Origin of the sequence: Bradyrhizobium sp. ORS 111, assembly GCF_045571485.1 — a bacterium.
Taxonomy (GTDB): domain Bacteria; phylum Pseudomonadota; class Alphaproteobacteria; order Rhizobiales; family Xanthobacteraceae; genus Bradyrhizobium.
The window spans coordinates 283,148-339,016 of record NZ_CP120701.1; the positions used below are offsets into that span (position 1 = coordinate 283,148).

53 protein-coding genes and 2 tRNA genes (2 of these 55 only partly in view) are annotated in these 55,869 nt (G+C 64.5%); 33 read left to right on the top strand and 22 right to left on the bottom strand.

Annotation, left to right across the window (positions count from 1 at the left end; translation table 11 throughout):
* A protein-coding gene (locus P6U30_RS01330) for a heparinase II/III family protein (protein ID WP_407170654.1) crosses the window boundary here: on the bottom strand, positions 1–1,427 show its 5' portion. Its footprint begins 265 nt before the window's first position; 1,427 of the gene's 1,692 nt are visible here — the first part of the coding sequence; its start codon is at positions 1,425–1,427; its stop codon lies off the left edge, out of view.
* A gap of 177 nt (positions 1,428–1,604) precedes the next feature.
* Complete coding sequence (locus tag P6U30_RS01335; protein ID WP_407167771.1) at positions 1,605–2,951, bottom strand: RsmB/NOP family class I SAM-dependent RNA methyltransferase; 1,347 nt, start codon at positions 2,949–2,951, stop codon at positions 1,605–1,607.
* Positions 2,952–3,127: 176 nt separating this feature from the next.
* On the opposite strand from P6U30_RS01335, the gene P6U30_RS01340 reads away from it, so the two are divergent.
* Positions 3,128–3,337, top strand: a complete 210-nt coding sequence (locus P6U30_RS01340) for a DUF1674 domain-containing protein (RefSeq protein WP_407167772.1) — start codon at positions 3,128–3,130, stop codon at positions 3,335–3,337.
* Positions 3,338–3,379: 42 nt separating this feature from the next.
* Complete coding sequence (locus tag P6U30_RS01345) at positions 3,380–3,979, top strand: thermonuclease family protein (RefSeq protein ID WP_407167773.1); 600 nt, start codon at positions 3,380–3,382, stop codon at positions 3,977–3,979.
* A 94-nt stretch (positions 3,980–4,073) separates the two neighbouring features.
* Here the strand turns inward: P6U30_RS01345 and P6U30_RS01350 are convergent, their stop codons facing one another.
* Positions 4,074–4,589 carry a L,D-transpeptidase gene (locus tag P6U30_RS01350; RefSeq protein WP_407167774.1) on the bottom strand — a complete coding sequence of 172 codons (516 nt, stop codon included), beginning with the start codon at positions 4,587–4,589 and terminating at the stop codon, positions 4,074–4,076.
* Between the two features lie 398 nt (positions 4,590–4,987).
* Entirely contained in the window at positions 4,988–6,940 is a 1,953-nt protein-coding gene (gene acs, locus P6U30_RS01355) for an acetate--CoA ligase (protein ID WP_407167775.1), read from the bottom strand.
* Positions 6,941–7,140: 200 nt separating this feature from the next.
* Here acs and P6U30_RS01360 point away from each other — a divergent pair, with 200 nt between their 5' ends.
* Positions 7,141–7,653 (top strand): DUF2059 domain-containing protein, encoded by a 513-nt coding sequence (locus P6U30_RS01360; protein ID WP_407167776.1) that lies wholly within the window; start codon positions 7,141–7,143, stop codon positions 7,651–7,653.
* A 268-nt stretch (positions 7,654–7,921) separates the two neighbouring features.
* Positions 7,922–9,112, top strand: coding sequence for a DNA topoisomerase IB (locus P6U30_RS01365; protein ID WP_407167777.1), 1,191 nt, complete (start codon positions 7,922–7,924; stop codon positions 9,110–9,112).
* 155 nt (positions 9,113–9,267) lie between these two features.
* Here P6U30_RS01365 and P6U30_RS01370 read toward each other — a convergent pair whose 3' ends face one another.
* Genes P6U30_RS01370 through tsaD form a run of 3 tightly spaced genes read right to left on the bottom strand, consistent with a single transcriptional unit; the run spans position 9,268 to position 11,751 of the window.
* Positions 9,268–9,681, bottom strand: coding sequence for an EVE domain-containing protein (locus tag P6U30_RS01370; protein WP_407167778.1), 414 nt, complete (start codon positions 9,679–9,681; stop codon positions 9,268–9,270).
* 2 nt (positions 9,682–9,683) lie between these two features.
* A complete protein-coding gene (locus P6U30_RS01375; protein ID WP_407167779.1) occupies positions 9,684–10,664 on the bottom strand; it encodes an NAD(P)H-dependent glycerol-3-phosphate dehydrogenase in 981 nt (326 codons plus the stop codon).
* A 13-nt stretch (positions 10,665–10,677) separates the two neighbouring features.
* Complete coding sequence (gene tsaD / locus P6U30_RS01380; RefSeq protein WP_407170655.1) at positions 10,678–11,751, bottom strand: tRNA (adenosine(37)-N6)-threonylcarbamoyltransferase complex transferase subunit TsaD; 1,074 nt, start codon at positions 11,749–11,751, stop codon at positions 10,678–10,680.
* Positions 11,752–11,932: 181 nt separating this feature from the next.
* On the opposite strand from tsaD, the gene P6U30_RS01385 reads away from it, so the two are divergent.
* The 6 genes from P6U30_RS01385 to P6U30_RS01410 all read left to right on the top strand — a co-directional run bounded on the left by P6U30_RS01385 (position 11,933) and on the right by P6U30_RS01410 (position 18,111).
* On the top strand, positions 11,933–12,664 hold the full coding sequence (locus P6U30_RS01385; protein WP_407167780.1) for a uroporphyrinogen-III synthase: 732 nt from the start codon (positions 11,933–11,935) through the stop codon (positions 12,662–12,664).
* Positions 12,665–12,784: 120 nt separating this feature from the next.
* Positions 12,785–13,951, top strand: coding sequence for a COG4223 family protein (locus tag P6U30_RS01390; RefSeq protein ID WP_407167781.1), 1,167 nt, complete (start codon positions 12,785–12,787; stop codon positions 13,949–13,951).
* Between the two features lie 7 nt (positions 13,952–13,958).
* On the top strand, positions 13,959–15,689 hold the full coding sequence (locus tag P6U30_RS01395) for a heme biosynthesis protein HemY (protein ID WP_407167782.1): 1,731 nt from the start codon (positions 13,959–13,961) through the stop codon (positions 15,687–15,689).
* 91 nt (positions 15,690–15,780) lie between these two features.
* Positions 15,781–15,856 (top strand) — tRNA-Thr (locus P6U30_RS01400).
* 125 nt (positions 15,857–15,981) lie between these two features.
* On the top strand, positions 15,982–16,629 hold the full coding sequence (locus P6U30_RS01405) for a hypothetical protein (RefSeq protein WP_407167783.1): 648 nt from the start codon (positions 15,982–15,984) through the stop codon (positions 16,627–16,629).
* Between the two features lie 549 nt (positions 16,630–17,178).
* On the top strand, positions 17,179–18,111 hold the full coding sequence (locus tag P6U30_RS01410) for a lysozyme inhibitor LprI family protein (RefSeq protein WP_407167784.1): 933 nt from the start codon (positions 17,179–17,181) through the stop codon (positions 18,109–18,111).
* A gap of 246 nt (positions 18,112–18,357) precedes the next feature.
* On the opposite strand, the gene P6U30_RS01415 is transcribed toward P6U30_RS01410, so the two are convergent.
* The 4 genes from P6U30_RS01415 to P6U30_RS01430 form a co-directional block, all read right to left on the bottom strand.
* A complete protein-coding gene (locus P6U30_RS01415) occupies positions 18,358–18,780 on the bottom strand; it encodes a hypothetical protein (protein WP_407167785.1) in 423 nt (140 codons plus the stop codon).
* Positions 18,777–18,998: a hypothetical protein gene (locus P6U30_RS01420; protein ID WP_407167786.1), complete on the bottom strand. Its 222-nt coding sequence runs from the start codon at positions 18,996–18,998 to the stop codon at positions 18,777–18,779. Before P6U30_RS01420 ends, P6U30_RS01415 begins: the two co-directional genes overlap by 4 nt.
* A 377-nt stretch (positions 18,999–19,375) precedes the next feature.
* Entirely contained in the window at positions 19,376–19,780 is a 405-nt protein-coding gene (locus P6U30_RS01425) for a VOC family protein (protein WP_407167787.1), read from the bottom strand.
* A 448-nt stretch (positions 19,781–20,228) separates the two neighbouring features.
* Positions 20,229–21,296 (bottom strand): polysaccharide deacetylase family protein, encoded by a 1,068-nt coding sequence (locus P6U30_RS01430; protein WP_407167788.1) that lies wholly within the window; start codon positions 21,294–21,296, stop codon positions 20,229–20,231.
* Positions 21,297–21,529: 233 nt separating this feature from the next.
* On the opposite strand from P6U30_RS01430, the gene P6U30_RS01435 reads away from it, so the two are divergent.
* The gene (locus P6U30_RS01435) at positions 21,530–21,742 is read left to right on the top strand and encodes a hypothetical protein (protein WP_407167789.1); all 213 of its coding nucleotides are present in this window, start codon (positions 21,530–21,532) and stop codon (positions 21,740–21,742) included.
* A gap of 40 nt (positions 21,743–21,782) precedes the next feature.
* Here P6U30_RS01435 and P6U30_RS01440 read toward each other — a convergent pair whose 3' ends face one another.
* Positions 21,783–23,462, bottom strand: coding sequence for an MFS transporter (locus P6U30_RS01440; RefSeq protein ID WP_407167790.1), 1,680 nt, complete (start codon positions 23,460–23,462; stop codon positions 21,783–21,785).
* A gap of 150 nt (positions 23,463–23,612) precedes the next feature.
* Between P6U30_RS01440 and P6U30_RS01445 the strand changes: the two genes are divergently transcribed.
* The 7 genes from P6U30_RS01445 (at position 23,613) to P6U30_RS01475 (ending at position 31,550) form a co-directional block, all read left to right on the top strand.
* On the top strand, positions 23,613–24,983 hold the full coding sequence (locus P6U30_RS01445; RefSeq protein WP_407167791.1) for a hydrolase: 1,371 nt from the start codon (positions 23,613–23,615) through the stop codon (positions 24,981–24,983).
* A 79-nt stretch (positions 24,984–25,062) separates the two neighbouring features.
* Positions 25,063–26,448 (top strand): cytochrome P450, encoded by a 1,386-nt coding sequence (locus P6U30_RS01450; protein WP_407167792.1) that lies wholly within the window; start codon positions 25,063–25,065, stop codon positions 26,446–26,448.
* 192 nt (positions 26,449–26,640) lie between these two features.
* Positions 26,641–28,050 (top strand): adenylate/guanylate cyclase domain-containing protein, encoded by a 1,410-nt coding sequence (locus P6U30_RS01455; RefSeq protein ID WP_407167793.1) that lies wholly within the window; start codon positions 26,641–26,643, stop codon positions 28,048–28,050.
* Positions 28,051–28,155: 105 nt separating this feature from the next.
* Entirely contained in the window at positions 28,156–28,659 is a 504-nt protein-coding gene (locus P6U30_RS01460) for a TerB family tellurite resistance protein (protein ID WP_407167794.1), read from the top strand.
* Between the two features lie 253 nt (positions 28,660–28,912).
* The gene (locus P6U30_RS01465; RefSeq protein ID WP_407167795.1) at positions 28,913–29,692 is read left to right on the top strand and encodes an SDR family NAD(P)-dependent oxidoreductase; all 780 of its coding nucleotides are present in this window, start codon (positions 28,913–28,915) and stop codon (positions 29,690–29,692) included.
* A 130-nt stretch (positions 29,693–29,822) separates the two neighbouring features.
* A complete protein-coding gene (locus P6U30_RS01470) occupies positions 29,823–30,623 on the top strand; it encodes a glutamine amidotransferase (protein ID WP_407167796.1) in 801 nt (266 codons plus the stop codon).
* Between the two features lie 117 nt (positions 30,624–30,740).
* A complete protein-coding gene (locus P6U30_RS01475) occupies positions 30,741–31,550 on the top strand; it encodes an enoyl-CoA hydratase (protein WP_407167797.1) in 810 nt (269 codons plus the stop codon).
* Between the two features lie 197 nt (positions 31,551–31,747).
* Here the strand turns inward: P6U30_RS01475 and P6U30_RS01480 are convergent.
* Positions 31,748–31,823: transfer RNA gene (locus P6U30_RS01480), tRNA-Ala, on the bottom strand.
* Positions 31,824–32,095: 272 nt separating this feature from the next.
* On the opposite strand from P6U30_RS01480, the gene P6U30_RS01485 reads away from it, so the two are divergent.
* Genes P6U30_RS01485 through P6U30_RS01495 form a run of 3 tightly spaced genes read left to right on the top strand, consistent with a single transcriptional unit; the run spans position 32,096 to position 33,646 of the window.
* Entirely contained in the window at positions 32,096–32,386 is a 291-nt protein-coding gene (locus tag P6U30_RS01485) for a YggT family protein (protein WP_066515135.1), read from the top strand.
* Between the two features lie 22 nt (positions 32,387–32,408).
* Positions 32,409–32,726, top strand: coding sequence for a DUF167 domain-containing protein (locus P6U30_RS01490; RefSeq protein ID WP_407167798.1), 318 nt, complete (start codon positions 32,409–32,411; stop codon positions 32,724–32,726).
* A 35-nt stretch (positions 32,727–32,761) separates the two neighbouring features.
* A complete protein-coding gene (locus P6U30_RS01495; RefSeq protein WP_407167799.1) occupies positions 32,762–33,646 on the top strand; it encodes a bifunctional methylenetetrahydrofolate dehydrogenase/methenyltetrahydrofolate cyclohydrolase in 885 nt (294 codons plus the stop codon).
* A gap of 174 nt (positions 33,647–33,820) precedes the next feature.
* Here the strand turns inward: P6U30_RS01495 and ppa are convergent, their stop codons facing one another.
* Together ppa and P6U30_RS01505 are read right to left on the bottom strand one after the other, a co-directional pair.
* Complete coding sequence (gene ppa, locus P6U30_RS01500; protein WP_407149667.1) at positions 33,821–34,351, bottom strand: inorganic diphosphatase; 531 nt, start codon at positions 34,349–34,351, stop codon at positions 33,821–33,823.
* A gap of 165 nt (positions 34,352–34,516) precedes the next feature.
* Positions 34,517–35,026 (bottom strand): GNAT family N-acetyltransferase, encoded by a 510-nt coding sequence (locus tag P6U30_RS01505; RefSeq protein ID WP_407149668.1) that lies wholly within the window; start codon positions 35,024–35,026, stop codon positions 34,517–34,519.
* A 262-nt stretch (positions 35,027–35,288) separates the two neighbouring features.
* On the opposite strand from P6U30_RS01505, the gene P6U30_RS01510 reads away from it, so the two are divergent.
* Both P6U30_RS01510 and P6U30_RS01515 read left to right on the top strand, forming a co-directional pair.
* Complete coding sequence (locus P6U30_RS01510) at positions 35,289–35,696, top strand: thiol-disulfide oxidoreductase DCC family protein (protein WP_407167800.1); 408 nt, start codon at positions 35,289–35,291, stop codon at positions 35,694–35,696.
* Between the two features lie 69 nt (positions 35,697–35,765).
* On the top strand, positions 35,766–36,665 hold the full coding sequence (locus tag P6U30_RS01515; RefSeq protein WP_407167801.1) for an HNH endonuclease: 900 nt from the start codon (positions 35,766–35,768) through the stop codon (positions 36,663–36,665).
* Positions 36,666–36,676: 11 nt separating this feature from the next.
* On the opposite strand, the gene P6U30_RS01520 is transcribed toward P6U30_RS01515, so the two are convergent.
* Positions 36,677–37,921: a flavin monoamine oxidase family protein gene (locus P6U30_RS01520; protein ID WP_407167802.1), complete on the bottom strand. Its 1,245-nt coding sequence runs from the start codon at positions 37,919–37,921 to the stop codon at positions 36,677–36,679.
* Between the two features lie 163 nt (positions 37,922–38,084).
* Positions 38,085–39,911 carry a translational GTPase TypA gene (gene typA, locus P6U30_RS01525; protein WP_407167803.1) on the bottom strand — a complete coding sequence of 609 codons (1,827 nt, stop codon included), beginning with the start codon at positions 39,909–39,911 and terminating at the stop codon, positions 38,085–38,087.
* Between the two features lie 413 nt (positions 39,912–40,324).
* Between typA and P6U30_RS01530 the strand changes: the two genes are divergently transcribed.
* Positions 40,325–41,485: a hypothetical protein gene (locus tag P6U30_RS01530; protein ID WP_407167804.1), complete on the top strand. Its 1,161-nt coding sequence runs from the start codon at positions 40,325–40,327 to the stop codon at positions 41,483–41,485.
* 11 nt (positions 41,486–41,496) lie between these two features.
* Here P6U30_RS01530 and P6U30_RS01535 read toward each other — a convergent pair whose 3' ends face one another.
* From P6U30_RS01535 to P6U30_RS01545, 3 genes are all read right to left on the bottom strand, one after another.
* Positions 41,497–42,495, bottom strand: coding sequence for an N-acetylmuramoyl-L-alanine amidase (locus P6U30_RS01535; protein WP_407167805.1), 999 nt, complete (start codon positions 42,493–42,495; stop codon positions 41,497–41,499).
* A gap of 146 nt (positions 42,496–42,641) precedes the next feature.
* On the bottom strand, positions 42,642–44,204 hold the full coding sequence (locus tag P6U30_RS01540; protein ID WP_407167806.1) for an alkaline phosphatase D family protein: 1,563 nt from the start codon (positions 44,202–44,204) through the stop codon (positions 42,642–42,644).
* 311 nt (positions 44,205–44,515) lie between these two features.
* Positions 44,516–45,862 carry a TAXI family TRAP transporter solute-binding subunit gene (locus P6U30_RS01545; protein ID WP_407170656.1) on the bottom strand — a complete coding sequence of 449 codons (1,347 nt, stop codon included), beginning with the start codon at positions 45,860–45,862 and terminating at the stop codon, positions 44,516–44,518.
* A 275-nt stretch (positions 45,863–46,137) separates the two neighbouring features.
* Here P6U30_RS01545 and P6U30_RS01550 point away from each other — a divergent pair, with 275 nt between their 5' ends.
* Both P6U30_RS01550 and P6U30_RS01555 read left to right on the top strand, forming a co-directional pair.
* Complete coding sequence (locus P6U30_RS01550) at positions 46,138–46,443, top strand: 4a-hydroxytetrahydrobiopterin dehydratase (RefSeq protein ID WP_407149675.1); 306 nt, start codon at positions 46,138–46,140, stop codon at positions 46,441–46,443.
* Between the two features lie 144 nt (positions 46,444–46,587).
* On the top strand, positions 46,588–46,965 hold the full coding sequence (locus P6U30_RS01555; protein ID WP_407167807.1) for a YkvA family protein: 378 nt from the start codon (positions 46,588–46,590) through the stop codon (positions 46,963–46,965).
* A 460-nt stretch (positions 46,966–47,425) separates the two neighbouring features.
* Here P6U30_RS01555 and P6U30_RS01560 read toward each other — a convergent pair whose 3' ends face one another.
* Positions 47,426–48,406 carry an NADPH:quinone oxidoreductase family protein gene (locus tag P6U30_RS01560; protein ID WP_407149677.1) on the bottom strand — a complete coding sequence of 327 codons (981 nt, stop codon included), beginning with the start codon at positions 48,404–48,406 and terminating at the stop codon, positions 47,426–47,428.
* Positions 48,407–48,637: 231 nt separating this feature from the next.
* Between P6U30_RS01560 and P6U30_RS01565 the strand changes: the two genes are divergently transcribed.
* The 6 genes from P6U30_RS01565 (at position 48,638) to argG (ending at position 54,616) form a co-directional block, all read left to right on the top strand.
* Positions 48,638–49,477 carry an SDR family oxidoreductase gene (locus P6U30_RS01565; protein ID WP_407167808.1) on the top strand — a complete coding sequence of 280 codons (840 nt, stop codon included), beginning with the start codon at positions 48,638–48,640 and terminating at the stop codon, positions 49,475–49,477.
* Between the two features lie 132 nt (positions 49,478–49,609).
* On the top strand, positions 49,610–50,212 hold the full coding sequence (locus P6U30_RS01570) for an invasion associated locus B family protein (RefSeq protein ID WP_407167809.1): 603 nt from the start codon (positions 49,610–49,612) through the stop codon (positions 50,210–50,212).
* Between the two features lie 251 nt (positions 50,213–50,463).
* Positions 50,464–51,675 carry a 23S rRNA (adenine(2503)-C(2))-methyltransferase RlmN gene (gene rlmN / locus P6U30_RS01575; RefSeq protein ID WP_407167810.1) on the top strand — a complete coding sequence of 404 codons (1,212 nt, stop codon included), beginning with the start codon at positions 50,464–50,466 and terminating at the stop codon, positions 51,673–51,675.
* A 144-nt stretch (positions 51,676–51,819) separates the two neighbouring features.
* On the top strand, positions 51,820–52,302 hold the full coding sequence (locus tag P6U30_RS01580; protein ID WP_407167811.1) for a hypothetical protein: 483 nt from the start codon (positions 51,820–51,822) through the stop codon (positions 52,300–52,302).
* A gap of 137 nt (positions 52,303–52,439) precedes the next feature.
* Positions 52,440–53,204, top strand: coding sequence for a phosphatase PAP2 family protein (locus P6U30_RS01585; RefSeq protein ID WP_407167812.1), 765 nt, complete (start codon positions 52,440–52,442; stop codon positions 53,202–53,204).
* Between the two features lie 74 nt (positions 53,205–53,278).
* Positions 53,279–54,616 carry an argininosuccinate synthase gene (gene argG, locus P6U30_RS01590; RefSeq protein ID WP_407167813.1) on the top strand — a complete coding sequence of 446 codons (1,338 nt, stop codon included), beginning with the start codon at positions 53,279–53,281 and terminating at the stop codon, positions 54,614–54,616.
* 170 nt (positions 54,617–54,786) lie between these two features.
* Here argG and P6U30_RS01595 read toward each other — a convergent pair whose 3' ends face one another.
* Positions 54,787–55,374 carry a TetR/AcrR family transcriptional regulator gene (locus P6U30_RS01595; protein WP_407167814.1) on the bottom strand — a complete coding sequence of 196 codons (588 nt, stop codon included), beginning with the start codon at positions 55,372–55,374 and terminating at the stop codon, positions 54,787–54,789.
* A 149-nt stretch (positions 55,375–55,523) separates the two neighbouring features.
* On the opposite strand from P6U30_RS01595, the gene P6U30_RS01600 reads away from it, so the two are divergent.
* Positions 55,524–55,869, top strand: the 5' portion of a protein-coding gene (locus tag P6U30_RS01600; protein WP_407167815.1) for a nuclear transport factor 2 family protein. Its footprint extends 20 nt past the window's final position; 346 of the gene's 366 nt are visible here — the first part of the coding sequence; the start codon lies at positions 55,524–55,526; its stop codon lies off the right edge, out of view.

Sequence of the window (55,869 nt, forward strand, 5' to 3'; positions counted from 1 at the left end):
CTGGCCTTCACCGACGGATGCAGATGGAAGCGCAGCGCAAAGTCGGCCTCGCTGCCCTTGATGCGGCCGCCCTGTGCCGGCGCCACGGAATCCTCGCCTTCGAGGCGTGTGCCATCATGAGCCAGGATCAGCAGGCGGCGATGGATCACGCCGAAGCGGGACCGATAACCGTCATGCGACGTGGTCAGCATGTCGCCTTCGGTGATGGTCTCGCGGAAGTTCTCGATATGGCTCGGGCCGCTGGTGATCGGCGCGCCGCGCAGCAAGCGCTTCATCGCCGACAACTCGACGAATTGGCATGACGAGGTCTCGCGATAGGTCAGTGTCGAATGTGCTGCGGTGGAGCGCGCGAACGGTCGCCAATTCTCGCGCCCGGTGGACGGCATGCCGCAATTGACGACGATGCGGCTCGGACCGGACGAGAATTCGAAGGACAGGCAGCCGGCATGTGCGTCCTGGCTGACGCTGGGTGGCGGCGGCGGGCCGGTGTCGACGATCACGGTCGCCGTGCCGGCATCGATCCGCTGGAAGCCGGAATGCGGCATGCTCGACATCGGCACGCCGCGCGTGTCGTCATAGGCGAGCAGTGTCGCGACGAGATCGGACGGCGCGGTGCTCATGCCGTTGAACAGCGCGAAGCTGCCGTCGCCGTGCCGGAAGAAGCGCAGCATCGGCATCATGCGGTCGATCGCATTGAGTAGCGCCGGCGGCGGCGCGATGTTCCGCGCGGCAAAGGTCTGCCGCAGCGGCAGCAGATCGCTGAGCAACTCGACCAGTGCGCCGGGATTGCGCGAGATGTGGCCGCCATCGGGGAGGATCTGGCGCTGCAACTCCTCCGACAGCTTGCGCGAGGTCGCCTTGATGTTGCGCGCCTGGTTGGCGAGGCAGAGCGAGGCATAGCACAGCGCGATCAGCACCTGCAGCCGCGGCACGCCGTCATTGTCGAGCGCGGAGTAGCGCAGATAGCGAATCTCGCGCGCCAGCCCGCGCAGATATTTGCGGTAAAACTTGCCGTCGCTGTCGCCAAGCACCAATGGGGCCTGCGACAGCAGCGAGATCACGCGGCGCGCGCGCACATCGGCGCGGCTCTCCAGCGGCCGCTTGCGCGCCTGGTTGGAGATCCAGTCGTCGACCAGCGAGCGGGCATTGGCGCGGGTCAGCGCGGTGTCGGCCGCGCGCAGATGGCGCAGCCAGCCGAAGCCGAGCAACGCGGCTTCCCAATCTTCCGATGGCGGCTCGAGATCGAAGATCGACCGTCCGTGGCAGGTGACGATCTTGCCGGCGAAGACGAAGCGGCCGGCGTAGATTTCCGCAGCGCGGGTGGCGTCCGCCGTGCGGAGATCGTGCGGGGCAATCATCAGCCGGTCGGTGCGGCCGGGCCACAGCCGCGACAGCGCGACGGTTCCACCGCTGACGCGTGCGACCATGCTGCGGGCGAAGCGGCCAGCAATCAGCGTCGAGATGCGTCTGCTTTGAGCGACCGACACGCCTAACCTTGTGGAAGGGGGATCTTGAACGAATCCTTTATTAATCCGGAAACGCGCTCAAGACACCCTCTTGAAACCGCGCGAATCACCCGGAGCCTAGACGACACAGGTTTAAAATCAGGACTTAACCAGCCTGGCCGCGTAAAATCCATCCAGCCCGCCCAGTCGTGCGTCGGCATGGGGCAAATGACAGGGCAGTGTGCGCAAATCGCCGTCGGCGGTGATGATTTCGTCGAGGTCCGCGACCTCGCCCCTCTCGACCGGTGCACGCCGTAAGCCCGATTCGCCCGCCAGCAGCGCGGCAATCGCCTGTTCGCCCTCCTCGGGCTCCAGGGAGCAGGTGCAGTACACCAGCGTACCGCCAGGCTTCAGCAGTCCGACGGCTTTTTGCAGCAGCCGTTTCTGCAGTCCCGACAGCGTGGCGATGTCGGCCTCTTGCCGCAGCCAGGCGACGTCGGGATGGCGGCGAATCGTTCCGGTCGAGGTGCAGGGCGCATCGACCAGGATGCCGTCGAAGCTTTCGGCCTGCGCCGGCCATTCGACCGTGTCGCTGACGACGTTCTCCGCCTGCAGCGCGAGACGCGTGAGGTTGTCGCGCAGCCGTGCCATCCGCGCCGGCGACCGGTCGACTGCGGTGACGCGCGCGCCGGCAAAGGCGAGCTGGGCGGTCTTGCCGCCCGGCGCGGCGCAGAGGTCGGCGATCGCCTTGTCCTTGATGTCGCCGAACAGGCGCGCCGGCAACGCGGCCGCTGCATCCTGCACCCACCATTGGCCTTCCGCGAAACCCGGCAGCATGGTCACGGAACCCTGCAGCAGGGTGCGCACGGTTCCCGTCGGCAGCGTCTCGCCATGCAGGCGGCTTGCCCATTGTGGCGCGTCCGACTTCACCGTGAGATCGAGCGACGGTTCATGGCTTAGTGCGAGCGCCATGTCGCGCGCGGTCGATTCGCCATAATGCGCGATCCAGCGCGTCAGCATCCATTGCGGCAGATCGAGCGTCTGCATCTTGATCTCGTCGATCAGGCCCTGGCCCTCGCGCGCGCAACGGCGCAGCACGGCGTTGACAAGCCCGGCATATTTCGCCGCGCGCCGGTCCGACTGAACAAGGCGCACCGAGAGATCGACCGCGGCATGATCGGGCACGTCCATCCAGAGGATCTGCGCGGCGCCGATCAGGAGCGCGCTTTGCGCGCGCGGCGCATCGGTCGGGATGCCGCGGTCGAGCAGGCGTGACAGCAGATGGCCGAGCGTGCCGAGACGGCGCAGGATGGTCGACACCAGCCGCCGCATCAGCGCGCGGTCGCGGTCGGCGAGCGATTTCAGGCCGGGATGCGCGCCCGTGCCGTCGAGCTGGTCGTCGAGCGTGCGATGCTTGTGCAGCACGCCGTCGAGAATGTCGGCCGCGATTCGTCGTGCCGCGAGACCGGGTACTTCGGAAGGAACTGCAAATCTTGAAGGAGGCATGAAGCGGAGATATCTCGAAAGGTGCTGAGTTACATTCGGCTCATGCCTATGAACTGGAAAACCTCTCTGGCACGCGAATATGCCAAATGTAAGAATCGCTCCGAGATATCTTGTGATCGTCATGCCGTCGCTGCGCCGACGGGAGGATGCGCAATGCGCAGCCGGAAAGTCTTGCCATGTCTGATAATTCTTCACCGCCGCGCGAAGCGGTGCCGCGCAAGCCGCTGACGCCGGCCGCGCAGCGCGCGCTCGCCGAGGCCGAGGCGCGGCGCAAGGCCGCCGAGCAGACCGCAGCCACGCGGCCGAAGGAGTTCCAGGGGCCGAAGGGTCCGGAACCAACACGTTACGGCGACTGGGAAACCAAGGGCATCGCCTCCGATTTCTGACATCCTTGCCGGACAGGCCGACTCAGGCCTAGTCAGGGGAATATGTCCCCATATGAGAGAATAAATGCTCATCGTGCGCCGGGACGCCCGCCCTTTGGCCGGTCGCGCTGGGGCCGGCGCTTCTCGGCGGCGCTGCCATGGGTGTTCGTTCTCGGCATGGCGGCCGGCTCCATGTTGCCGATCCGCCGATGGGTGCACGTGCCGCTGCCGCATTGGTCCGACAGCCGGCCTCGAGATAGCGATGCGATCTGGCGACGCGCCGGCGCACCGGATGCCCGGCATCCCGCCGACGTCATCAGGACGATCGACGGCGACACCTTCGCGGCACGGGTGCATGTATCGCCCGGTCTCGACCTGACCACGCATGTCCGCCTGCGCGGCATCGATGCGCCGGAGCTGAAGGCGTCCTGTCCGCAAGAGCTGCAGATGGCGGAGGCGGCGACTTCAGCGCTGCGCGAACTGCTCCGTCAGGGCGATGTCGTGATCTACAATGTCGGTCCCGACAAGTATCAGGGACGTGTCGTCGCCGACGTCGCGACAAGAAAGACCGACGACGTTTCGGCTGCATTGCTCGCGGGCGGCTACGCGCGAGCCTACAATGGCGGGCATCGCGGCGGCTGGTGCGCCAACGCCATCCGTTGACGCGAGATGGTCTTCCGCAGCGCTCTCTCCTGATATCGCAATAAACAACAGCCGCGCGGATGCGCGGCCTTTGTCTCGCCGGCTCCGATCGATATCAGCGCGTGACGACGACGGTCGTGCCGACCGAGACGCGCTGATAGAGGTCGGTGATGTCGGAATTGAGCATGCGGATGCAGCCATAGGACACGAAGCCGCCGACCGAGCCCGGCACGTTGGTGCCGTGAATCGCATATTCGCCGCCGGCAAGCGTCATCGCAGCAACGCCCATCGGATTCTGCGGCGAGCCGCCCGGGATCACGTTCGGGATGCTCGGCTTGTCGCGCTTCAGTTCGGCGGGCGGCGACCAGGCCGGGTTGCGATACTTGCCGTCGATCTGGGTGGTGCCGGCCCACTGCTTGCCGGACTTGCCGACGCCGACCGGGTAACGCATCGCGTGGCCGGAATCGAGGATGAGATAGAGCCGCCGCTCGGCCGTCTTCACCACGATGGTGCCCGGCGAATAGTTCTCGGCGCGCATGCCGACCATTTCAGGTCGCGCTTCGGCGGCTGACGACATCAAGGCGCCCGCCCCGATGGTGGTGGCCAACGCCACCGCAATCTTCAACGACATCACCTTCTCCACTGCCCAACAAGCCCCTCGCGGGGCCTCAAAACCAGCAGCAGGGCCCAACAGCGGGGCCTGCCGGTCTCACATACGCAATGTTAGCCGCGTGGCTTAACCGGATGGTTGCCGCGCGAGTCGCAAGACACGTCATAGTGGCAAAAGGAAAGGAAATGTTCGGATCAAAGTAAATGACCTGGAAACAACACTCCGCCGCAAATCCGCGTCGGGGGCGCCGGGTCTCTGACAATTGCGTGAAACCGCCGACCGCCACGAAGCGGAAGGGCCGCGGCGATGATCGCGCGCGGCCCTGCACTCTTTGTTTTCGATGTTGGCGGCGTCAGCCTAGATTGTTGTTTGACGCGTTTTCTTCACGCGAACCGGTGTCCACTTCGCTCGAAAACGCTCTATGCCGGCGCGCCCTTCTTGTTCTGGCGGTTCTTGACGAGATCGTCGACCACGGCCGGGTCGGCGAGCGTCGAGGTGTCGCCGAGGCTCGACGACTCGTCCTCCGCGATCTTGCGGAGGATGCGGCGCATGATCTTGCCCGAGCGCGTCTTCGGTAGTCCGGGCGCGAATTGGATCAGGTCGGGGGAGGCAATCGGGCCGATGTCCTTGCGGACCCAGGCCACCAGCTCCTTGCGCAGCGCCTCGGTCGGCTCGGTGCCTTTCATCAAGGTGACGTAGGCGTAGATGCCTTGGCCCTTGATGTCGTGAGGATAGCCGACGACCGCGGCTTCGGACACAGCCTCATGCGCGACCAGCGAGCTTTCGACCTCGGCGGTGCCCATGCGGTGGCCGGAAACGTTGATCACATCATCGACGCGGCCGGTGATCCAGTAGTAGCCGTCGGCGTCGCGGCGGCAGCCGTCGCCGGTGAAGTACTTGCCCTTGTAGGTCGAGAAGTAAGTCTGCTCGAAGCGGGCGTGATCGCCATACACCGTGCGCATTTGGCCGGGCCAGGAGCGCGTCAGGCAGAGGTTGCCCGACGTCTCGCCCTCCAGCGTCTTGCCGTCGGCATCGACGATCTCGGGCACCACGCCGAAGAACGGCCGCGTCGCCGATCCCGGCTTCAATTTGGTCGCGCCGGGCAGCGGCGTGATCAGGATGCCGCCGGTCTCGGTCTGCCACCAGGTGTCGACGATCGGGCAGCGGTCGTCGCCAACCACGCGATGATACCATTCCCAAGCTTCCGGATTGATCGGCTCGCCGACCGAGCCGAGCAACCGCAGCGACTTGCGTGACGTCTTCTTCACCGGCTCGTCGCCGCCCTGCATCAGCGCGCGGATCGCGGTCGGCGCGGTGTAGAAGATGTTGACCTTGTGCTTGTCGACGACGTTCCAGAAGCGGGAGTTGTCGGGGTAGTTCGGTACGCCCTCGAACATCAGCGTGGTCGCGCCGTTGGCGAGCGGCCCGTAGAGGATGTAGCTGTGGCCGGTGACCCAGCCGACGTCGGCGGTGCACCAGTAGATGTCGCCATCGTGATAGTCGAAGACGTATTGATGCGTCATCGCCGCGAACACGAGATAGCCGGCGGAGGTGTGCAGCACGCCCTTCGGCGTTCCGGTCGAGCCCGACGTGTACAGGATGAACAACGGGTCCTCCGCATTCATCGGCTCGCACGGGCATTCCGCGGTGACCATCTTGGCGGCGTCGTGGTACCAGAGGTCGCGCGTCGGGTTCATGTCGACGGCGCCGCCGGTGCGCTTCACCACCACGACCCAGTCGACGCCGCCGGTCTTGGCGATGGCCGCATCGACATTGGCCTTCAGCGGCACCTTCCTGCCGCCGCGCAAACCTTCATCGGCGGTGATGATCACCTTCGAATCGCAGTCCTTGATGCGCTGGGCGAGGCTGTCGGGCGAGAAGCCGCCGAACACCACCGAATGGATCGCGCCGATCCGCGCGCAGGCCAGCATGGCATAGGCCGCTTCCGGAATCATCGGCAGGTAGATCGTGACACGGTCGCCCTTCTTGACGTTCCGCGTGCGCAGGATGTTGGCCATCTTGCAGACTTCGTCGTGAAGCTGGCGGTAGGTGATGTGCTTCGACTCGGAGGGATCGTCGCCCTCCCAGATGATCGCGGTCTGGTCGCCGCGCTTCTCCAGATGACGGTCGATGCAGTTCCAGGCGACGTTCAGCTCGCCGTCCTCGAACCATTTGATCGAGATGTTGCCGGGCGCAAAGGAGACGTTCTCGACCTTGGTGAACGGCTTGATCCAGTCGATCCGCTTGCCGTGCTCGGCCCAGAAGCCGCTGGGGTCCGATACCGATCGCGCGTACATCTCGCGATATTTGGCATCATCGATATAAGCGCGCTTGGCCCAGTCAGCCGGCACGTCATAAATCTTCTCGGACATCATTTCCTCCACTCATTGCCGATCGCAAACGACGCGGTGGCAAGCCGTCTTGATCACTGCCGGGATTATGCGTGGCCGCGTTCCGGCCGGGCAAGGAAAAAGGACTGTCACCTTTGTCGCGCAGCAGCCACTAGGCGCGTCCTTCCGGCATTTGCATGTGCTAAGACGGCTTTACCGCAATCTATCGACGAGAGAAACCTATGCTCCATCGCGTGGCCCGGGTCACTGCTCTCTTGGTCGTAGTGATGTCGCTGGCCGCACCGCTTGCGCGCGCCCAGACGGCAGCACCGGCGCCGACACCGGAGGCGCTCGCCGTCGCAAGGGAATTGGTGACAACGATCCACCTGATGGATCAGTTCAAGGCGCTGATGCCGGCCATCATGAAGAGCATGAAGCCCGCGATCGTCCAGGGCCGCAGCGACGTCGACCATGACTACGATACCCTGACGCCGATCTTGCTCGCCGGCTTCCAGGCGCGGTTCAACGAATTGTCGGAAGCCGTCGCCATCGTCTATGCCAGCAACTTCACGCCGGACGATCTGCGCGGCCTGATTGCCTTCTACAAAACCCCGGTGGGCCAGACATTCCTGCGGAAGTCACCCATCGTGACGCAGCAATCGCTGCTGGCCGGCCAGAAGTTCGGCCAGTCCGTGGCTGCGGACATGCGGCAACGGATCATCGAGGAACTGCGCAAGAAGGGGCACGACCTCTGACCTGATTTCCGCGCGCTATCGTCCCCGGCGCGCCGTTGTGGTCGGTGGAACCCGCCGTCAATTTCGCGTGTCGCGGCAGGCTGACATCAACGTTATCGGGCGAATGGCACCTATGAAAGGTAATTAGAGACCGTTTTGGGTGATTCGCGACTCGCAATATGGGCCAGGACCCCCTAAATCGCATCCCCGTGGCCACACGGCCCGACCGGAACGAAGCTAGAAAAACGGCATTACCGGGAGCGCAGGCAGAAGAAGGTGTCTTGAACAGATGGCGGATCAGCAGAACATCGCGGCTGTGCGGCCCGTTTCCGCCGATCCTGCTGTCGCCCTGGCGAAGGCACTGGGCCAATGGCCGCCCAAACCACAGGCAAAGCTGTCGCCGCGGGCAAAGCTGCCATCGCCGAAGATCAAGTTCGACGCGCCCGCCGCCATCCGCACCACGGTCGAAGAGCTCGCGCGCGATCTGGGCCTCAGGCTCGGTGACCAGAACGAGCTGACCATCCGCCGCATCAAGCGCGGAAACGGCTATTCATTCATTCGCGCCAACGGCACCCGCATCCGCGATGCCCGCACCATCCGCCGGCTGCATGCGATGGCGGTGCCGCCGGCCTATCGCCACGTGCGCTATTCCAGCGATCCAAGCTCGCATCTACAGGCGGTCGGCCGCGATGCCGCCGGCCGGCTGCAATATCGCTATCATGCCGATTGGGAAAAGGTCCGCGAGCAGCGCAAGGCGCATCGGCTCGCCAAGCTGGTTGCGGCGCTGCCGAAGATCCGGCGCAAGGTCTCGGCGTTTCTGTCCGGCGACGAACCGACGCGCGAATTCGCGCTGTCGGCGGTGATCGAGCTGATCGCGCGCACCGCGATCCGGCCCGGCAATGAATCCTATGCCCGTCTCAACGGCACCCGGGGCGCCACCACCCTGCTGAAGTCCAACGTCACGCTGGAGGACGATTCCCTGGTGCTGACCTTCAAGGCCAAGGGCGGCAAGGCGGTGCGCAAGGAATGCGATGCGGCCAAGCTGGTGCGCGCGGTCGGCATTTTGCGCACGGTGCCGGGCAAGCGCATGTTCCAGTATTACGACCGCTCCGGCGTCGTGCGCGCGGCGTCGACCACGGCGGTGAACGCATTCCTGCGCGAAATCGCCGGCATCAAGATTTCGCTGAAGGACTTCCGCACGCTGATGGCGTCTGCGGTCGTCGTGGAATCGCTGTCGCGGATCACGCCGGCCACCAGCCAGCGCGGCCGCAAGCGCCAGGTGCTGGAAGCGATCCGCGCCGCGGCCGATCAGCTCTCCAACACGCCGGCGATCTGCCGCCGCAGCTACGTCCACGACACCATCGTCACCGCATTCGAAGATGGCATTCTCGAGCGCTTCGCCGCGACGATGGGCGGCTACCGCACCCAGTCCAAGCGCGAGCAGTTGCTGGCCCAGGTCGTGATGGCGGCGGGGGCGTAGGCTCAGCATAATCCATCGTCGTCCCGGCGAAGGCCGGGACCCATTACCCCGAATCTTGATTGCTGAGACAATCTGGAGCTACAGCGTGCTGCAATAACGCAGCCCTGTGGTTATGGGTCCCGGCCTTCGCCGGGACGACGAAAGAGGCTGGAACGCTACAGCCCACCCATCTTGCAGACGTACTTCCATTCCTCTGACGTCACCGGCTGCACCGAAAGCCGCGAATATTTCACCAGCGCCATATCGGCGAGCTTCTTGTCGGCCTTGATCGCAGCCATCGTCACCGGCGTCTTCAACGGCTTGTCGGCCTTGATGTCGACGCAGACGAACTTGCCGGTCTTGTCGGTCGGGTCGGGATAGGCCTCCTTGATGACCTCGGCGATGCCGACGATCTCCTTGCCCTCGTTGGAGTGATAGAAGAACGCCTTGTCGCCCTTCTTCATGTTGACGAGATTTTGCCGCGCCGTGAAGTTGCGCACGCCGGTCCAGGCTTCGCCCTTCGCACCCTTGGCCACCTGCTGGTCCCACGACCAGGCCGAAGGTTCGGATTTCACCAGCCAGTACGCCATTGTCATTCCTCCGCCTTGAACGGCCGCGTCAGCAAGCCCTCGATCGCCGCATCGATCGTCAGCGTGTTGCTCAGGATCGCCGCGACGGCTTTTGATACCGGCATATCGACATTTTGCGAAGCGGCGAGTTCGATCAGCACCGGCGCGGTGAATGCGCCTTCGGCGAGTTTGCCTACGGGAGGAGCTTCGCCGCGGCCGAGCGCGCGGCCGAGCGCGAAATTGCGCGATTGCGCGGTCGAGCAGCTCAGCAGCAGGTCGCCCAATCCCGACAGGCCGGCAAGCGTCTCGGTACGCGCGCCGCAGGCGCGGCCGAGACGAGCGAGCTCGCTGAAGCCGCGCGTGGTCAGCGCGGCGAGCGCGGAGGCGCCGAGCTCGCGCCCGACCACGATGCCGGCCGCGATCGCCAGCACGTTCTTCGCCGCGCCGCCGATCTCGACGCCGCGCACGTCGGTCGTGTGGTAGGGCCGGAATGTCGCCGAGCCGAGCGCCTGCACCAGGCGACTTGCCAGCGTCTCATCCCTCGCCGCTAGCGTCACCGCGGTCGGCAGTCCGCGCGCGACGTCGTCGGCAAAGCTCGGTCCCGACAGGATGGCGGGCACCGCCTGAGGTGCGGCTTCCGCGATCACTTCGGTCATGAATTTGTGAGTGCCGTGCTCGATGCCCTTGGCGCAGGCGATCACCGGTGTGCCGGGTTTCAGATGTGGCGCAAGATGACTGACGGCCGCACGCAGATGCTGCGCCGGGGTCACGGCCAGGATGACGTCGGCGCGCGCTGCAGCCGCGATATCGGACGTCACGGCGATCGCTGGACCGAGCCGGAGGCCGGCGAGCCGCGGATTGATCCGCGTCGTCTCAATCTGCGCTGCGTGCCCGGCATTGCGTGCGTAGAGCGTGACGCTGCGTCCGGCGCGCGCCGCGACATCGGCCAACGCCGTGCCCCAGGCGCCGGCCCCGATCACGCTGACTGAGCTGTGTGCCGGCATTGGAAGCCTCGGCTCAATAGGCGGCGCGGCTGTTGGCGTAGCCGGCGGGCGCCTTCGCATTGGCGTCGAGCAGCCAGCGGGCGCGGGGCGGCGCCTCCATCGTATCGGTCAGTCCGATCGCCATCCGCTCGGCGCCGGCCCAGGCGATCATGGCGCCGTTGTCGGTGCAGAGCGCCGGCGGCGGAATGATCAATGTGGTCTGCGCGCGGGCCGCGACATCCTGCAATGCGTCGCGGATGGCATGATTGGCGGCGACGCCGCCGGCCGCGACCAATGCCCGCGGCGTGCCGAACCGCTCTTGAAAGATTTTCAAGCCGACGCTCAGCCGGTCTGCGGTGGATTCCAGCACCGCGGCCTGGAAGCTGGCGCAGAGATCGCTGATGTCCTGCGGCTCCAGCGGCGTCAGCCGGCTGGCTTCGTTGCGCACCGCCGTCTTCAGCCCCGACAGCGAGAAGTTCGCGTCGGGCCGTCCGAGCATCGGGCGCGGGAACGCGAAGCGCCTGGGATCGCCGCCTTCGGCCGCGCGCTCGACCTGCGGCCCGCCGGGATAGGGCAGCGACAGCATTTTCGCCACTTTGTCGAAAGCCTCGCCCATGGCGTCGTCGACGGTGGTGCCGAGCCGCACATATTCGCCGACGCCGACCACGGCGACGATCTGGGTGTGCCCGCCCGAGGCAAGGAACAAGCAATAGGGAAACGCCAGCGCGCAGGTCAGCCGCGGCGTCAGCGCATGCGCCTCGAGATGATTCACCGCGATCAGCGGTGTATCGTGCACCATCGCGATCGCCTTCGCGGTGGTCAGCCCGACGATCACGCCGCCGATCAGGCCGGGCCCGGCCGCGGCCGCGACCGCCGACAGTTGCGGGTAGCCGACGCCGGCCTGCTTCATCGCGCTGTCGACGATGCCGTCGAGCAAATCGACATGGGCGCGCGCGGCGATTTCCGGAACCACGCCGCCGAAGCGGGCGTGCTCCTCGGTCTGCGAGCGCACGACGTTGGACAGGATCCGCCCCGAGCCGTCGGCCTGGCGCGCGACCACGGCGGCTGCGGTCTCATCGCAGGTGGTCTCTATACCCAACACCAGCATCGGTCGATCGTTACTCAATTGCGGCCCTTGTGCTACGAGCATGATCCGGAAAAGCCGGAACCGGTGCTCCGACCAAATCCTGCTCAATCAAAAGAGAAATGTCCCTTCCGGGGTAGCATTGCGAGGTCTTGAAGTGCAATCGCTGGTGAATGCCCATTTCGCGCGGCTGGAGCGCTGAGCCGTGGCCGTTCTCGTCACGCGCCCGCATCCCGACAACGAGGCGACGCTCGCCAGCCTGCGGGCGCGTGGCTTCGACGCGCTGGCGGCGCCGATGCTGCGCTTCGAACCGTTGCCGTTTCATGACGACGACGAGATGCATTATGACGCAGTCATCCTGACCAGCGCCAATGCACTGCGCGCCATCGATCTCACAGGTAGCCGGCTGTTGCGGCTGCCGCTGTTCGCGGTCGGAGCCCACACCGCCGATGCCGCGCGCGCCGCCGGCTTCGGTGAGGTGCTGGTGGCAAAGGGCGATGCCATTGCGCTGCGCGATCTCGTGCTGGCGCGCGTCGATGCCGGAGACTTGGCGAAGGCCGCGAGGCTGCTCTATCTCGCCGGCGCCGACCTTTCGCGCGATCTCGCCGGCGAGCTCGGCAAGAAGGGATTGACCGTCGTCACCCGCACCACCTACCGGATGGTGCCGGTCGCAAGCTTTCCGGACGAAGTCAGTGAGGCGTTCCTGGCCGGCCGGATCAAGGCAGTGCTGCACTATTCGCGCCGCAGTGCGCTGGCCTTCCTGGACGCGGTTCGCGCGCGCGGGCTCGAAATCTCGGCCTTGGCGCTGCCGCAATGCTGCATCTCGGCCGCCGTCGCTTCTGTGCTCCGCGACGCCGGCGCCACCCAGGTGGCGGTGGCGGCGCGGCCGGATGAGAGCGCGCTGCTGGACGCGCTGGACCGCCTCTTGCGGCCCTGACCCCGTCTAATTCTTTCGTCTGGTCATGACGTTAGCCATTTCCCAGTTTTTCGGATCGTGCTCTGAGAACGCCGGCCGATTCTGCTAGAATGGGCCGTCATTCGTTTTGAGGACCCTGCGATGGCTGAAGAGAGGCCCGAGGATACCGCACCGTCGCCGGATTCCGCCCGGCCCAAGCGCGCGCCGCCGACCATTGAACTCGAGGCGACCGAGGTCTCCAGTGCGGCGCCGAAGGCGGAGCAGCCCGAGCCATCTGCTGATGCGGCCGCGCCCGAAGCCGCTGCGGAGCGCGAGCAGCCGCGTCCCGAGACCGCTTCGGAAGCGCCGCCATCCGAGCCGTCGCGGCCGGTTTCGCCCTGGGTGATCGCGCCGGTCTCCGGCGCGGTGGCCGCCGCGCTGGTGATCGCGGTCGGCTGGCTGCTCGGCTGGCCACAGGTGCAGCCCGCGCCGCAGCTCAACGCCGCGGCGATCGACGATCTCGGTGCGCGCCTCGCCGGGCTGGAGGCCAAAGTCGGCCGGCCGCCGGCCGATCCGCGCCTGGACGCGCTGGATAAATCGATCGCCTCCTTGCGTAGCGATCTCGCCGCCACGCGCGCGCAGTCCGACAAGCTGGCGGCCGCCGGCACCAAGGCCCAGCCCGACCTGTCGGCGATCAGCGCGCGCATCGACCGGATCGAGGGCGCGGTGAAGGCGCAGACCGCCGAGATCGCCAAACAGGACAGCAAGATCGCCGACACCCGGGCCGAGGCGAAGCCGGCCGACGACACGCCGTTGCGCCGGCTCGTCGCCGCATCTCTGCTCGACGTCGCGGTCCGCCATGGCGATCCTTTCGTCACTTCGCTTGCGGCCGCGAAGGCGCTCGCCGACGATCCGGATGCCCTGAAGCCGCTCGACGCCTTTGCGGCATCCGGAGTCCCCAACGCGAACAAGCTCTGCCGAGAACTGATCGAAATCGTCCCGAAGCTCGCGCCGCCGCCGCAGGATGCGACGACGGGTGCGGGGCTGGTGGATCGCCTGCAGGCCGGAGCCTCCAAGCTGATCCACATCGAGCGGACCGACGGCACCGGCACCGGCACGGATCGCGGCAGCATCGTCGCGCGGATGACCTCGGCCGCCGTGCACAACGATCTGGCACGGGCCGAACATGAATTGAGGTCGCTGCCGCCGGCCGATCGCACTGCGGCGCAAGCCTGGATCGAGCGGGTGGACGCGCGGCGCGCCGCGCTCGACGCATCGCGAAAGTTCGCCGACAACGCGATGGCGGCGCTCGCCTCGGTCAATCAATAGGCCCCCCATGATCCGGATCATCCTGTTTCTGCTGTTGATCGCGCTTGCTGCGGCGGGCGCGGCCTGGGTGGCCGACCAAACCGGCGAGGTCGTGTTGTCATGGGACGGCTGGCGCGTCGTGACGTCGCTGCCGGTGCTCGTGCTCGGCCTCGGCATTGTCGTGGTGGCCGCGATGGCGGCGTGGACCATCCTGCGCGCGCTCTGGAACATGCCGGAAGGCATCCGTCGCGCCGGCCGCGAGCGCCGCCGGGCCCGCGGCCGCCACGCCATCACGCAAGGTCTGCTCGCGATCGGCCACGGCGATTCTGCGGCAGCCCGCATGCATGCCGACGTGGCGCGCCGTCATGCCGAACACGATCCGCTGACGCTGCTGTTGCATGCGCAGTCGGCGCAGCTCGACGGTGACCGCGCCGGCGCTGAGCGCGCCTTCCGCGCGATGGCCGAGCGCGAGGACACGCGGCTGCTCGGCCTGCGCGGCCTGTTCATCGAGGCCCAGCGCGCCGACGATCCGGTCGCGGCCGTGATGATCGCGGAGGAGGCGCTGAAGACGTCGCCTTCGTCGTCATGGGCGTCGCATGCCGTGCTCGGCTTCTGCTGCGCCAAGGGCGATTGGGCCGGCGCCCTGAAGATCCTCGACAACAACCAGTCATCGGGGCTGATCGACAAGGCGACCTACCGGCGGCAGCGCGGCGTCTTGCTGACGGCGCGCGCGCTGGAGCTGGAGACGGTCGATCGCGATCTGTCGCGCGACAGCGTGATGGAGGCGGTCAAGCTCGCGCCGACGCTGATCCCGGCGGCGGTGCTCGCGGCCAAGTTCGACAGCGAGGCGCATCAGGTGCGCCGCGCCATGCGCCTCGTCGAGGCGGCGTGGCTGGCGCAGCCGCATCCCGATCTCGCCGACGCCTATGCGCATGTGCGGCTCGGCGATTCCGCGCGCCAGCGCCTGGTTCGGGTCGAGACGCTGGCGGCCAAGACGCCAGGCCATATCGAAGGCGCGCTGGCGGTCGCCCGCGCGGCGATCGACGCCTCCGAATTCGCCAAGGCGCGCGCGGCGCTGGAGCCGTTCACAGCGGCGCCGACCCAGCGCGTCGCGCTGCTGATGGCCGAGATCGAGCGCACCGAGCACGGCGACAGCGGCCGGGCGCGGGCCTGGACCTTGCGCGCGGTGCGCGCGCTGCATGATCCGGTCTGGACCGCCGACGGCTACGTCTCGGACCGCTGGCGTCCGGTCTCGCCGGTCACCGGTCGGCTCGACGCCTTCCAGTGGCAGACGCCGGTGGCGGCACTGCCGTCGGACAAGCGCGATCCGGTCGACACGTCGGCCTTCGAGGAGGCGATGCTGGCCCCGCGCCGGGTCGAGCCGCCGAAGCAGGCAGGCAACGAGCCCGCGGCGCCAGAACCGGCCGAGCCGATCGAGATGAAACCCGCCGCGCCGGCCACGCCTGCCGCACAGGACAACACCCCGCCGCCGGAGGTCATCGAGGCCGAACCAGCCCCGGCCGAGCCCGCGCCGGCCCCCGAATCAGCCGCCCCCGCGCCCGCCCCCTTGTTCCGCTCGCGGACCGACCTGCCCAAGGCCGCCCCGGCGCCGATTCCGGCCGTGATCCCCATCGTCCGCGCCCCCGACGACCCCGGGGTCGACGAGGACGGCGCCAGAGACGAATTTGCCGAGCAAATCGGCCCGCCCAAGGCCCAGATGGGCGGCTGGCGCGGATTTCTGTCACGTTTGGGGAGTTAAATCCGCGAGCCTGGGGCCCCGCTTGTCCTTGCCAATCGAGGCCATGCCCGATATCAGGTGGCTGCCCTTCAAGGCCGTTGCCGAACGGTCCGCCGCAATAGCTCAGTTGGTAGAGCACGTCATTCGTAATGACGGGGTCGGGGGTTCGAATCCCTCTTGCGGCACCAGTTCTCACCTCGCTTTGTGGGATGAGGCGAAGGCACTGCAATGGCCCCTACCAGGTGACGCGCTCAACATCGTCATGCGCGGTCCTGATGAAGAGGACATCGGGCCACCGCACATCGGAGGAATGATGGCGAAGGGTAAGGAAATGATCCCCTTTGGTGCGGCCATCGCCGGTGACGTTTTATCCGTACTACAAATGCCGGGCGGGGGCTTTCTTGGGAAGCTTGGTGACAAATATCTGGAGAGGAAGCAAAGAGAAGCCGCCGAAATTTTGATCGCAGAAGTCTCAAATGGCTCTGCTGGGCCTATAGAGTTCAGCGGCCGCGAGACCGACCCGCTGATCGAGATAATCTATCGGTTCTCAAAGGCCGTTTCCGATGGAGCGGCGCGCGAGAACTTGAGACTCCTTGCCAAAATCATCGCGGGCCTCAAGAAGAACAAGGCGCTCGACCCAGACAAGTTCAGAAGATGGGCCAATATCCTAGAACAGTTGACACGCGACGAACTCATGGTCATCGGGAAGGCCATCGCAATCAGACGGAAGATCGTCGCCGGTGGACCGGAGGCCGCAAACGATTTTTGGCAGCGCCTAGAAGTTGAGTTGAAGGCCTCCGGCTACAATCCGGATGAAATCGGTCCCCTGTGTACATCAGTCAGCCGTACCGGATTGCTCATACCAATGAGCGCGTGGGGCGGCACCGTCTACATTGCATCTCCGTGGATCGAGGAGCTAGGCGATCTAGCCGACGTTGAAGCGATTATCGCCGCGAAATGACGCGCGTCTTCTCTTCAATCGTTGCGTTGTCATCGCGTAAAGCGGCGCAGGATTGTCCGCCGACCTAATAGCCTAACCCAGAGTCATCGACGGAGACACGCTCGAAATCCACGGTATCCGCATCTGCCTTTGGGGCATCGATGCGCCCGAAAGCTCGCAGCTCTGCCGGGGGGCGACGACAGCTTGCCGTATCGTTGCGAAGCGAAATCAGCGAATGAACTGGACGGCTTCATCGCGGGGCGCCCCGATAGCTGCGAGCCGGTCGACCGTGATGTCTATGGGCGTACAGTCGCAACGTGCTCAGTAGGCGGCGTTGACCTGGGAGAGTGGCTTGTGCCGGGTGGGCTCGCGCTCGACTGGCCGAAATACTCGAAAGATTGATACGATCCGATGCAGCATGAAGCGCAGAAAGCAGAGCGGGAAATTTGGGCCGGGAGCTTCATTGAGCCGTGGGTCTATCGTACTTGTGTGAGACAGGGCGGAAAGCCGGGCGACTGTTCGGACTACGCGAACGCGCGTCAGTAGACGCTTCAACGGTGGACGAGAAGCATGGCACGTGACCGGATTGAAGAACTTCTGTCGATAAAGCAGCGAGCCGGAAAATACAGAAGAGTCCCGCACTATAGTGATCTTAGCACTCTCAGAAGATTGTGGGAGCACAACAAGAATGCCGGTAACGGAATTGAAGAACTAATCCCGGTTCGAATTGTGACCCTAATAGAAGTCTTCCTCCGTCATTGGATTCAAGTTTTGGTGGATCACGGCGCCCCATACGTAGAACGGGCGGCTAAGCTCAACGCCAACATAAAATATGACTTTGCGATCGCTCGGAGCTTGCAGGGTGGATCAATCAGCCTGGGCGAGTTAATTGGTCATAGCGTTTCGTTGAGCCATCTCGATACAGCAGCGGCGACGCTAAAGACGATACTGGATCAGGACTTGTTTCTCGCGCTCGCGACCGTTAGGGACCGGTGGGAGGAGAGGCAACGTGGTGAAGCGCTCGCTCCAATCATCGGAGACATTGATGAGCACCGTCGCGTGCTTGCGCGCATCTTCGAAGTTAGAAACATAGTAGTTCATGAGTTGCCGGAGAACCCACCGCACGACGCTGAAGAGGTGATAAAATTTTTGGACGTTGCCGCCGAGTTTCTGCATGCGGCAGACGAGCATTTTTCCACCCTGATCTTCGGCGACTATCCTCTCTCACAAATGGAAATGAACACCGAAGCCGCTAGCAGGCACGCGGCTGCGATGGATGAGCTAGAAGGTCTCTGTCGCAGTATTGAGGAGAGTTCCGACACGAAAGAGCTAAAGGACGTGCAGCGTGCTTGGCTGGCCTTTAAGGAAGCTGAAGCGAATCGCCAAACTGAGTGGCACCACGGCGGAACTATAAGGCCTTTGATCTATCACACCACCGCCGCTCGGCTTACTACGGATAGAATAAAGCAGATCAAGGAGGCCGAAGAAAACAGAATGGACTAGGGTGCGATGCAGGCTAGTAATTGCTCCGCGGCAGCATGCCGCTGCCCGCGTGGGTGTTTGCGATTTTTGTCCTCTTGATCGCGAAGGTACGAGGTCAGCGGCAATCTTGTTAGGGGTTATAGATAAACCCGCCGTGTTTCAATGCTGGTCTTTACGTGCCGGGTTGAACTTGCGCACCCCGTGACGGTTGAGAGGCGGATGGTTGCCACCGTTCCCTTCAAACTTGCCCTAAGTGGGAAGGACCCCTTACTCTTCCACTCTCACGAAGCCGCCTTGGCCGGGCCGTTCCGGGCGATCGTTTTGGTATCGCATGCCGGCGAGCTTTGCGTAGGCAAGCCTTGCCGCGAGCGGCATGTTTTCGTCCGTCACGATATCTCGCGCGTGCTCCCGCCTCGTTAGCAGATAGATGACTTCGCGAAACCAATCATAGACTGTCCGCCTGTCTTCGGCGTTGAGCGTGTTGCCGTTGTCGTCAACAAGGCGCTCAACAAAGTCGGCCACTGCCGAATCCGTCTCGCGCGCCTTCCTTCGAAACCGCATCCGGGCAAAGAAGCCAGTTGGGTGCGCCATGTGGTAACACTCGATGGACAAGTCCAGCGCGTGATCGAGGCTTGTGCGATTCGTCGGGCTCGCGTTGGCCTGCTCAATTATGTGCTCTGGCGTGATCATGCCGCGCCGAACTCCCGTTGCAACGCCGCGCGAGCCTCGATCTCAACCGCGGTGAAAGCTTCTGACTTCTGGCCGGAGGCCTCAATCTGGTAGCGGAAATTCCTCGCTCTATGGCAACGTGCGAGATGACCGGCGGACAGGATCGGGCAAGCGTCGCGCGGCAATGTGTGCACCTCGTAAACGCTGCCATCGGTCTTAACGATCGTGATCCGGTTCATGGCGGGCGGACCATATGCACAAATCCGTTGCGGTCGGCTGAACTCAAACGTTAAAGTTGGTGCGTCCAACGTAGCTTCTCGCTTTCTGGCGGACTTTTTCGAAATCTCGTCGGCTTCTATATTTTCTCACAATATTCCTGATGGTGTTGGTAAGAGTCCGTAACAAGGCCCAACGAAGACCTTGAAAGATCGCGGTAAACGCCGATTTGCGTCAGCAGGCGTGAGGCCGTGTCATTCGGAAATCCAGTATTCGCAATGACGGGGTCGCGGTTCGAATCCCTCTTGCGCGCCACTCTTTGCCAGAACGCGATATCCTGCGCTCTGACAGACCATCATCGGCCATCGAATTTGGTGACAGCGCTTTGGCCGCAAATTGTTTAGGCGTCGGCGTAGACGCCTGCCTCGATATTGTTGCCGTCCGGATCAATCAGGAAAGCACAGTAGTATCGCCCCCGCCTTACACCGGGATCGCCGTTATTTGCCGCGCCCGCCGCAAGGCCGGCGTGGTGAAAGGCATCGACGGCGGCGCGCGACGGCGCCCTGAAGGCAAAGTGCGCCGGGCTCCGAGCTGATTCATGCTCATCTGTCCAGAAGCTAGGCCGGCCGCCTGCCACCACAAAGAAGGGCGACTCCGGCGCGCCCGTGGAGAACACCAGCCATCCGGTCCCGTCGGCTGCAGTGTGGTCCTCCATCACCTTGATGCCCAGCGGCGCGAGCACCGCACGGTAGAAGGCGCTGGCCATGCGCAGGTCCCGAAAGACCATTCCCAGGTGGTCGAACATCGTTGCTCCTTCGTTGCCGGTTGCGCAGTGGTCTTACGAATGCGGCTGCTATGAGCTTGCGTCCAGGCGCAAAGATATGCCTGCAGAATGGGTCGGGTAGAGGTTGGGACCGCATTGGACGAATGACCGCGCATGTGGCGCAGCTCGACATCGCAGGTTGTCGCATAGGCGCCGGTTGGAATACGCCGCAGGCCCCGCCGTCATAGGGCCATCTTCATGGCCGCGGCGCACCAGTCCCCAACTGTCCAGCCCGGAAACGACGGCCGCTGGCTACTTTGCATGGGGTTGTTTTCGACATTTTTGGTGGGAGCCGCGGCCGTCGGGCGCGATGGCGTCTTTCTTGAAGGCGCTTAGGCCTTTCCAGGTGGTTGCGATCAGAAAACGAAAGCGCCCCCGGATCGGATCCGGGGGGCGCTTTGCGTCGAGTGGGTTCGGCGTATTCGGAACGCTACTCGGCGACCGTCTGCACGACGTTGCCGATCGGGCGGCCCGATGCGGTCGGCTTCTCGAGCTTGGTCATCATCGCATCGTATTCGGGCAGCGTCTCGAGCTGGGTCTTGGGCTTCATCCAGACCACCTTGTAGCCGCCCGCCTTCAGCCGGCGCAGCAGCGTCGGTAGCGCTTGTGCGGTGTGCTTCTGCAAATCGTGCATCAGGATGATGCCCTTGCCCTGCTTCTCGAGCTTGGTCATCACGTTGGTGATCACCTCGTCGGCACTCTTCGACTTGAAGTCGTTGGAGTCGACGTCGACCGAGAACATCGCGATGTTGCGCGAGCCGAGATAGGCCGTCGTCGCCGGCGTGTGCGCCAGGGCCGGGAAGCGGAAGAACGGCGCGGGGTCGGTGCCGAGTGCGATCTTCACGGCGCTGAAGCCCTTCTCGATCTCGTCCTTGGCCTGCTGCTCGGTGATCTTCTTGCTCGCCAGATGCGCGTGCGACCAGGTGTGGGCGCCGATGGTGTGGCCTGCGGCCAGCACCTGGCGGAGGATGTCCGGGTGGTAGGTGGTGTGCAGGCCGATCGGGAAGAACACGGCCTTGGTGCATTCATCCGCCAGCGCCTTGAGCACGGCCGGCGTGGTCGGCCACGGACCGTCGTCGAAGGTCAGCACGACCTCCTTGTCGGTGAGGAAGTCGTACTGCTTGTACTGCAGGAAGCCGAAGCCCGGACCGCCTGACGTGTCGACCACGACGGTGCGGCTGACGCCGAGCGCATCCGGGTTGGCGCAGGACTGCTTGGGTGCGGCCGCGACGGGGGCGGGTGCCGGCGCTGCGGCAGGAGCTGCCGCGGGCTGCGCCGTGACGGTGGTGGCGTCGGCGCGCTTCGAGAGCGCGGCAGTGGTCTCGACGTCGTCTTTGGCCGCCGCCTTTGCCGCCGCAGGCAGCGGATCGGGCGTGCGGGCGGCCACGGTTTGTGGGGGAGAGGCGTCAGCGCGCGGGGAGGAGGTCCAGAACCACACTCCGGCGATCGCAACCGCCGCTACAAGACTGGCCAGCATCAGGCCCAACGCATTACGCATCGCTATTCACTTCCTCAGGACTCGGGATACGCCACAGCCGTAACGAGTGATTAATGCCAACAAGGTCTTAACGCGGTCCCAACAAGTCGCCGGGAGCGCAAGAAAAAGAGCGCCTTGGATTTGCGTGATGATCGTCACAGTCGGGCGGCTGCCGCACGCGCCGCTTCACGCTTCTTCGCTGCGTCGGAACGCTATAGAACCCACAGCGTCGCATTCCTTAGAGGCTTTGAGAGATGACCAGATTCCTGCTTGCTGTCCTTCCGCTGGCACTGATTGCGTCCGCAGCGTCCGCGCAGCAGGGGCATGACGCCTGCACGCGCGATGCCACGCGGTTCTGCCGGGCTCATCTCAATGACGGCGATCAGGTCGTGCTGGCCTGCCTGAAGGAGCATCGCGGCCGCCTGAGCAAAGCGTGCCAGCGGACGCTGGCCGAGCACGGGCAGTAGGTCTCTGCGTTGATATAATTGTGTGAATGGCGGCAGCGAGTTAGGTACTGCTTCCCGCCGCGGTCGCGACCACCGGGATCACCTCGTTGGCGGCGCGGTCCGGCGTCTCCTCCTTCCAGCGCACCGATCCGAACGGACGCTCCAGCATCCGGCGCACCCGGATCGGCTCGGCACCGATGTGGAAGTCGGCCGCCTTCTGATGCAATTCGCGCTCGATCTGGGTGGCGCGGTTGCGCTGGCGCAGGAAGTCGAGCCAGGTCGGGCAGTGATAGCGCTCGGTCCAGAGCTCGGGATCGGCGATGTCGCGCGCGATCGACCAGCCATAGGCGCCGTTGCGCTGCCGGCTGAGCTGCACGTCCTGCATCACATTGTGGAAGGCGCGGGCGTTGTCCTGCGCCACGCGATATTCGATCTCCACCACCAGCGGCCCGCTGCGCCCGGTCAGTTGCAGCCGCACCTCGGGATCGGCGAGCGCCTCGGTGGCGTCCTCATTGCGGGCGCCGACCGGCGGCATCCTGAGCAAGAGGCCGAGCAGCGGCGACAGCAGCATCAGAGCGGCGGAGATCAACAGCGCGATCTCGACGCCGGCGACGTCGGTGATGCGGCCCCAGCCCCAGCTTCCGATCGCGATGCCGCCGGCGATCGCGGCCTGGAAGGCGGCCAGCGAGCGGCCCGCCACCCAGCGCGGCGCCGAGAGCTGCACGCCGATATTGAACAGCGCCACCGCGAGCATCCATGCCGCGCCGGCGATCACCAGCGCCGCGGCCGTGATCACCGGCTCCTTGCTGAGTGCAACGCCTGCGATGGCGCCGCCCATCATCAGCGTGCAGGCGCGGATCGCGGCCTCGCCGCTGAGACGGCGCCTGATCTCGCTGATGTTGAGGGCGCCGATCACCGCGCCCATGCCGAACGCGCCGAGCATGATGCCGTAGGTCTGGGCGCCGCCATGCAGCAGGTCGCGCGCCACCAGCGGCATCAATGCCGAGACCGAGCCGCCGATGATGCCGGTGACCATGGTGCGGGTCAGCACGATCTTGATCGAGGGCGAATTGGTGATGTAGCGCACGCCCGAGACGATGGCGCGGTTCAGCCGCTCGCGCGGCAGGCGCGACGGCTCGCTGATGCGCTTCCACAGGAACAGCACGACCAGCAGCGGCAAATACAGCACGGCGTTGGCCGCGAATGCCGCGACGGCGCCGGCGGCCGCCACCACGATGCCGCCGATCGCGGGGCCGAAGCTGCGCGCGATGTTGTAGCTGATGCCGTTGAGCGCGACGGCGGCGGGCAGCGTCTCCGCCGGCACCTGCTCACTGACCGAGGATTGCCAGGCCGGGCCGAACAGCGCCATGCCGCTGCCGACGACGAAACACAGCGCCAGCAGGATGTTCGGCGTCACCAGATTGAGCCACGCCAGCACGGTCAGCGTGGTGGCGCCGGTGAGCGCGATCGCCAATGACACCAGCGCGACGATCCGGCGGTCGTGCATGTCGGCGATGGCGCCGGCCGGCATCGAGATCAGCATCACCGGCAGCATCAGCGCGGTCTGCACCAGGGCGACCTTGTCGGCCTCCGGCGTCATCTGCGTCATGGCCCAGGCCGCGCCGACGCCCTGGATCAGGATGCCGAGATTGGAGAGCAGGCTGGCGAGCCAGATCCGTCTGAAGATTGAGTGCCGTAACGGCGCAGTGATACTGTCGGTACGATCAGGCGCTGCGGTCATATCCGGTTCCGTTTGCCCTGCTATGGCGTGCTGAATGATTCCGGCAGCATCAACTGATGCCTGCGAAACGCGCGTCCTGTCCAGCAATTACGGTATCCATTGCGGATGTAAGACACAGCTAAAGGACTGAAAGGCTTGGGGAAGGGGACAATGGACCTGTCGCGGCGGATGATACTGAAGGGGGCCGGCGCCCTGTCCTTGCTGGGAAGCCGTTTTGGTACCTCGGCAATGGCGCAGACGGCGCCCGAAGTGCCGGGTACCGATCTTCCGCCGATCCTGTTCGTGCACGGCAATGGCGACCAGGCGCCGCTCTGGATGACGACGATCTGGCGGATGGAATCCAATGGCGTGCCACACCAGCGGCTGCTCGCGGTCAACTTCACCGATCCGCTGGCCCGCACCGACGACAAGGTCGAGCACGCGGGCCGCTCCTCGACGGACGACCAGCGCCGCGAGCTCGCCGAGGCGATCAAGGAGCTGAAGCAGGCGACCGGCGCCGCAAGCATCGCCTTGGTCGGCAGTTCGCGCGGTGGCTACGCGATCCGCAATTACATCAAGAACGGCGGTGGCGGCGATGTCAGCCATGCCGTGCTGTGCGGCACGCCGAACCACGGCGTCTACGCCTGGGACGAGGGGCTCGGCAACGAGTTCAACGGCCGTGGCCCGTTCCTGCGCGGCCTCAACGACGGCGACAGCGAGGTGACGGCGGGCACCGCGTTCCTGACGCTGCGCAGCGACGGCCTCGACAAATATGCGCAAGCCGACGGCCGCTTTGTCGGCAAGCCGGGCACGCCCACCAACGTCACTGCCGACGGCCCGGCCCTGAAGGGCGCCACCAACCTGGTGCTCGGCGCGCTCGATCATCGCGAGACCGCGTTCCATCCGCGCGCCTTCCGCGAGATCTACAAGTTCTTAGCAGGGCGCGAGCCGTCGCGGATCGGCATCGTGCCGGAGGCGATGGTGAGGCTGAGCGGCCTCGTCACGGGCACGCCCGGCGGCGTGCCGACCAACCGTCCGGTGTCCGGCGCATCGGTCGACATCTATCGCGTCTCGGCGGACACCGGCGAACGCATCGGCGCCCCGCTGCACAACTCGCAGACCGGATCGGACGGGCGCTGGGGGCCGGCCCAGGTCGATCCCACCTGGCCGCTCGAATTCGTGCTGACCTCACCCGATGCGGTGACGACGCATATCTATCGCTCACCGTTCGCGCGCTCGTCGGACATCGTGCATCTTCGCGCGGCGCGGCCGCTGCTGCCCGCAGATGCAGGCGCCGGCGCCGTCATCATGATGTCGCGGCCACGCGGCTATTTCGGTTTGCCGCGCGATGTCGTGCTGCTCGACGGCAAGGAGCCGACCGACGTCAAGCCGGGCGTGCCGACGGATTCGGTGACGACGCTGCGGCTTTCGGCAGCCGAGGTCGGCCGTCCCGTCGTCGGCCTGTTCAATGAGGAGCGGATCGTGGCGCGGGCTTGGCCGGCATCGGAGAACCGGATTGCGATCGCCGAGCTGACCTATTAGCTCCTGTTATGATCAGCGCCTTCGCAGCGCCGGGATTGCGTGTCTGGATCTGACGTCGCGATAGACTGGACCGACAACCATGAGCATCGCCGAAGTCTCCGATATGACGGTTACGCAGCGGCCGCTGGTTCCGCCGGCGCCGCCACACGCGCCCGATAACATGACCGCGTTCGGTCGGATGCGGGCGATGCGCAACTCGCCGATCGAGACCTGGGGCCGTCGCGCTTATCAGGATGACATCATACAGGGCCGCTTCTTCGGCCACAGCAGCTTCATCCTCAACGCGCCCGATGCGATCCGCCACGTGCTGGTCGACAATTACGAAAACTACACCCGCACGCCAGCCGGCATTCGTGTACTGCGCCCGATGCTGGGCGAAGGACTCCTGATCGCCGAAGGCCGGGCGTGGAAATATCAGCGCCGCACGCTGGCGCCGGCGTTCACGCCGCGCGCGGTGATGACGCTCGTGCCCACGATGGTCGCGGTGACCGATCAGACCGTCACAAGGCTGAAGGCCGCAAGCAATGGTCCGGTTGATCTGCGCGAGGTGATGCAAAGAATGACGCTCGAGATTGCCGGCCGCACCATGTTCTCCTTTGGCATGGACCGCCACGGCGCCGCGTTGCGCGACTTCGTGATGGAATATGGCGAGACGCTGGCCCGGCCACACATGCTCGATCTGCTGCTGCCGCTCGGCTGGCCGAGCCCGCAGGATTTCAAGCGCGCCCGCTTCCGCAAGCGCTGGACAGCGTTTGTCGGCCAGTTGATGGCCGAGCGCCGGGCGGCCGGGAAGGACGACAGCGCGCCGGCGCGCGACCTGTTCGACCTGATGGAGGCCGCTCGTGATCCTGAAACCGGCGAGGCCTTCACCGACGCGCAGCTCGGCGATCAGGTCGCGACCATGATCCTGGCCGGCCACGAGACGACGGCGACCACGTTGTTCTGGGCGCTCTACTTGCTGGCGCTGGATCCTCCGACCCAGGAGCAGTTGGCGGCAGAAGTCAGCAGCGTGGCAGGAGCTGGCACGCTCGACATCGAGCGGCTGAAATTCACCCGCGCCGTGATCGACGAAACCATGCGGCTCTATCCGCCGGCCTTCCTGATCGCACGCGCCGCCGGAGGTCCGGACACCATCGCGGGCCTGCCGGTCAGGAAGCGTGACGTAATCATGATCGCGCCGTGGCTGTTGCACCGGCATGAAAGGCTGTGGCGTGATCCGAACGCATTCGTGCCGGCCCGATTCATGACGGGAACGCCGCCCGATCGCTTCGCCTATCTGCCGTTCGGCGTCGGCCCACGGGTCTGCATCGGCGCGCACTTCGCGCTGGTCGAGGCGACGCTCGCACTCGCCAGGATCATCGGCGCGTTCCGCGTCGCCTTGGCTGACAAGGAGCCGGTGATGCCGGTCGGCGTGGTGACGACGCAGCCCAACCGCTCGCCGATGTTTGCGATCGCGCCGCGTTAGGCCTTGCGCGGCTACCTCCGCATGCTCATCTAAACGAGACGCGATCAGGTTGAAATTCGCAGCGCTTCGGTTTCACGCCCCGGCGTGACCTTTACGCGAGCGCCTTATGTCGGTCGCAACGTCGCACGGCTTCACATTTTTGCGCTAGAATGACGCGGCCCTTCCGGTCCGGATCATGCTTGAGGTCCCACCATGAGTGATACGCAGGCCCAGTTCGCAGTCCTCAGGCAGACGACCGACGGTGCCGTCGTCGATGCCATGCAGCAGCTCATCGCGGATGGCCACGATCGCGAGCTCAATCGCATCAACTTGCTGGATTTCTCCCGCCGCACCGGACTCGATCAGGAGCGGGTGATCTCGGGCTTCCTGCATGCCTCGCGGCTTGGCCTGTTCGACATGAGCTGGAACGTGCTGTGCCCGGGCTGTGGCGGCGTGCTCGACGCCCACGCGACGCTGAAGTCGCTGCGCCATGACGACTACAATTGCGCGCTGTGCGCGGCGGGCTATGAGGCTTCGGTCGATGAACTCGTCGAAGTGGCCTTTACCGTCAGCCCGCGTGTCCGCCACATCGCCGCGCATGATCCCAATTCGCTGCCGATCTGGGAATACTTCCGGCAAATATTCTGGAGCTCAGGCATAGAGCTCGACGAGACTACGGTTTCGACCTTGATCAACGAGGTGGCGCTGGAGGGGCTGGAAATGCCGCCCGGCGAGAAGGCGATTCTGTCGCTCAATCTGCCCAACGAATTCGTCATTGTGTTTGAGCCGGTGACGCATTCGGCGCACTTCTTCGCCATTGAGGGCGAGCCCACCACCGAGCGCCAGCAATTTTCGATCGCGTTCAACAAGCTGCACGCGCCGACCGGCACCTCGACGATGCGCCCCGGGCCGCTGCGGCTCTCGCTGGACAATCAGGCTGGCGTCCGCGTGCTGCCCTCGGTCTGGATCGCGGGCGATCCGCTGCACAAGTTGCTGGGCAAGCGCAAGCCGATCCTCACGGCGAAGCGGATGCTGTCGAACCAGACCTTCCGCGACGTGTTCAAGGCCGACAATCTCAACGTCGACCAGCGGCTGAAGATCACCGCGCTGACCTTCCTGTTCACCGATCTGAAGGGTTCGACCGCGCTCTACGAGCGTGTCGGCGATCTCGCCGCGTTCGATCTGGTGCGCGCGCATTTCCATGCGCTGCTCGAGATCATCGCCTCCGAGCATGGCGCGGTGGTGAAGACGATCGGCGATGCCGTGATGGCGACCTTCATCAAGCCGGAGGACGCGCTGTCGGCAGGCCTGCGCATGCGCGCCGCGATGAAGAAGCTCAACGCCGAGCGCGGCAGGGAGGACCTGATTGTCAAGATCGGCATTCACGAGGGCCCGTGCCTTGCGGTGATGCTGAACGAACGGCAGGATTATTTCGGGCAGACCGTGAACATCGCAGCACGGGTGCAGAGTCTGTCGACATCGCAGGAAATTCATCTGACCCAGCCGGTGATGGAATCGCCGGAGGTTGCGGGCATTTTGGATCGCGCGGCCATCAGGCCGATCCAGAAGGAGGCGGCACTGCGTGGAATCGCCGACAAGCTCGTGGTGTACGAGATACCGTAGCTGAGATTGCCGAAACGTAATGCTGGTGCGGGAACCGGCGCCGATTGCGCCGGTTCGGTTTCCACGCCATATAGTTTTTCATCAAGCCATCAGACAGAGAGAGCGATGCTCGACGGACTCCGCCAATTCATTGCCGATATCGTGTCCCCCGACGCGCAGGCCGACCGGACGTTCGGCGACAGCGACTACCGCCTGGCGGCGACCGCGCTGCTGGTTCACGTCGTGTCGCTGGACGGCGAGCCGACCGCAATCGAGAAGCGCAAGCTTCACAGCCTGATCGAGAGCCGTTTTCAGCTCGATCCCGGCAGCGCCGACAAGCTGATCGCCTCCGCGATGCAGGTCGAGGGCGAGGCCGTCGATCTCTATCACTTTACCAGCGTGATCATGCGTTCGGTGAACGAGGAAGGCCGGCTGCGCATCGTCGAGATGATGTGGGAATTGGTCTATGCCGATGGCGAGGTCAGCGAGTTCGAGGACAACGTGGTCTGGCGTGCGGCCGACCTGCTCGGCATTTCCTCGCGCGACCGCATCGATCTCAAGCATCGCGTCGCCGAGAAGCAGGCCTCGCTGCCGAAGGGCCCGTGGGGCACCGCAGACGCGGCAATCTGACACGCCCCGATCGACACGCCTATTGTGTCAACTCGGACATCATCGCATCAACGTCACAGATGACGAAACTTTAATGTCCGGTGTGATTTGCCACGATCATGGGGCGATCCGCCTGAAAATCCGGCGTTTCGCTTGAAAGCTGTGCAGGGCTGCTTGTCGATATGCCGACGGGTGGCTTGCTCACACCGCATGCCTATGCTCTCGTCCCCGCCGTTCGAGAGCTCTCTGGAATTTTGAAATAAGAGTTTGGATCGTGACCGAGCGTGTGACGCTGATAACCGGGGCATCGGCGGGCATAGGCACCGAACTGGCGCGTGTGTTTGCATCGAACGGTCACCGGGTGGCGCTGGTGGCGCGGCGTGCCGATCGCCTGCAGGCCCTTGCCGACGAGCTCGGCGGCAAGGGCGGCCCGACGCCGATCGTGATTCCCTGTGACCTGCAGGCGAGCGATGCCGGCGACAAGATCGCGGCGGCTCTGTCGGAGGCCGGAGTCGAGATCGAATATCTCGTCAACAATGCGGGCTTCGGCTTGTTTGGCCACGCCATGAAGCTTGACCGCGCGGAGCAGCTCAACATCATCGCGGTCAACGTCCGTGCGCTGACCGATCTGTCGCTGCGCTTTGCCGACCAGCTCATCCGCAATCGCGGCGGCATCCTCAATCTCGGCTCGATTGCCGGCTTCCTGCCGGGACCCGGCATGGCCGTGTACTACGCCACCAAGGCCTATGTGCTGTCGTTCTCGGAGGCGCTGCGCTGCGAGCTGGCGCCGCACGGAGTGCGCGTCACCGTGGTGTGCCCGGGCCCCGTGCCGTCGGAATTTCAGGCGCGCGCCGGGTTTGCGCCGGGCTTCGATTCAGCCATTCTCGACGTCTCGTCGGCCGAGGTCGCGAGGCAGGCCTATCGTGGGCTCATGGCCAACAAGCGCGCCGTGTTGCCTGGGCCGTTCATCAAGCTCGTGCCGTTCCTGCTGCGCCTGTTCCCGCGCTCTTTCATCCTGGCGGCAGTCGGCGGCTTTCAGCTCCGCAAGCGCTGAAACGTTATCTGTTATCTTTCGAATCGTTTCTGGCGTGGGATTTGCTTCGCGTGAGTGTGCAAACTCACGCGATATTAAGAACTGCTTAGCTATGATCCCGCCCTACGTGCCGCATTCTCAAGCAGAGACGATGTCGTTCCGGTCGGACCAAGCCTGTGCCGTGCTGCCCTTCCCAGATCGAAGGCCGGCCGCGGCCACGCCGGAAGCGGTCCCGACGCGGCCGATCCTGATCGTGCTGCATCAGGAAACATCGACCCCCGGCCGGATCGGCAACGCCCTGCGCGCGCTGGGCTACGGGCTGGACATTCGCCGCCCGCGCTTCGGCGATACGCTCCCCGAGACGCTCGACGAGCACGCCGGCGCGGTGATCTTTGGCGGCCCGATGAGCGCCAACGATTCCGACGATTATGTGCGGCGCGAGATCGACTGGATCGCGGTGCCGCTGCGCGAGCAGCGGCCGTTTCTGGGTATCTGCCTGGGCGCCCAGATGCTGGCGCGGCAGCTTGGTGCTGAGGTCGCGCCGCATCCGGAAGGGCGCGTCGAGGTCGGCTACTACCCGATCAGGCCGACGGCCGCGGGCCACGCGCTCTGTCCGGACTGGCCGACGCGCGTCTATCACTGGCATGGCGAGGGATTTCAATTACCCGATGGCGCGGAGCTGCTCGCCGCGGGCGATGACTTCCCGATCCAGGCGTTCCAGTTCGACAATGCGTTCGGCCTCCAATTCCATCCCGATGTGACCTACGCGATGATGCATCGCTGGACCGCGCGCGGTTGTGTGCGCATGGAGTCGCCAGGCGCGCAGCCGCGCCATCTGCACTTCGCCGAACGCGCCGTCCACGATGCCGTCGAGCGTGCGTGGCTGAAGCATTTCATCGATGGCTGGATCGTGCGCACGCCGCGCACAATGATGCTGCAAGCCGCGGAATAGCCGCAGCGCGGAATATTGCTCGCGGTTTTCGTCTCGACAGATGTGTTAGTGTCGCGTGCAGTGGCCGACGCGGCAAAGACGTGCGCGCCAACAACAACAAACCATAGGGAGATCGCCGTGAGCTACCAACACATCCTCTATGACGTCAGCGACAGGATCGCGACCATCACGCTCAACCGCCCCGATCGCATGAATGCGTGGACTGCGATCATGGAGCGCGATGTCCGCAGCGCGATGGAGGCCGCGGCCAGCGACGATAAGGTCCGCGTCATCGTGATAACCGGTGCGGGCCGCGCGTTCTGCGCCGGTGCCGACATGGAGGCGCTGAAGGGCATCGACCCGAACGAGGTCAGGCGCGGCGAGAGCATTCCGTTCGACATGAACCGTCGTGCCGATTGGCAAACGCGCTACGCTTATTATCCCGCGATCAAGAAGCCTGTGATCGCGATGCTCAACGGCGCCACCGCCGGCATCGGCCTGGTGCACGCGCTGTACTGCGATCTGCGCTTTGCGGCTGACAATGCAGTGTTCACGACCGCGTTCGCACGGCGCGGCCTGATCGCCGAGCACGGCATTAGCTGGATGCTGCCGCAGATCGTCGGCCACGCCAACGCGCTTGATCTCCTGATGTCCGCGCGGCGCGTGTCGGCGGAGGAGGCGCTGCGGATCGGTCTCGTCAACCGGCTCTGCGCGCCGGACAGGCTGCGCGAAGAAACCTACGCCTATGCCCGCGACCTCGCCGATTTCGTCTCGCCGAGCGCGATGGCCACCATCAAGCGCCAGCTCTACGACGTGCCGTTCCAGACGCTGGCTGAAGCCACCATCGACGCCAACCGCGAGATGCAGATCGCACTCAAGAGCAACGATTTCAGGGAGGGCGTCGCGAGCTTCGTCGAGAAGCGGCCGCCGCGGTTTACGGGGACGTGAGGGGAGGGATTTGGTAGGAGCTTGTTGAACCGGCCCGCCGTCGCCCTTCGGGCTGTGGCGGGGCAGCGCTACGTGTGAGCGGATAAGAGGGGGTTGTTGAACCGGTCCGTCTTCGCCCTTTGGGCTTCGCCGGACACCACGCTTCGCCCTTCGGGCTCTTGCGTGGCTGCGCCACGCGTAGCCCGAAGGGCGAAGCGTGGTGGAGCCAGGCGGGATCGAACCGCCGACCTCATCATTGCGAACGATGCGCTCTCCCAGCTGAGCTATGGCCCCATCGCAACCGGGTTGTGCTGAGTGTCCCGGCCGACAGTCGGGCGCCATTTACAGTCCGGCCCAAGGTCAAGTCAAGAACGCTGAAACAGCGGTTTTAGGCCGGGTCAGCCGGGAACTTCCCTTGTTTGCGGGGGGATGAACCGATATCTAGGGCATGACCCGGAAAACTGCCTGGCGGTTTCCCGGACGATCATGCTCAAAAGAAGCGCGATGACGGTTCATTCCAGTCTCGTCGTGCTGACCTAGCTGTCCCACCCGCGAGCTCCCACCACATGCGTGCCGTCCTCGACATCGTCATCATCGTCCTTGACCTCTATGTCTGGCTCCTGATCGCCTCCGCCATCCTGTCGTGGCTGGTGGCGTTCAATGTCGTCAACACGCGCAACCAGTTCGTCTCGGCGGTGGCCGAGTTCCTGTACCGGATCACCGAGCCGGTGCTACGGCCGATCCGGAACGTGATGCCGAACCTGGGCGGGCTCGATATCTCGCCGATCATCGTGATCCTGATCATCATGTTTATCGAGCGGGTGATCATGTACTACATCTACCCGAACGTGATCTGACCCTTCTTGAGGGGGCCCGTCGATGGACCCTTGGCGCTATTCCACCGAGGGCATCAGCATCGCGGTTCGCGTGACGCCGCGCGGCGGACGCGATGGTGTCGACGGGATCGAAACCCTGGCCAACGGCCGCTCCGTGGTGAAGGTCAGGGTGCGCGCCATTGCCGAGGGCGGCGAAGCCAATCGTGCGGTGACCGAGCTGCTTGCCAAGGCGCTTGGCGTGCCCAAGGCCAGAGTGAGGATCCTCTCCGGCGCCACCTCGCGACTCAAGCAGGTCGCGGTCGACGGGGATCCGAAGGGTCTGGGTGAGACCTTGCGGAGCCTGACCACCGCCAAAGCATGATCCGGACCGGATGATTTCGGAGACAAAGGACTGACATGACTGCCCGTATCATCGACGGAAAAACCATCGCCGCCGAGCTTCGCGCCCGTGTGGCCGGCGAGGTTGCCCGAGTGAAGCGCGACCATCAGCTCACGCCGGGGCTCGCCGTTGTCCTGGTCGGCAACGATCCCGCAAGCGAGGTCTATGTCCGCAGCAAGCACACCCAAACCCAGGCCGCCGGCATGGCCTCGTTCGAGCACAAGTTGCCGGCGGATGTCTCGCAGGCCGAGCTGCTGGCTCTGATCGAGCGTCTCAATCGCGACCCGCTGGTTCATGGCATCCTGGTCCAACTGCCGCTGCCGAAATCGCTGCATGCCGAAACCATCATCAATGCGATCGATCCCGCCAAGGATGTCGACGGCCTGCATCCGAACAATGCCGGACGGCTCGCCGGCGGCCTCGCGGCACTGTCGCCCTGCACGCCGCTCGGTTGCATCATCCTGACCAAGAGCGTGCATCCCTCGATCGAGGGCATGAACGCGATCGTGATCGGCCGCTCCAATCTGGTCGGCCGTCCGTTGGTGCAACTGCTGCTGAACGAGAACGCGACGGTGACGATCGCGCATTCGCGCTCGCGCGACCTGCCCAAGCTGGTGGCCCAGGCTGACCTCGTCTATGCCGCGGTCGGCCGGCCCGAGATGGTGCGCGGCGACTGGCTGAAGCCGGGCGCGACCGTGATCGATGTCGGCATCAACCGGATTCCGGTGCCGGGCGGCAAGCCGAAGCTGGTCGGCGACGTCGCTTTCCAGGAAGCGCTCGATGTCGCCGGCGCAATCACGCCGGTGCCCGGCGGCGTCGGGCAGATGACGGTGGCGTGCCTGCTGGTGAACACGCTGCGCGCGGCTTGCGCCATTCACGGCCTGCCGGCGCCGGCGGTGTAGTTCTTCCCGCCTCGCCCCGCTTGCGGGGAGAGGCCGACATTCAAGCTGCGCTTGAATGTCGGGTGAGGGGGAGTCTCCGCGTATTCGCCTCGGCGTTGGAGTTCGCCGAGAAAAGCCCCTCACCCCAGCCCTCTCCCCGCAAGAGCGGGGCGAGGGAGGTTTGACAGCCAGCCGTTACTTCTTCTTCGCCCGATCGATTCCTTCCAGGATCAGCTTGCAGGCTTCCTCGGCGTCGCCCCAGCGCAGCACCTTCACCCACTTGCCTTTCTCGAGATCCTTGTAGTGCTCGAAGAAGTGCTGGATCTGCTGCAGCGTGATGTCGGGAAGGTCGCTGTAGCTCTTCACCTTGTCGTAGCGCTGGGTCAACTTCGATGACGGCACCGCGATGATCTTCTCGTCGCCGCCGGCCTCGTCCTCCATCAACAGCACGCCCACCGGGCGCACGCTCATCACCGCGCCGGGGATGATCGCGCGGGTGTTGACGACGAGCACGTCACAGGGGTCGCCGTCGTTGGACAGGGTGTGCGGGATGAAGCCGTAATTGCCGGGGTAGCGCATCGGCGTATAGAGGAAGCGGTCCACCACCAGCGTGCCGGCCTCCTTGTCCATCTCGTATTTGATCGGCTCGCCGCCCACCGGCACTTCGATGATGACGTTGACGTCGTGGGGCGGGTTCTTGCCGGTCGATATGGCGTCGATACGCATGGATTGCTCCGCGTGGCCTTTGGAAGTTGAAAAACGATGTGATTTTTTGTTTGGCGCTATCAGGGTGCGAAAGCAGCATGACCCCGGGCTTGTCACGGGGCAGGCCTTCGCGCGAAGCGCTGCGGCTGGTTTAGCCTTGCTGCGGCTGCGAGAGAAGCAGGATTTTCAGTTGGCCCAGGCGAAAGCCACCTTGTCGAGCGATTTGGGCCCGAACCGCTCCGAGGAGCGCGCCACCATGCGGCCGCCCAGCGCACGATAAAACTCGGTCGCCGGCTCGTTGTCGGAAAGCGCCCAGATCACCATGCTCTTCAGGCCGCTCTGGATCAGGTCGCGGCGCGCCGCGGCGAACAGTCGCCGGCCGAAGCCAAGACCCTGAAATTCCGGCCGCAAATAGAGCTCGTAGATCTCGCCTTCAAACTGCAGGCTGCGGGCGCGGTTGCGGCCGTAATTGGCGTAGCCGGCAACCTTGTCGCCGAACACCAGCACGCTGACGCGGCTGCCTTTGCGGATCGCGCTGTCCCACCATTGCGGGCCGCGCCGGTTGATCAGCTTTTCGAGTTCGGCGCCGGGGATGATGCCCTGATACGCCGAGCGCCAGGCTTCGTCATGCGCAGACGCCACCGCGGCTGCGTCTGCAGCTTTGGCCGCCCGGACCTCGATCAGCGTTGTGCTCATGGACGCAATCAAAGCAAGTCGGACGGCCGCCTTCAAGGTCCATCCTTAATTATCGGTTAACCTGTGCGCTTTTTGCATCAGTATCGCGAAAACCTGTACCGAAAACGGACAGGCCTCGGCCTCCGGCGACGGATTCGTGATCCATAAGCGACAAGTGGTGGCAGCATCGCCTTTTCGCAGGGCCGACGCCGGGGAAACTCGGTCTGGATCGATTCGTTACCGGGTCTTCTGTAATGAAATCCACTTGCATTCTGGATAGCCGATGACCGGTTGGCCCGACGATGACGTGATCCTCTACGACGGCGTCTGCGTGTTCTGCTCGCGCTGGGTCCGCTTCGTCATCGCCCGCGACGCTGCACGCCGTTTCCGCTTCACGCCGATCCAGTCCGACTACGGCACGCGGCTCGCCAGGGCCTTCGGCATCGACCCCGGCGATCCCGACACCAACGCCGTGGTCCACGGCGGCGTCGCCTACATGAAGTCGGACGCGGCGCTGACCGTGCTGAGCATGCTGCCGCGATGGGGCTGGGTCCGCGCGTTATTTGCGGTGCCCAAGCCGCTGCGTGACGCGGTCTACAATCTTGTCGCCCGCAACCGCTATCGCATCTTCGGAAAGTACGAGACGTGCTTTGTGTTCGATGCGGGTATGCGGGCGAGGGTGTTGGAGTAAAGCCGTCTAGTATATCTGAGACAATTCGGATTAGAATTCTCGCCGCGAGCAAATGAATCACTGGGCTGAATGGCCAAAGCAGTTTTCACAACCAAGGTGGTGCCGGGATACAAGGACCTTCCGGAAGCCCGCTATCACTTTCCGAAGACATATCTCAATCAAGTGAGGCAAGCAGTTGGCGATCACATCGTCTACTACGAGCCGAGACGGTCGAGTGTCGAACTATCAAGCTTGGGAGGTCGGCAATCTTATTTCGGTGTCGCCCGAGTCACGGCTGTCATTGAGGATGAGGAGCTTGCGGATCACTATTACGCGCTCGTCGACAACTACCTTGACTTCGACGAGCCTGTTCCGTTCGCGGTGGGCAAGGAGTATTTTGAAAGCGCGTTGAAGAAGGCGGACGGTTCAACGAACAAGGGAGCCTTCGGAAGAGCTGTACGTCTCATCCCCGACTCCGAGTTTGATCTCATATTGAAGGCTGGTTTTGCTCCAATGCTGAATGAAAGCCCTGTGCTTCAGCAGGAACAAGCTTTGGGACTGTCCGAGCCGACAACGCCCTTTGATCGTCCTATCGTAGAGATGACTATTTCTCGGCCATTCCGAGAGCGATCATTCATGCACAATGTCCGAGCTGCTTATGCAAACCGGTGTGCAATGACAGGACTTCGCTTGATCAACGGCGGAGGCCGGCCCGAGGTTCAAGCGGCGCACATACAGCCGGTGGCATCAAAGGGGCCAGATTCGGTCCGGAATGGAATTGCGCTTTCCGGAACCGTCCATTGGATGTTTGACCGGGGGCTGATTTCGATCGGAGACGATTACAAAATTCTGGTAGCGGCAAACCATGTTCCTGAGGATGCCACTCGTCTCTTAAATCGGAGTCGTACGATTTATCTGCCGAACGATGGAGCTTTCCACCCCAATGCTCAATACTTGAAATTTCATCGAGACAGGGTGTTCAAGGGCTAGAATCTGTGCCCCTACTCCGCGCTTTTCGCCAACACTTCCCTCGCCGCTCGCTCTCCCGAATCCCGTGCCCCATGCGCAGTCGAGAAGAAGTGCGGCGAAGTCGCTTCTCCGGCGAAGAACAGCCGGCCATCGACCGGCGCGGCGAGCACGGCGCGCTTGTCGGCGTGGCCGGGCAAAGCGTGCGAATAGGACCCGCGGGCGAACGGGTCGTGCGACCAGCGGGATTCGCTGAGCGGCTTCAGCTTGCGGCGAAAGTCATTGCCGAGGAACGAGACGATCTCGTCGATGCTGTACGCGGCGAAGGCGCCGTCGCCTGCGTCCTCGAGCGTTTGTGCGAGGCGGCCGCCGAAGAACCCTTCGATGCAGGGCTGGCCGAACGGGCGGATGTGATAGGTGCCCATCTCGGTGCGCATGGTGGCGCCGCGCAGATTGCCTTCCTTCGGCAGCGCCTCCGCGTCATCGAGCGCCAGTGTCACCTTGTCGGCGAGGCCGAGCGGCAGGCCGCGCGCAGCTTCGACCTTGCCGGGCAGCGCGGGCGAGAAGCGGATCGCTTCATCGGCGATCAGATTGGTTGGCACGGTGACGATCACCCGGCCGGCATCGAGCGTGCCGCGCGAGGTTTCGATGCGCACGCGCTTGCCCGCGTGATCGATCAGCCTGACCGCGCAGTTCAGCGCCACCGGAACCTGCGCGCCATAGGCCGCGATCAGCGCGCCATAGCCGCGCCGCACCCGCCAATTGATGTTGGTATCTTCGTAGGCGTCGACGTCGAGGATCGAGACCCGGTCGAGCTCGCAGCCGTTTACATAGGTCGAAATCGCATCGATCATCGGGTTCCAGCGGTTGCCGGGTTCGAGATAGATGTTGGCCGGGACGTCCTTGCCCTGCTGCGCCGCTTCTTCGATGCGGTCGTAGAATTCATCGAGCGCAAGCGTGAACGCATCGCGATCGGCCTGCGGAAACGCATCGCCATAGGCTCGCTGGCCCCAGGGCGGCAGCTCCCTATTGACCTCGAATTTGAGCTGCTCGGCGATGCCGACGAAGCTGTTCTGATCGGCCGAATGCAGCCAGCCGCAGCCGACATCGAACACCACGTCGGGCGCGGCCTGGATCGTATACGCCCGCCCGCCGACGCGGTCGCGGGCTTCCAGCACGACGATCGAGAGGCCGGAGTCCTTCAGCGCATGCGCGGCGCCGAGGCCGGCGGCGCCTGCGCCGATGATGGCGACGTCGACTGCGGAGGGAAGGGAACTCATGTCCCGGCTCTAGCACGTCCAGAAGCGCGTCTAAAGTCGTCACGCGCATGACTGTCATCACCCGCGAATGCGGCTGATCCAGTATTCCAGAGACAGTGATGATTGAGCTGACGGGCCGCGGCGTACTGGATGCCCCGGTCGAGCCGGGGCATGACAGATTGGCTCACGCCACCGCTTCCTTGGCCTTTTCGGCGCGCTTGCGCTCGTTCGGATCGAGATGCTTCTTGCGCAGCCGGATCGACTTCGGCGTCACTTCGACGAGCTCGTCGTCCTCGATATAGGCGAGCGCCTTCTCCAGCGTCATCTTGATCGGCGGGGTCAGGCGCACCGCTTCATCCTTCGAGGTGGTGCGGATGTTGGTGAGCTGCTTGCCCTTCAGCACGTTGACCTCGAGATCGTTGTCGCGGGTGTGCTCGCCGACGATCATGCCCTTGTAGACCTTCCAGCCCGGCTCGATCATCATCGGGCCGCGGTCTTCCAGCTTGAACATCGCGTAAGCCACCGCCTCGCCCTGATCGTTGGAGATCAAGACGCCGTTGCGGCGGCCCTGGATCTCACCCTTGTAGGGGGCATAGCCGTGGAAGATGCGGTTCATGATCGCGGTGCCGCGGGTGTCGGTCAGCAGTTCGCCCTGGTAGCCGATGAGGCCGCGGGTCGGCGCGTAGAACACCAGCCGCAGGCGGTTGCCGCCGGAGGGGCGCATCTCGATCATCTCGGCCTTGCGCTCGCTCATCTTCTGCACCACGACGCCGGAATGCTCCTCGTCGACGTCGATCACGACCTCCTCGATCGGCTCCTGCCAGCCGCCGGTGGTCTCGTCCTTCTGCAACACGACGCGCGGACGCGACACCGAGAGCTCGAAGCCTTCGCGGCGCATGGTCTCGATCAGGATCGCGAGCTGCAATTCGCCGCGGCCGGAGACCTCCATGGAATCCTTGTCGGCGGCCTCGACGACGCGCAGCGCGACATTGCCCTCGGCCTCGCGCAGCAGGCGGTCGCGGATCATGCGGCTCGTCACCTTGTCGCCTTCGGTGCCGGCGAGCGGCGAGTTGTTGACGATGAACGACATCGACACGGTCGGCGGATCGATCGGCTGCGCCGGCAGCGGCGTCTCGACTGAGGGATCGCAGAAGGTGTCGGCGACGGTGCCCTTGGTGAGGCCCGCGATCGCGACGATGTCGCCCGCCTCGGCTTCATCGAGCGGCGTGCGCTCGAGGCCGCGGAACGCGAGGATCTTGGTCAGGCGGCCCTGTTCGATCAGCTTGCCATCGGCGGCCAGCACCTTCACCTGCTGGTTCGGCTTGATCGAGCCGGAGGAGATGCGGCCGGTGATGATGCGGCCGAGATAGGGGTTGGCCTCGAGGATGGTGCCGATCATGCGGAACGGACCTTGCTCGACCTTCGGCGGCTCGACATGGCGCACGATCAGGTCGAACAGCGGCTGCATGCCGAGGTCCTTCGGTCCCTCCGGGCTGTCGGCCATCCAGCCCTGCTTGGCCGACCCGTAGAGGATCGGGAAGTCGAGTTGCTCCTCGCTGGCGTCGAGCGCCGCGAACAGGTCGAACACCTCGTTGATGACTTCGGTCGGGCGCGCGTCGGGGCGGTCGACCTTGTTGATCACGACGATCGGCTTCAGGCCGATCTTCAGCGCCTTCGACACCACGAATTTGGTCTGCGGCAGCGGACCCTCGGCGGCGTCGACCAGCACTAGCGCGCCGTCCACCATGTTCAGGATGCGCTCGACCTCGCCGCCGAAATCGGCGTGGCCGGGAGTGTCGACGATGTTGATGCGGATATCCTTCCACTGCACCGAGGCGGCTTTCGCCAGGATGGTGATGCCGCGCTCGCGCTCCAGGTCGTTGGAATCCATTGCGCGCTCGGTCACCTTCTGGTTTTCGCGGAAGGTGCCGGATTGCTGCAGCAGGCGGTCGACGAGGGTGGTCTTGCCGTGGTCGACGTGGGCGATGATGGCGACGTTACGAAGGTTCATGGCTCTTCTTCTGGTCGTGCAAAGGATCGTGAGCGCGGTCTCGCCGGACAACTCGGGCCGGCCGCTCGCAGACATGGCCCGTCCGGGCCCGGATCACGCTCATACCTAAGAAATTTGACGGGGACGCATCGCCCCAAAAAGGAAGCCCGGCCAATGGACCGGGCACCTTGCGCGTTGCGACGCAATATAGTCAGAAAACGTCAAAAAACAACGATTTGTTGGCACTTTGGGCGACCGAATTTAGGGCCGGCGCCGTGGATTTTGCAGGCTTTCCGGCGATTTTTGGTGCGATCTGGCCGCGCTGGGAAACGGAACACGGTCGGATTGCGGGGCTTCTGCCTCGCAGCCGGCGTGTTCGTCGTCTACGATCCGAGGCGCCGGATCCGGCGAAGCTCAGCCATCGGGAAGCCGTTATGGCGATCAGGACATCCGCCGCTGCACTCGCGGCTGCGCTTTCTGTCGCGCTGCTCCTCACGCCGCGGCTCGCAACGCATGCGATCTTCGGTGCGGCCGGGTCGCTGGCCTCGGCCGCGATCGATGGTTTCGTGTCTCCGGCCATGGGCCAGCCGGGCGGACTGACGAGCAAGCAATCGGCCGCGCGCGAGACCTACGACAAGGCCGTGAAGGATTTCGAGTCGATCCTGCGCCAGCGTCGCACACAGATAGATTCCAACCAGCCGCTGCCCAACCTGCCGGGCCAGGCCCTCTACCTTGCCCGCGTCGAAATGATGAGCGCCTACAAGGATCTCACCGACGCGCTTCCGTCCAGGATCGGACGGCCGAACAAATTCGGAATCCCTCCGGCCTATTTTGACGCCGACAACGAGCCGCTGTTCGACGAGTACAGGAAGCTGTTCGATATCATGGAGGCTCCACCCGCCAGCGCGCAAAGATCGGAGACGCCATTCAAGGATGTCGTCGATCTGGCGACCGTGATCGCGCGAGCCAAGGGCCTGAATGCCACGAATGCCGCCGCTGCGGGCCGCATCAGCCTCGGCCTTTTCTATGCCGAGACGGGCGGCAAGCAGAACGCAGGAAATGCGCGGTCGAACACCTACAAGGGGAGCCTGCAGACCGGTCCGTCCGAGGATCGAAACGGTCGAAGGAAGTGGGCGGCGATCGAGGGATCAATCGCAGCCCTCGATCCTGCACTGAGCCATCGCGACGACAGGGAAGAAGCCCGGGCGGGCAATCTGGATCATCGGTTCAATCACTGGACCGCCGTGCGAGACGCCCTGATGAACGCACACGCCGATATTTTCCCGGAGGTCCCGGCGATCCTGAACGCCTTGCCGAATCCCATCGATCAGATGAAGCTGTTTGAGTTGATCCAGATCATTCCCACGCCGACCAGAGCCGCACTCAGCTCCGGCAACCTCGTCGGCTACAGAATTTCCGATCCCAGGATCATGCGATATCTGCGGAACAACAGCATCTTCGCGTTCGGCCAGGCCGACCGGGCGAGAACGTCTGCGACCTTTCGCGAAATCCTCGATGCGATGTGGCTCTTCAACGGCAAGTTCGAACAAGCGCTTGCCAAATTCGAGGAGATCAAGACCGGCAAGCGGGGATGACAGCGGCGCGGTCACGGCGGACCAAGGATGTCCCATCGCGGCTCGCAGAATTCCTTGACGGCCGTCGCGACGGCGCCCGCGATCATGTTCTGCCGTTCCGGCGAGTCCATCTCGAGCTCCTCGTCCCGGTTGATGATCGAGCCCGCCTCGAGCAGCACCGCGGGCATCCGGGTCTTTCGCAGCACGATCAGCTCATCATAGCTGTAGATGCCGGTTTCCTTGTTCAGCAGCGGATGCTGGTAGCGGCCCATGATCGGCTGAGTGTATTGGTCGGCATAATGAAGCCCCTGGGCCTTCAATTCCTTGCCGATCAGCTCGGCGAATGCGAGGCTCGCCGCGAAGTCCGGATTGTCGTGCGAGACGAAGACGGAGTACCCGCTGAACCGATCGCTGTAATGGCTTTTCCTGCCCTCGAAGTCCCAGTCCTCGAGCATCTTGTTGGGCACGGAGTCATGGTGGATCGACAGGAAGAGATCCGCACTCAGATCATTGGCGGCCGCCACGCGCTTGAAGAGGCTGGGTCTGGCCTTACCCTCGGTCAGAAGCAGTCTGGTTTCGGCAAAGCCGTCGTCCTTCAGCTTCTCCGTGATCAGCTTCGCGAGGCGCAGGTTGAAGGTGTATTCGGCAACGTTGCGCGCGCTGATCGCGCCTTCCGATTCCGCCGTATGCCCCACATCGACAACCACCCGGAATGTCGCGGGGTTGCATGTTGGCGAGGCCGGCTTCAGCGCGGAATGAGGCAGGACGACCGGCCCGAGGGCGGCAAGCCGCGTGCCGTGGGGCCTTGCTGCGACGCTGCGCCTTGCCACCTTCGCCGGCCTTGCCGCCTTCACGCGCTTTGGCGGTCCGGCATGCCTTGACGAGCCCTTGAAGATCTTTGGCCGCCAGCCGGCATCGCTGGCTTCGATCGGCAGCAGCACGAGCGCTGCTATGATGATGGCAATGAGGCGGCAAGGTCGAGACCTCGCGACGATACCGCCGAGCAAATGATCGGATTCGCAGCGCCTCATGCTCCGCCCCTTCGGGCCCCCAGCACAATGGCTCTGCTATCGATACCGGAAGAGGTCGGTGACGTCCATCCCGGTCAATTGCGGAGCCCCGGCCTTGGGCCAAGGGCGTCCGGCACAGCGGCGGTTCCGCAGCGGGTGCGAGCGGACTACGCCTGCTTCGGATCGAGCGTGATCGACCACAATTCGGCGTCAGCGCGATCGCGCAAGCTCACCGTCATCTGTCCGCTCTTGCCGTCGATCTTGACGTGACCGAAGAACTGCATCCCGGCGGAGGGCGGCAGATTCTGGTTCGCTTCGCCCGGCGCCTTCACGAACTTCACTTCCGGGCCAAACGTGTTGTCGAGCTCGTTCGGGCCGAACGTGCCGGCATGCAGCGGACCGGAGACGAATTCCCAGAACGGATCGAACTCCTGGAACTGGGCCTTGTTCGGGTTGTAGTAGTGCGCGGCAGCGTAGTGCACGTCGGCGGTCAGCCACACCGTGTTGACGATTCCCGCGGTCTTGATGAAGCGCAGGAGGTCGGCGATCTCGAGCTCGCGGCCACGCGCCGGGCCGTCGCCCTGGGCGAAGGCTTCCGAGCCCTTCTTGTTGGCCGCATCGTCATAGACGATGAGCGACAGCGGCATGTCGGAGGCGATCACCTTCCAGGTGGCGCGCGAGTTGAGCAGTGCGCGCTTCAGCCAAGCGAGCTGGTCGGGCCCGAGGAAATAGGCGTCGGGACCGTAGGTCTCCTGCAGGTTCGGGCCGTTGGGGCCGCGATAGCTGCGCTCGTCGAGCATGAAGACGTCGAGCAGCGGACCGTAGCTCAGCGTGCGGTAGACGCGGCCAGGATCGACGATGCTCTCGCGCATCGGATACATTTCGTGGAAGGCGCGGGCCGCGCGCGCGGCGAGCAGCGTGATGTCGCGCTCCTTGTAGGTCGCGGGCAATTGCTTCGACAGCGACCAGTTGTTGGTCACCTCGTGATCGTCCCACTGCACGAAGATCGGCACTTCGGCATTGAAGGCGCGCAGATTGTCGTCGAGGAAATTGTATTTGTGGGCGGCACGGAATTCGTTGAGCGTCTCGGCGACCTTGGCTTTTTCCGGGATCGTGATGTTCTTCCAGATCTTGCCGTCGGGCTGCTTCTGCTCGGCCGAGATGATGCCGTCGGCATAGATGGTGTCGCCGGAGTGCAGGAAGAAATCCGGATTGTGCTTCTTCATGGCGGAAAAGGTGAACATGCCGCCGTCGTCGGGATTGATGCCCCAGCCCTGGCCGGCGACATCGCCGCCCCACACGAAGGACACGTCGCGGCGATCGCTCGGCGCGGTGCGGAAGCGGCCGACTACCGGCTCGCCGGCGATGTCGATGTGGGAGAGATCGCGGAAGCGGACGCGATAGAAGATGTCCTGGCCGGAGGGTAGGTTCTCCAGCAGCATCTTGGCGGTGAAGTCGCTTTCCGGCAGCGCCGCGATCGGCGGCAGCGCGCGGGCATCCTTGAATGATTCCGTGGTGGCGACCTCGACCATCATTTGCGACGGGCGGTCGGCGCGGGCCCAGACCACGCCGCCATCGACGCCGACGTCGCCGGATTGCACACCATGGGTGATCGCCGGTCGGTCGGCGGCGCGGGAGAGGTGAGGCATCGCGATGACGCCGGCTCCCGTTGCTGCCGCGGTCGACAGGAAGCGTCGGCGGGTGATCTTGTGCGAAAACCGGATCGTCATTGGGGGTCTCCAGGGACAGGACGCAACACTGCGCCGCAAGCTGGCAAAGACCTAGAAAAATTCCATGACGGAGAGATTACAGGGGGAAGGCTGAGCGCTGGATGAGCGGGCTCCCGAATGTATCGGTCCCGTGAGGCGACCACGCTCGTCAGGCTCCCTCTCCCGCTTGCGGGGGAGGGTGGGGGGGGGCTGTCTCCGCGAATCGTGCCGCGGAGACAGCCCCCACCCGCCGCGCTGCGCGCGTCGGCCTCCCCCGCACGCGGGAGAGGCGAAGAGAAGCTACGGATGGAGAAGAGGTCGCACTCGCGCTGCTACGCCGAGCCCGCCGCCCTGAACTGGGTCGCCGCACGCTGCAGGTTCTGCGGCATGCTGATCAACAGCGCCTTGCGGTCGGCGACCGCGTTGTGGAACTGCTCCAGCGCGATGTTGAATGCGGTGAGTGTGCCCTGTTCGATCGTGCCGTGCTCGAAGCACGCCAGCGTGTCGCGCAGGATGTCGTCGGCCTCGGCCTGCATCTGGTCGAGTTCATCGGTCGAATCGCTGCGCCGCGCGGCCTTCAGCATCTCCAGCAGGCGATCCCGCTGCGAGGTGTTGGTGTTGCGTTCATCCTGCTTGAGATAGCCGGCGAACCACGCGCCGGCCGAGCCCATGGCCGAGAGCGCCATCAGGCCCCACCAGATGTAATCGCTGTAGCGATCGAGGAAGGTCTTTTCCTCGCCGTCGACGAAGGCGGCGGCGCCCGGATGCGCGGGGATGACCGCGTCCTTGTCGGTGTCGGGGGTCTCGATCTTGGCGGCGAGCGGGAAATCGCTCTTCAGCGACTGCCGGATCTGGAACAATTGCCGCGTGAACGCTGCCACCGTCGATTCCGAAAGGCCTTTGCGGGCAACGATGTGATGCGAGAAGCTGATGGTCTTGACCTCGTCCTCGGGCCGGTCGGCGGAGCCGAGCGAGCCGGCCGGGATTTCCGAGGCCTCATAGGCCGGGTGGTTCTGCGCAATCGCCTCGGAGGCGTCGATCGCGAGGAAGGTCGGCTCGTTGCCGTCATGGCTTGAAGCCGCGATCGCGTCGATGGTGATCTTGCTGTTGGCGGGCCCTGCGGCGAGATAGGCGTCAGCCTTCTGGTTGCGGATCGCCTCGACCGCCTCATTGACCGGGAACTGGACGATGTCGACCTTCATCGGATCGACGCCATATTGCACCAGGATCATCTTCAGCAGATTGACGTTGGCCTGGGTGCGGCCGACAACGCCGATCTTGTGGCCCGCAAGTTGCGCGATCTTGGTGATCTTCGGGCCCTTCCGCCGCTTGCCTTTCGCTGCCGGCGGAACCCACATCACCACGACATTCTTGCGCAAGGTCGCAACCGCCTGCGCGTTCTTCGGCACTTCGAGATCGCCGCGGATGATGGCGAGATCGGACTTGCCGTCGGCGAGTACCTGCGCGCTCGCGGTAGCGCCATCGGTCTGCACCGGCCGCAGCTTGACCTGGCTATTGGGCTGGTTGTTGAAGGCCTGGGCCAGCGTCTGCACCAGCTTGACGTCGTCGCTGTTGGGCGGGCCGACCGCGATGCGCAGCGTCACCGGCCGCACCGCGAAATAGTAGCCCGCGGCCAACGTGCCGATGATCGCGAGCACCCCCGCGATCAGTACGAAGATCAGCCGTTGCCGCGCAGACCGGGGCGGCTTGGGCAAGGTCTCGGCGGGGCCAGGGCCGTCGGTCATCGATCTCGCAAACAAAAGCTTGGGGCTCAAACTCGATAGGGCCGGCGCGCATACATCTTCTATCTGTAGCAAATTCCGGAGCCGGCCGATGTTACAACTCCGTCATGGTTAGCGGCGATAGGCCGCGATTTCGGCCTTAATTTCGGCATGGATCCCATCCCACGGGCCGGCCGTTAGGCTAAGGTTGGGGCCCAAACAGGAGGGCTGTCATGGTGGAATTGCTGTCGGCGGAAGCCAGGAAAGCCGCGCTCTGGGAGTTGGCCGGCTGGGCGGAGATGCCCGGCCGTGCGGCCATCACAAAGACCTTCGTGTTCAAGGACTTCAACGAAGCGTTTGGCTTCATGTGTCGCACCGCCCTGGTCGCGGAGAAGAATGACCATCACCCGGAATGGAAGAACGTCTACAAGACCGTCGAGGTCGTGCTGGCGACGCATGAGGTCGGCGGCGTGACCAAGCGTGACATCGAGCTCGCCAAGGCCATGAACGCGATCGCACGGCAGCTCGGGGTCAATTGACCCAGCGACATCGCACGCTCCTCGAGACTGCCGTTCGCGCGTCGACGTCGCGGTGAGTGCTGGCGCGCCTTGCGGCGGCGGTCTGACATCACCAGATTCGCTGCAACGCCGCCCGACCGCTGCGCGGCGTCGGGGAACCTTGCGATGGCATCGACCGAACACAGCGTGGGATTCGAGCCCGCCGACCGGCTGGCCCAGGATCGCGAAAGCGTGCGCCGCCGCTTCTGGATCAAATTCAAGAAGGTGGTGGCGGGGCTGCCGTTCGCCGAGGATTTGCTCGCCGCCTATTACTGCGCCTTCGATCGCCAGACGCCGCGCCATGTGCAGGCGGCGCTGCTCGGCGCCATCGCCTATTTCGTCCTGCCGTTCGACTTCATTCCCGACATGATGCCGGTCCTCGGCTTCACCGACGATGCCGCGGTGCTCGCAACCGCGATCCGCATGGTGGCGAGCCACATCACGCCGGACCATCGCGACGCCGCGCGTGCCGCGCTGAAGCGCGCCACGCTGAGCGAGCAGTGAGCGGCGCGTAGCGAGCTCCGGCTGCCTCTTCTCCTTCCCCTGAAAGGGGGAAGGTCGGGATGGGGGTCAGCCGCAGGCGATGCTCTATGCGGAGAGAGCCAGATCCCCACCCGCTTTGCTCTAGCGAACAAAGCGACCTCCCCTTTTCAAGGGGAGGTTGGAGTCTCGTGCAAGCCTGGATTTCGCAGAGCCGGACCTCGGGCGCGGTTGTTCGTACTCAGCGCGCGTAGAAGGGGGATCGGGGCCCGTTACCCCATCTACAAATCCGGTCCTCTCCTTCCCCCTGAAAGGGGGAAGGTCGGGATGGGGGTCCGCCGCAGGCGATGCTGTGTGCGGAGAGAGCAGATCCCCATCCGCTTTGCTCTGGCGAGCAAAGCGACCTCCCCTTTTCAAGGGGAGGTTGGAGTCGCCCGCAAGCCTGGATTTCGCGGAGCCTGACGTCGGGCGCTGTTGTTCGTCATCAGCTTCCGGGATGCAGGATCACCTTGCCCATCGCCTTGCGGCCGGCCAGCACCTTCAGGGCTTCGGCGGTCTGCGACAGCGGGAAGGTGCGGTCGACATGTGACGAGATCTTGCCTTCCGCGGTCCACTGCACGAGCTTCTCGAGGTTCTTGCGATTCTTCTCCGGATTCTGCCGCGCCCAGGCGCCCCAGAACACGCCTCTGATGTCGCAGCCCTTCAGCAGCGCGAGGTTGAGCGGGATCTTCGGGATCTCGCCGGCAGCAAAGCCGATCACCAGGAAGCGGCCTTCCCATGCGGTCGAGCGCAGCGCGGCCTCGGCATAGGCGCCGCCGACCGGATCGAACACGATGTCGGCGCCCTTGCCGCCGGTCAGCTTGCGCAGACCTTCCTTGAGGTCTTCCTTGGCATAGTTCAGCGTCAGCTCGGCGCCGTGCTGCTTGGCGAATTCGAGCTTCTCGTCGGATGAGGCGCAGGCGATCACCTTCAGGCCCATCAGCTTGCCGAGCTCGCACGCGGCAAGTCCGGTGCCGCCGGCGGCTCCCAACACCGCGAGTGTCTCGCCCGGCTTCGGGCTCGCGCGATCTTCCAGCGCGTGCAGCGCGGTGCCGTAGATGATGATGATGCCGGCGGCGCGGTCGTAGTCGAGATTGTCGGGGATCTTCACGATCGCATTCGCAGGCAGCGCGATCTTGTCGCGCGCGCCGTTGTGACCGCAGGACGCGACGACGCGATCGCCCACCTTCAAGTCGGTGACGCCTTGGCCGACGCTCTCGATCACGCCTGCGACTTCCGCCGCCGGTGAGAACGGGAACGGCGGCTTGATCTGGTACTTGCCCTGGATCATCAAGATGTCGAAGAAGTTCAGCGCCGCCGCCTTGATCGCGATCACGGCCTCGCCGGGACCTGCCACGGGATCCGGCACGTCAGCCAGCACGAGATCGTCGGGTTGACAGTATTGCGAGCAGAGGATGGCTTTCATGGACACACCTGATTTTCGGACGCACAAAGGGCTCAGCGTTCTGGGCTGAAAGCTTCATGCCGGATTTACGGCGGAGCGACAATGGCCACGTTCGTCATTGCGAGCGAAGCGAAGCAATCCATAATCCCGCCGCGCGGGAAAGGTGGATTGCTTCGTCGCTTCAGCGCAAAATTGCTTTGCAATTTTGTCGCGAGCTCCTCGCAATGACGGCAGCAAAAAGGGAGTGAAACTATGTTTGAAAAAGGCCTGCTGGCGAACAAGCGTATCCTGATCACCGGCGGCGGCTCCGGCCTTGGCGCTGCGATGGGGCGGCGCTTTGCCGAGCTTGGCGCCGAACTGGTCATTTGCGGGCGGCGGCAGGAATTGCTGGAAGAAACCGCAGAAAAATTCCGCAGCGAATTGGGCGCGATAGTCTCCACCGCACGATGCGATATTCGCGATGGCGCGGCAGTTGAAACGATGATGGATCAGGTCTGGCACGAGGCACCGATCGACGTTCTCGTCAACAATGCTGCCGCAACCTTCATCGCGCAAACCGAACATCTGTCATTCCGTGCGGCGGACGCGATCCTCGGTCCGACGCTGCACGGCACGCTGTATTGCACGCTCGCCGCCGGCCGTCGCTGGATCGAGGGCAAGCACAAGGGCGTGGTGCTCTCGATCCTCTCGACCTCGACCATCACCGGCCGCGCGTTCACCGTGCCGTCGTCGATGGCCAAGACCGCGGTGCTGGCGATGACCAAGAGCCTTGCGGTCGAATGGGGACCGAAGGGCGTCCGCACGGTGGCGATTGCGCCCGGTGCGTTCCCCACACCCGGTGCGACCGGACAGTTGCGACCCGAAGGCCGCGGCGAGACGTGGTCGCAGCGCAATCCGCTCGGCCGTTCCGGCGAGCATTCCGAACTTGCCAACCTCGCGACCTTCCTGATCTCCGATCAGGCCAGCTACATCAACGGCGAGATGGTGGTGCAGGATGGCGGCGCTCACTTGCGCAGTTCCGGCGCGGAGGACCTGCTGCAATGGACCGACGAGCAGTGGGCGAAGCAGCGCGCCGCGCGCGGCAAGGGGTAATGCGCGGCTTGTGTGCTGGACGCTCACTCCGGACGTAACCGCCTTCCCAAAAAGATGTTTCCCGGTTATCCATCCGAGCCGGCGGAGGGGAATCGCCGGGCCATCTTCCAGTCACAATGATGGGGGAACCAGTTGGCCGTGCGGCAAATACTGACATCGTTGGTTGCGGGTAGCCTGGTGTGCGGGATCATTTCGCTTGCGCCGGTGCACGCTACACCGAAGCAAACTGCATCGAAGAAGGAAGCGGCCAAGCCGGCGTCGCCTGCCGCGGCTGCGGCCGGCGGTGCGGAGCCGACGCTGATCGGCCAGTATGGTACCTGGGGCGCTTATACGGCGTCGCCGAACGGCAAGAAGGTCTGCTTCGCGCTCGCCAAGCCGGCCTCGTCGAAGACCAACCCGCCGAACAGGCCGCGCGATCCGGCCTATGCCTTCGTCTCGACCCGTCCGGCGGAAAAGGTCGTCAACGAAGTTTCTGTCATGATCGGTTACACACTGAAGCCGGGCTCCGAATCGACGATCCAGGTCGGCGGCGGCACCTACGCGATGTACACGCAGGGTGACGGCCTCTGGATCAAGAACGCGGCCGAGGAGGAGCGGATGGTGGAAGCCATGCGCAAAGCCGGCGAGGCGACGGTGAAGGCGGTCTCGGCCAAAGGCACCGAGACGACCGATACGTTTTCGCTGAAGGGCCTGTCGCAGGCGCTTGACCGGCTGGCCCAGGACTGCCGGCGCTAAGGCCCGAATCGGCGTTGTTTATGGGCCGCAGAAGGCCTATTTGAGGAGTGGTTCCCCTCATGGTGAGGAGGCGCGTCGGCGCCGTCTCGAACCATGCGGCCCGGCGAGAGCGTTTTCGAGCGAAGTGGACACCGGTTCGCGTGAAGAAAACGCGCCAAAACTAGTATCTAGTGGCCTCATCCTTCGAGACGCGGCGCAGGCGCCGCTCCGCAGGATGAGGAATCAAAGACTCCCGCAAGATCAGACAGGCGATGACCGCAGACTCGATCGTTCAACATGCCACGGCCAATACGCTGGTCGAAAAGGTTCCGCTCGAAACCTATGTGCCGCCGGCCAAGCCGTCGCTGATCGGGCTGTCGCGTGCCGAGATCGCCGATCGCCTCGGCGAGGTCGGGGTTCCGCCGTCGCAGCGCAAGATGCGCACGCAGCAGCTCTGGCACTGGATGTATTTCCGCGGCGCCAAGAGCTTCGCCGAGATGACCAACGTCTCGAAGGAGATGCGCGCCGAGCTCGAGAGGCATTTTACGGTCGACCGTCCCGAAGTGGTTGCCGAGCAGATCTCCAATGACGGCACCCGCAAATGGCTGCTCAGGCTGCCAAGCGGCGACAAGCTCGAGAAGCCGCATGAGGTCGAGTGCGTCTATATCCCCGAGACCGATCGCGGCACGCTGTGCGTCTCCTCCCAGGTCGGCTGCACGCTGAACTGCGCGTTCTGCCACACCGGCACGCAGCGGCTGGTGCGCAATCTCACCGCCGGCGAGATCGTCGGCCAGGTGATGGTGGCGCGCGACCGCCTGAACGACTGGGCTGATCGCGAGAACGGCTCGCGCCTCGTCACCAACATCGTGATGATGGGGATGGGCGAGCCGCTGTACAATTTCGATGCGGTCCGCGATGCGCTGCTGATCGTCGCCGACAATGAGGGCATCGGCATTTCCCGCCGCCGCATCACACTGTCGACCTCGGGCGTGGTGCCGAACATCAAGCGCACCGGCGAGGAGATCGGCGTGATGCTCGCGATCTCGCTGCACGCGGTGCGCGACGAATTGCGCAACGAGCTGGTGCCACTCAACCGCAAATATCCGATTGCCGAGCTGCTGCAGGCCTGTCGCGACTATCCCGGCGCCTCGAACGCGCGGCGCATCACCTTCGAATATGTGATGCTCAAGGGCGTCAACGATTCGCTCGCTGACGCCAGGCTATTGGTGAAGCTGCTCAAGGGCATTCCGGCCAAGATCAATCTCATCCCGTTCAATCCGTGGCCGGGCACCGCCTACGAATGCTCGGACTGGGAGCAGATCGAGAAATTCTCCGAATACATCTTCAACGCCGGCTATTCCTCGCCGGTGCGCACGCCGCGCGGCCGCGACATCCTCGCCGCCTGCGGCCAGCTCAAGTCGGAAACCGAAAAGCTCTCCGCGCGCGAGCGCCAGGCGCTTCGTGCGATGGCGATGACGGATTGAATGTTGTGGAGCACAACGCTCTCCGCGTCGTCATTGCGAAGCAATCCACTTGCACGCTTGCTGAGGCATGGATTGCTTCGTCGCTTCAGCGCAAAATTGCTTTGCAATTTTGTCGCGAGCTCCTCGCAATGACGGGGAGCTAGCATGGCCCTGATCGGCCGCCTGTTCGTCGTCGCCTTCGCCTTCCTCGTGGCCTGCCTTGTTGCCGGGATCATCGTGGTCGGCGCGGTGCTGTATCCCGAGATCAGCGATTTCGGCGCGGAGATCGACCAGAACGCGATCAACATCGTGCTCGGCTTCGGCTTCATCTTCATTTCCGGCTTCGCGCTGCTGCCGGCGCTGATCATCGTGCTGATCACTGAGGCGTTCTCGATCAGGAGCGTGCTGGCCTATGCGGTCGGTGGCGCGCTGGTCGGCGCGGCCTGCTATCTCGGCCTGGTCCCGTTCGATCCCGACACCTTGCAATTCCACGGCATCGTGCACCGGCACATGGAGATCATGACCGGCGCCGGCATCGTCGCGGGCCTGGTCTACTGGCTGATCGCCGGCCGCACCGCCGGCGCCTGGCGCGAGCCACCGCGCCCGCTCCCGCCGCCGCTGCCGTCGCAATCACCGCCGTCATCCTGAGGAGCCGTGCGCAGCGCGGCGTCTCGAAGGATGGGCCGCAGCAAGATCGCATCCTTCGAGGCTCGCTCCGCTCGCGCCTCAGGATGACGACAAGCTCGTACTTCCCATGCCCACCCGCCTCGGCTAAACCGCGCGCCATGAACCGGACCGGACTTGTCATCGCGCTCGGGCTCGCGCTCGTCATCGGCCTGTTGTTCGGGATCTATCCCGAGCTTGACCTGAAGCTGGCCGCGCTGTTCTACGACGGCGCCCACAAAGCCTTCCCGCTGAAGGCCGACGCGCTCGCGGCGTTCGCGCGGGACGCGGCGATGTGGATCGCCTGGGCCATGGTGCTGCCGGCGATCGTGGCGATCGTGATGAAATTCATCGGGCCGCACCGGCCGATGCTGATGTCGCCGCGCGCGGCGGTGTTCCTGCTCACCACGATGCTGCTCTCGGCCGGCGTGCTCACCAACCTCACCTTCAAGAGCTATTGGGGCCGGCCGCGCCCCGTGGCGGTCTCCCAGTTCGGCGGCGAGCTTCCGTTCGTCGCGTGGTGGGATCCGCGCGGCGCCTGCCCGCGCAACTGCTCGTTCTTCTCGGGCGAGGGCGCGACCGCGTTCTGGACCTTTGCACCGGCGGCGCTGGCGCCGCCCGCCTGGCGGCCGCTCGCCTATGCCGGGGCCACCGTGTTCGGCGTGGTCACCAGCGGCTTGCGAATGGCCTTTGGCGGCCATTTCTTCACCGACGTCGCGATCGCCGGCCTGGTGTCCTTTTTCGTGGTCTGGCTGTTCTATGCCCTGATCTACCGCTGGGCAGCGACGCGGCTGACCGACGAGCAGGTCGATGCGGCGCTGACGCGGCTCGCCATGCCCGGCTACCGGCTGATGCAGCGCTGGCGCGGCCGCGACAGCCGCGATTAAAGGCGTGCTCCGCCTTCCGAAATTTGATATTCGCCAGCTCAAACATCCCTGATTTCGACCGATTGGACCGTTCCATGAGTACGATTCTGAAAAACCTGCCCAAGGGAGAGAAAGTCGGCATCGCGTTCTCGGGCGGGCTCGACACCAGCGCGGCATTGCTCTGGATGAAGCAGAAGGGCGCCCGCGTGTTCGCCTATACCGCCAATCTCGGCCAGCCCGACGAGGCCGACTACGACGCGATCCCGCGCAAGGCGATGGACTTCGGCGCCGAGAAGGCGCGCCTGGTGGATTGCCGCATGCAATTGGTCCATGAGGGCATCGCCGCGATCCAGTCCGGCGCCTTCCACATCTCGACCGGCGGCATCACCTATTTCAACACCACCCCGCTCGGCCGCGCCGTCACCGGCACCATGCTGGTCGCCGCGATGCAGGAGGACGGCGTCAACATCTGGGGCGATGGCTCGACCTTCAAGGGCAACGACATCGAGCGCTTCTATCGTTACGGCCTGCTGACCAATCCGAGCCTGCGCATCTACAAGCCATGGCTCGACCAGCAGTTCATCGACGAGCTCGGCGGCCGCGCCGAGATGTCGGCGTTCATGACTGCGCACGGCTTCGCCTACAAGATGAGCGCCGAGAAGGCCTATTCGACCGACAGCAATCTGCTCGGCGCCACGCACGAGGCAAAGGATCTCGAGCAGCTCGACAGCGGCATCACCATCGTCAATCCGATCATGGGCGTGCCGTTCTGGCGCGCCGATTGCGAGGTGAAGCCCGAGACCGTCGTGGTGCGTTTCGTGGAGGGCCAGCCGGTCGCGCTGAACGGCAAGACGTTCGCCGATCCGGTCGCGCTGTTCCTCGAGGCCAATGCGATCGGCGGCCGCCACGGTCTCGGCATGAGCGACCAGATCGAGAACCGCATCATCGAGGCCAAGAGCCGCGGCATCTACGAGGCGCCCGGCATGGCGCTGCTGCACATCGCCTATGAGCGGCTGGTCACCGGCATCCACAACGAGGATACGATCGAGCAATATCGCATCAGCGGCATGCGGCTCGGCCGCCTCCTCTATCAGGGACGCTGGTTCGATTCGCAGGCCCTGATGCTGCGCGAAACCGCGCAGCGCTGGGTGGCGCGTGCCGTCACCGGCGAGGTGACGCTCGAGCTGCGCCGCGGCAACGACTATTCCATCCTGAACACCGAGAGCCCGAACCTGACCTATGCGCCGGAGCGGCTCAGCATGGAGAAGGTCGAGGACGCGCCGTTCACGCCGGCCGACCGCATCGGCCAGCTCACGATGCGCAACCTCGACATCGCCGACACCCGCGCCAAGCTCGGGCTCTACGGCAAGGCCGGCCTGCTCTCCAGCGGCGAGGGCTCGCAGATCTTCCAGCTCGAGAGCGACAAGGGCTGAGCCGCGGGCACAAATGTTTCCGTCGTCCCGGGCAAGCGAAGCGCGACCCGGGACCCATAACCACAGGATCGCGTTGTCAAAGCGAGCTGTGGCCCCAGTGTTACGCAACAATTGACGGCCGTGGTTATGGGTCCCTGCTTTCGCAGGGACGACGCGCGGAGAGATGTTGCCTACTTCACCCTGAGCGCATCGAGCAGCGAACGGAACGCGCGGGCGTAATCCGTGCCGGTCTTGCCGATGTCGGGCCCCGCGGAGACCGCGACCGCGGCTTCCGTCACCGCGCCGAGCAGCAGGCGCGCCAGCGGCTCGATCGGCTGCTTGGCGATCACGCCGGCTTCCATCGCAGCAGTCAGCGCGCGCGGAAACTTGCCGCCGAAGTGTTTCGCGTCGATCTCGCGCCAGCGCTCCCAACCGAGCACCGCGGGGCCGTCGCGCAGGATGATCTGGCCGGTCGGGCCCTTCGAGCACGCGGCGAAATAGCCTTGCGTGCCGGCCGCCATCGCGGCGAGCGGATCGTTCTCGGCGCGCGAGAGACGGTCGAGATCGGCGACGAGATCGAGCGAGACCTGCTCGAACACCGCCTCGAACACCGCTTCCTTGGTCGCGAAGTGGTGATAGACCGCGCCTTTGGCGACACGTGCGCCGGCAGCGATGTCGTCCATCGTGGTCGCCGCAAAGCCGCGCTCGCCGAAGATGCGCCGCGCCGCCTTGACGATCGAAGCCCTGGTTTTCTCGCGCCGTTCGGCCTGCGTTGCCATGCTCCTTGTCTATCCCAGTTCCATCGCCAAGCCAATTGACTTGCAGACTATCAGTCGGTAAATACCGACCATTAGTCGGTAACATGGACCTCGCGACAAGTGAGACGTGCTTGGGCGAAGACCATGCCCGACAAACAGGGAGATTCCTCATGCCCTCGCTCAAGACGCTGCAAGCCTTCGCCGATACCGTGGAATCGAATGACCATGTCGGCGCGATCACGAATTTCTACGCCGCCGATGCCCGCACCCAGGAGAACGACGGCGAATGGCGCGTCGGCCGCGAGGCGCTGGCGGCGCGCGAGGCCGCGGTGCTGGCGCAAGTCGCGAGCGTCAAGACCACGCGGCTCGGTCCGTTGTTGCTCGACGGCGATCGCTCCGCGATCTGCTGGCGGTTCGAGTTCACAGGCAAGGACGGCAAGGTCCGCAGCATGGAAGAGGTCGCCTGGCAAACCTGGCGCGGCGACGAATTGATCGAGGAGCGCTTCTTCTACGATC

Excerpts from the sequence above, each read along its gene's own strand:
- P6U30_RS01335 (WP_407167771.1), bottom strand. The coding sequence starts at position 2,951 with ATGCCTCCTTCAAGATTTGCAGTTCCTTCCGAAGTACCCGGTCTCGCG.
- P6U30_RS01340 (WP_407167772.1), top strand. The coding sequence starts at position 3,128 with ATGTCTGATAATTCTTCACCGCCGCGCGAAGCGGTGCCGCGCAAGCCG.
- P6U30_RS01345 (WP_407167773.1), top strand. The coding sequence starts at position 3,380 with ATGTCCCCATATGAGAGAATAAATGCTCATCGTGCGCCGGGACGCCCG.
- P6U30_RS01350 (WP_407167774.1), bottom strand. The coding sequence starts at position 4,589 with ATGTCGTTGAAGATTGCGGTGGCGTTGGCCACCACCATCGGGGCGGGC.
- acs (WP_407167775.1), bottom strand. The coding sequence starts at position 6,940 with ATGTCCGAGAAGATTTATGACGTGCCGGCTGACTGGGCCAAGCGCGCT.
- P6U30_RS01360 (WP_407167776.1), top strand. The coding sequence starts at position 7,141 with ATGCTCCATCGCGTGGCCCGGGTCACTGCTCTCTTGGTCGTAGTGATG.
- P6U30_RS01365 (WP_407167777.1), top strand. The coding sequence starts at position 7,922 with ATGGCGGATCAGCAGAACATCGCGGCTGTGCGGCCCGTTTCCGCCGAT.
- P6U30_RS01370 (WP_407167778.1), bottom strand. The coding sequence starts at position 9,681 with ATGGCGTACTGGCTGGTGAAATCCGAACCTTCGGCCTGGTCGTGGGAC.
- P6U30_RS01375 (WP_407167779.1), bottom strand. The coding sequence starts at position 10,664 with ATGCCGGCACACAGCTCAGTCAGCGTGATCGGGGCCGGCGCCTGGGGC.
- tsaD (WP_407170655.1), bottom strand. The coding sequence starts at position 11,751 with ATGCTGGTGTTGGGTATAGAGACCACCTGCGATGAGACCGCAGCCGCC.
- P6U30_RS01390 (WP_407167781.1), top strand. The coding sequence starts at position 12,785 with ATGGCTGAAGAGAGGCCCGAGGATACCGCACCGTCGCCGGATTCCGCC.
- P6U30_RS01395 (WP_407167782.1), top strand. The coding sequence starts at position 13,959 with ATGATCCGGATCATCCTGTTTCTGCTGTTGATCGCGCTTGCTGCGGCG.
- P6U30_RS01405 (WP_407167783.1), top strand. The coding sequence starts at position 15,982 with ATGGCGAAGGGTAAGGAAATGATCCCCTTTGGTGCGGCCATCGCCGGT.
- P6U30_RS01410 (WP_407167784.1), top strand. The coding sequence starts at position 17,179 with ATGGCACGTGACCGGATTGAAGAACTTCTGTCGATAAAGCAGCGAGCC.
- P6U30_RS01415 (WP_407167785.1), bottom strand. The coding sequence starts at position 18,780 with ATGATCACGCCAGAGCACATAATTGAGCAGGCCAACGCGAGCCCGACG.
- P6U30_RS01420 (WP_407167786.1), bottom strand. The coding sequence starts at position 18,998 with ATGAACCGGATCACGATCGTTAAGACCGATGGCAGCGTTTACGAGGTG.
- P6U30_RS01425 (WP_407167787.1), bottom strand. The coding sequence starts at position 19,780 with ATGTTCGACCACCTGGGAATGGTCTTTCGGGACCTGCGCATGGCCAGC.
- P6U30_RS01430 (WP_407167788.1), bottom strand. The coding sequence starts at position 21,296 with ATGCGTAATGCGTTGGGCCTGATGCTGGCCAGTCTTGTAGCGGCGGTT.
- P6U30_RS01435 (WP_407167789.1), top strand. The coding sequence starts at position 21,530 with ATGACCAGATTCCTGCTTGCTGTCCTTCCGCTGGCACTGATTGCGTCC.
- P6U30_RS01440 (WP_407167790.1), bottom strand. The coding sequence starts at position 23,462 with ATGACCGCAGCGCCTGATCGTACCGACAGTATCACTGCGCCGTTACGG.
- P6U30_RS01445 (WP_407167791.1), top strand. The coding sequence starts at position 23,613 with ATGGACCTGTCGCGGCGGATGATACTGAAGGGGGCCGGCGCCCTGTCC.
- P6U30_RS01450 (WP_407167792.1), top strand. The coding sequence starts at position 25,063 with ATGAGCATCGCCGAAGTCTCCGATATGACGGTTACGCAGCGGCCGCTG.
- P6U30_RS01455 (WP_407167793.1), top strand. The coding sequence starts at position 26,641 with ATGAGTGATACGCAGGCCCAGTTCGCAGTCCTCAGGCAGACGACCGAC.
- P6U30_RS01460 (WP_407167794.1), top strand. The coding sequence starts at position 28,156 with ATGCTCGACGGACTCCGCCAATTCATTGCCGATATCGTGTCCCCCGAC.
- P6U30_RS01470 (WP_407167796.1), top strand. The coding sequence starts at position 29,823 with ATGTCGTTCCGGTCGGACCAAGCCTGTGCCGTGCTGCCCTTCCCAGAT.
- P6U30_RS01485 (WP_066515135.1), top strand. The coding sequence starts at position 32,096 with ATGCGTGCCGTCCTCGACATCGTCATCATCGTCCTTGACCTCTATGTC.
- P6U30_RS01490 (WP_407167798.1), top strand. The coding sequence starts at position 32,409 with ATGGACCCTTGGCGCTATTCCACCGAGGGCATCAGCATCGCGGTTCGC.
- P6U30_RS01495 (WP_407167799.1), top strand. The coding sequence starts at position 32,762 with ATGACTGCCCGTATCATCGACGGAAAAACCATCGCCGCCGAGCTTCGC.
- ppa (WP_407149667.1), bottom strand. The coding sequence starts at position 34,351 with ATGCGTATCGACGCCATATCGACCGGCAAGAACCCGCCCCACGACGTC.
- P6U30_RS01505 (WP_407149668.1), bottom strand. The coding sequence starts at position 35,026 with ATGAGCACAACGCTGATCGAGGTCCGGGCGGCCAAAGCTGCAGACGCA.
- P6U30_RS01510 (WP_407167800.1), top strand. The coding sequence starts at position 35,289 with ATGACCGGTTGGCCCGACGATGACGTGATCCTCTACGACGGCGTCTGC.
- P6U30_RS01515 (WP_407167801.1), top strand. The coding sequence starts at position 35,766 with ATGGCCAAAGCAGTTTTCACAACCAAGGTGGTGCCGGGATACAAGGAC.
- P6U30_RS01520 (WP_407167802.1), bottom strand. The coding sequence starts at position 37,921 with ATGAGTTCCCTTCCCTCCGCAGTCGACGTCGCCATCATCGGCGCAGGC.
- typA (WP_407167803.1), bottom strand. The coding sequence starts at position 39,911 with ATGAACCTTCGTAACGTCGCCATCATCGCCCACGTCGACCACGGCAAG.
- P6U30_RS01530 (WP_407167804.1), top strand. The coding sequence starts at position 40,325 with ATGGCGATCAGGACATCCGCCGCTGCACTCGCGGCTGCGCTTTCTGTC.
- P6U30_RS01535 (WP_407167805.1), bottom strand. The coding sequence starts at position 42,495 with ATGAGGCGCTGCGAATCCGATCATTTGCTCGGCGGTATCGTCGCGAGG.
- P6U30_RS01540 (WP_407167806.1), bottom strand. The coding sequence starts at position 44,204 with ATGACGATCCGGTTTTCGCACAAGATCACCCGCCGACGCTTCCTGTCG.
- P6U30_RS01550 (WP_407149675.1), top strand. The coding sequence starts at position 46,138 with ATGGTGGAATTGCTGTCGGCGGAAGCCAGGAAAGCCGCGCTCTGGGAG.
- P6U30_RS01555 (WP_407167807.1), top strand. The coding sequence starts at position 46,588 with ATGGCATCGACCGAACACAGCGTGGGATTCGAGCCCGCCGACCGGCTG.
- P6U30_RS01560 (WP_407149677.1), bottom strand. The coding sequence starts at position 48,406 with ATGAAAGCCATCCTCTGCTCGCAATACTGTCAACCCGACGATCTCGTG.
- P6U30_RS01565 (WP_407167808.1), top strand. The coding sequence starts at position 48,638 with ATGTTTGAAAAAGGCCTGCTGGCGAACAAGCGTATCCTGATCACCGGC.
- rlmN (WP_407167810.1), top strand. The coding sequence starts at position 50,464 with ATGACCGCAGACTCGATCGTTCAACATGCCACGGCCAATACGCTGGTC.
- P6U30_RS01580 (WP_407167811.1), top strand. The coding sequence starts at position 51,820 with ATGGCCCTGATCGGCCGCCTGTTCGTCGTCGCCTTCGCCTTCCTCGTG.
- P6U30_RS01585 (WP_407167812.1), top strand. The coding sequence starts at position 52,440 with ATGAACCGGACCGGACTTGTCATCGCGCTCGGGCTCGCGCTCGTCATC.
- argG (WP_407167813.1), top strand. The coding sequence starts at position 53,279 with ATGAGTACGATTCTGAAAAACCTGCCCAAGGGAGAGAAAGTCGGCATC.
- P6U30_RS01595 (WP_407167814.1), bottom strand. The coding sequence starts at position 55,374 with ATGGCAACGCAGGCCGAACGGCGCGAGAAAACCAGGGCTTCGATCGTC.